This is a genomic window from Micromonospora sp. GCM10011541 (genome assembly GCF_042650725.1).
Lineage (GTDB): Bacteria > Actinomycetota > Actinomycetes > Mycobacteriales > Micromonosporaceae > Micromonospora > Micromonospora sicca.
The window spans coordinates 1-44,930 of the sequence record NZ_JBHSBP010000101.1 but is presented as its reverse complement, the minus strand read 5'-3'; the positions used below and the strand labels follow the sequence as shown (position 1 = coordinate 44,930).

41 protein-coding genes, 1 tRNA gene and 1 pseudogene are annotated in these 44,930 nt (G+C 73.4%); 16 read left to right on the top strand and 27 right to left on the bottom strand.

Annotation, left to right across the window (positions count from 1 at the left end; translation table 11 throughout):
- Nucleotides 1-14 precede the first annotated feature (14 nt).
- The gene (locus ACFOYX_RS34045) at nucleotides 15-797 is read right to left on the bottom strand and encodes a helix-turn-helix transcriptional regulator (protein WP_322443414.1); all 783 of its coding nucleotides are present in this window, start codon (nucleotides 795-797) and stop codon (nucleotides 15-17) included.
- A 196-nt stretch (nucleotides 798-993) separates the two neighbouring features.
- On the opposite strand from ACFOYX_RS34045, the gene ACFOYX_RS34040 reads away from it, so the two are divergent.
- The 12 genes and pseudogenes from ACFOYX_RS34040 (at nucleotide 994) to ACFOYX_RS33985 (ending at nucleotide 10,115) form a co-directional block, all read left to right on the top strand.
- Complete coding sequence (locus ACFOYX_RS34040; RefSeq protein ID WP_322443413.1) at nucleotides 994-1,326, top strand: hypothetical protein; 333 nt, start codon at nucleotides 994-996, stop codon at nucleotides 1,324-1,326.
- Nucleotides 1,327-1,443: 117 nt separating this feature from the next.
- Nucleotides 1,444-2,376: a hypothetical protein gene (locus ACFOYX_RS34035; RefSeq protein WP_322443412.1), complete on the top strand. Its 933-nt coding sequence runs from the start codon at nucleotides 1,444-1,446 to the stop codon at nucleotides 2,374-2,376.
- 109 nt (nucleotides 2,377-2,485) lie between these two features.
- Nucleotides 2,486-3,362, top strand: a pseudogene (locus ACFOYX_RS34030) (FtsK/SpoIIIE domain-containing protein).
- Nucleotides 3,359-3,550 (top strand): hypothetical protein, encoded by a 192-nt coding sequence (locus ACFOYX_RS34025; RefSeq protein ID WP_322443411.1) that lies wholly within the window; start codon nucleotides 3,359-3,361, stop codon nucleotides 3,548-3,550. The pseudogene ACFOYX_RS34030 and the gene ACFOYX_RS34025 overlap by 4 nt, the downstream one beginning before the upstream one ends.
- Nucleotides 3,551-3,639: 89 nt before the next feature.
- Nucleotides 3,640-4,155, top strand: coding sequence for a hypothetical protein (locus ACFOYX_RS34020; RefSeq protein ID WP_322443410.1), 516 nt, complete (start codon nucleotides 3,640-3,642; stop codon nucleotides 4,153-4,155).
- Nucleotides 4,152-4,574 carry a hypothetical protein gene (locus ACFOYX_RS34015; protein WP_322443409.1) on the top strand — a complete coding sequence of 141 codons (423 nt, stop codon included), beginning with the start codon at nucleotides 4,152-4,154 and terminating at the stop codon, nucleotides 4,572-4,574. Before ACFOYX_RS34020 ends, ACFOYX_RS34015 begins: the two co-directional genes overlap by 4 nt.
- A 776-nt stretch (nucleotides 4,575-5,350) precedes the next feature.
- Nucleotides 5,351-5,698 carry an RRQRL motif-containing zinc-binding protein gene (locus ACFOYX_RS34010; protein ID WP_322443416.1) on the top strand — a complete coding sequence of 116 codons (348 nt, stop codon included), beginning with the start codon at nucleotides 5,351-5,353 and terminating at the stop codon, nucleotides 5,696-5,698.
- Nucleotides 5,695-5,976 (top strand): hypothetical protein, encoded by a 282-nt coding sequence (locus ACFOYX_RS34005; protein ID WP_322443408.1) that lies wholly within the window; start codon nucleotides 5,695-5,697, stop codon nucleotides 5,974-5,976. Before ACFOYX_RS34010 ends, ACFOYX_RS34005 begins: the two co-directional genes overlap by 4 nt.
- The gene (locus ACFOYX_RS34000; RefSeq protein ID WP_322443407.1) at nucleotides 5,973-6,872 is read left to right on the top strand and encodes a hypothetical protein; all 900 of its coding nucleotides are present in this window, start codon (nucleotides 5,973-5,975) and stop codon (nucleotides 6,870-6,872) included. Before ACFOYX_RS34005 ends, ACFOYX_RS34000 begins: the two co-directional genes overlap by 4 nt.
- Nucleotides 6,869-8,458, top strand: coding sequence for a replication initiator (locus tag ACFOYX_RS33995; protein ID WP_322443406.1), 1,590 nt, complete (start codon nucleotides 6,869-6,871; stop codon nucleotides 8,456-8,458). The genes ACFOYX_RS34000 and ACFOYX_RS33995 overlap by 4 nt, the downstream gene beginning before the upstream one ends.
- 155 nt (nucleotides 8,459-8,613) lie before the next feature.
- Nucleotides 8,614-8,820 (top strand): helix-turn-helix domain-containing protein, encoded by a 207-nt coding sequence (locus tag ACFOYX_RS33990; RefSeq protein WP_322443405.1) that lies wholly within the window; start codon nucleotides 8,614-8,616, stop codon nucleotides 8,818-8,820.
- Nucleotides 8,820-10,115 (top strand): tyrosine-type recombinase/integrase, encoded by a 1,296-nt coding sequence (locus ACFOYX_RS33985; protein ID WP_322443404.1) that lies wholly within the window; start codon nucleotides 8,820-8,822, stop codon nucleotides 10,113-10,115. Before ACFOYX_RS33990 ends, ACFOYX_RS33985 begins: the two co-directional genes overlap by 1 nt.
- Here ACFOYX_RS33985 and ACFOYX_RS33980 read toward each other — a convergent pair.
- Nucleotides 10,097-10,639 (bottom strand): DinB family protein, encoded by a 543-nt coding sequence (locus ACFOYX_RS33980; RefSeq protein WP_322443403.1) that lies wholly within the window; start codon nucleotides 10,637-10,639, stop codon nucleotides 10,097-10,099. The genes ACFOYX_RS33985 and ACFOYX_RS33980 overlap by 19 nt on opposite strands.
- Between ACFOYX_RS33980 and ACFOYX_RS33975 the strand changes: the two genes are divergently transcribed.
- Nucleotides 10,598-10,939 carry a hypothetical protein gene (locus tag ACFOYX_RS33975; protein WP_377534735.1) on the top strand — a complete coding sequence of 114 codons (342 nt, stop codon included), beginning with the start codon at nucleotides 10,598-10,600 and terminating at the stop codon, nucleotides 10,937-10,939. The genes ACFOYX_RS33980 and ACFOYX_RS33975 overlap by 42 nt on opposite strands.
- Here ACFOYX_RS33975 and ACFOYX_RS33970 read toward each other — a convergent pair.
- The 18 genes from ACFOYX_RS33970 to recN all read right to left on the bottom strand — a co-directional run bounded on the left by ACFOYX_RS33970 (nucleotide 10,905) and on the right by recN (nucleotide 32,737).
- Nucleotides 10,905-10,978: transfer RNA gene (locus ACFOYX_RS33970), tRNA-Pro, on the bottom strand. The two genes, ACFOYX_RS33975 and ACFOYX_RS33970, sit on opposite strands and share 35 nt — an antisense overlap.
- Nucleotides 10,979-11,161: 183 nt before the next feature.
- Nucleotides 11,162-12,568, bottom strand: a complete 1,407-nt coding sequence (gene der, locus ACFOYX_RS33965; RefSeq protein WP_322443401.1) for a ribosome biogenesis GTPase Der — start codon at nucleotides 12,566-12,568, stop codon at nucleotides 11,162-11,164.
- The gene (gene cmk, locus ACFOYX_RS33960; RefSeq protein WP_322443400.1) at nucleotides 12,565-13,245 is read right to left on the bottom strand and encodes a (d)CMP kinase; all 681 of its coding nucleotides are present in this window, start codon (nucleotides 13,243-13,245) and stop codon (nucleotides 12,565-12,567) included. Before cmk ends, der begins: the two co-directional genes overlap by 4 nt.
- Nucleotides 13,246-13,436: 191 nt before the next feature.
- Nucleotides 13,437-14,198 carry a pseudouridine synthase gene (locus ACFOYX_RS33955; RefSeq protein WP_109805725.1) on the bottom strand — a complete coding sequence of 254 codons (762 nt, stop codon included), beginning with the start codon at nucleotides 14,196-14,198 and terminating at the stop codon, nucleotides 13,437-13,439.
- The gene (scpB, locus tag ACFOYX_RS33950; RefSeq protein ID WP_377534726.1) at nucleotides 14,185-15,162 is read right to left on the bottom strand and encodes an SMC-Scp complex subunit ScpB; all 978 of its coding nucleotides are present in this window, start codon (nucleotides 15,160-15,162) and stop codon (nucleotides 14,185-14,187) included. The genes ACFOYX_RS33955 and scpB overlap by 14 nt, the downstream gene beginning before the upstream one ends.
- Nucleotides 15,159-16,199 carry a segregation/condensation protein A gene (locus tag ACFOYX_RS33945; RefSeq protein ID WP_322443398.1) on the bottom strand — a complete coding sequence of 347 codons (1,041 nt, stop codon included), beginning with the start codon at nucleotides 16,197-16,199 and terminating at the stop codon, nucleotides 15,159-15,161. The genes scpB and ACFOYX_RS33945 overlap by 4 nt, the downstream gene beginning before the upstream one ends.
- Nucleotides 16,200-16,252: 53 nt before the next feature.
- A complete protein-coding gene (locus tag ACFOYX_RS33940; RefSeq protein WP_109804356.1) occupies nucleotides 16,253-17,176 on the bottom strand; it encodes a ParA family protein in 924 nt (307 codons plus the stop codon).
- Nucleotides 17,177-17,369: 193 nt separating this feature from the next.
- The gene (locus tag ACFOYX_RS33935; protein WP_377534731.1) at nucleotides 17,370-18,362 is read right to left on the bottom strand and encodes a site-specific tyrosine recombinase XerD; all 993 of its coding nucleotides are present in this window, start codon (nucleotides 18,360-18,362) and stop codon (nucleotides 17,370-17,372) included.
- A gap of 11 nt (nucleotides 18,363-18,373) precedes the next feature.
- Nucleotides 18,374-19,489 (bottom strand): alanine dehydrogenase, encoded by a 1,116-nt coding sequence (ald, locus tag ACFOYX_RS33930; RefSeq protein ID WP_322443395.1) that lies wholly within the window; start codon nucleotides 19,487-19,489, stop codon nucleotides 18,374-18,376.
- A gap of 429 nt (nucleotides 19,490-19,918) precedes the next feature.
- Entirely contained in the window at nucleotides 19,919-20,524 is a 606-nt protein-coding gene (locus ACFOYX_RS33925) for an NUDIX hydrolase (protein WP_322443393.1), read from the bottom strand.
- Nucleotides 20,521-22,278 (bottom strand): CTP synthase, encoded by a 1,758-nt coding sequence (locus ACFOYX_RS33920; protein ID WP_322443391.1) that lies wholly within the window; start codon nucleotides 22,276-22,278, stop codon nucleotides 20,521-20,523. Before ACFOYX_RS33920 ends, ACFOYX_RS33925 begins: the two co-directional genes overlap by 4 nt.
- 150 nt (nucleotides 22,279-22,428) lie before the next feature.
- Nucleotides 22,429-24,834: a hypothetical protein gene (locus ACFOYX_RS33915; protein WP_322443390.1), complete on the bottom strand. Its 2,406-nt coding sequence runs from the start codon at nucleotides 24,832-24,834 to the stop codon at nucleotides 22,429-22,431.
- Entirely contained in the window at nucleotides 24,834-25,976 is a 1,143-nt protein-coding gene (locus ACFOYX_RS33910; RefSeq protein ID WP_322443389.1) for a glycosyltransferase family 4 protein, read from the bottom strand. The genes ACFOYX_RS33915 and ACFOYX_RS33910 overlap by 1 nt, the downstream gene beginning before the upstream one ends.
- Nucleotides 25,977-26,091: 115 nt before the next feature.
- Nucleotides 26,092-27,783, bottom strand: a complete 1,692-nt coding sequence (gene murJ, locus ACFOYX_RS33905) for a lipid II flippase MurJ (protein ID WP_322443388.1) — start codon at nucleotides 27,781-27,783, stop codon at nucleotides 26,092-26,094.
- Nucleotide 27,784: 1 nt separating this feature from the next.
- Nucleotides 27,785-28,651, bottom strand: a complete 867-nt coding sequence (locus tag ACFOYX_RS33900) for a hypothetical protein (protein ID WP_109799674.1) — start codon at nucleotides 28,649-28,651, stop codon at nucleotides 27,785-27,787.
- A gap of 62 nt (nucleotides 28,652-28,713) precedes the next feature.
- Nucleotides 28,714-29,655 carry a copper transporter gene (locus ACFOYX_RS33895; protein WP_322443387.1) on the bottom strand — a complete coding sequence of 314 codons (942 nt, stop codon included), beginning with the start codon at nucleotides 29,653-29,655 and terminating at the stop codon, nucleotides 28,714-28,716.
- Between the two features lie 27 nt (nucleotides 29,656-29,682).
- A complete protein-coding gene (gene steA / locus ACFOYX_RS33890) occupies nucleotides 29,683-30,861 on the bottom strand; it encodes a putative cytokinetic ring protein SteA (RefSeq protein ID WP_109799676.1) in 1,179 nt (392 codons plus the stop codon).
- A 118-nt stretch (nucleotides 30,862-30,979) separates the two neighbouring features.
- Nucleotides 30,980-32,737, bottom strand: a complete 1,758-nt coding sequence (gene recN / locus ACFOYX_RS33885; RefSeq protein ID WP_322443386.1) for a DNA repair protein RecN — start codon at nucleotides 32,735-32,737, stop codon at nucleotides 30,980-30,982.
- An 81-nt stretch (nucleotides 32,738-32,818) separates the two neighbouring features.
- On the opposite strand from recN, the gene ACFOYX_RS33880 reads away from it, so the two are divergent.
- A complete protein-coding gene (locus tag ACFOYX_RS33880; protein ID WP_236647232.1) occupies nucleotides 32,819-33,817 on the top strand; it encodes a helix-turn-helix domain-containing protein in 999 nt (332 codons plus the stop codon).
- Between the two features lie 181 nt (nucleotides 33,818-33,998).
- Here ACFOYX_RS33880 and ACFOYX_RS33875 read toward each other — a convergent pair whose 3' ends face one another.
- The 5 genes from ACFOYX_RS33875 to ACFOYX_RS33855 form a co-directional block, all read right to left on the bottom strand.
- Nucleotides 33,999-37,727 (bottom strand): S8 family serine peptidase, encoded by a 3,729-nt coding sequence (locus tag ACFOYX_RS33875; protein WP_322443385.1) that lies wholly within the window; start codon nucleotides 37,725-37,727, stop codon nucleotides 33,999-34,001.
- Between the two features lie 197 nt (nucleotides 37,728-37,924).
- Nucleotides 37,925-38,809 (bottom strand): NAD kinase, encoded by an 885-nt coding sequence (locus tag ACFOYX_RS33870; RefSeq protein WP_089015032.1) that lies wholly within the window; start codon nucleotides 38,807-38,809, stop codon nucleotides 37,925-37,927.
- A complete protein-coding gene (locus ACFOYX_RS33865) occupies nucleotides 38,806-39,657 on the bottom strand; it encodes a TlyA family RNA methyltransferase (RefSeq protein ID WP_322443384.1) in 852 nt (283 codons plus the stop codon). Before ACFOYX_RS33865 ends, ACFOYX_RS33870 begins: the two co-directional genes overlap by 4 nt.
- Before the next feature lie 21 nt (nucleotides 39,658-39,678).
- A complete protein-coding gene (locus ACFOYX_RS33860) occupies nucleotides 39,679-39,984 on the bottom strand; it encodes a hypothetical protein (RefSeq protein WP_377534723.1) in 306 nt (101 codons plus the stop codon).
- On the bottom strand, nucleotides 39,971-40,498 hold the full coding sequence (locus ACFOYX_RS33855; RefSeq protein WP_322443383.1) for a hypothetical protein: 528 nt from the start codon (nucleotides 40,496-40,498) through the stop codon (nucleotides 39,971-39,973). The genes ACFOYX_RS33860 and ACFOYX_RS33855 overlap by 14 nt, the downstream gene beginning before the upstream one ends.
- 112 nt (nucleotides 40,499-40,610) lie before the next feature.
- Between ACFOYX_RS33855 and ACFOYX_RS33850 the strand changes: the two genes are divergently transcribed.
- Nucleotides 40,611-40,946, top strand: coding sequence for an SCP2 sterol-binding domain-containing protein (locus ACFOYX_RS33850; protein ID WP_322443382.1), 336 nt, complete (start codon nucleotides 40,611-40,613; stop codon nucleotides 40,944-40,946).
- A gap of 34 nt (nucleotides 40,947-40,980) precedes the next feature.
- Here the strand turns inward: ACFOYX_RS33850 and ACFOYX_RS33845 are convergent, their stop codons facing one another.
- Together ACFOYX_RS33845 and ACFOYX_RS33840 are read right to left on the bottom strand one after the other, a co-directional pair.
- On the bottom strand, nucleotides 40,981-42,000 hold the full coding sequence (locus tag ACFOYX_RS33845; protein ID WP_109805596.1) for an HAD-IIA family hydrolase: 1,020 nt from the start codon (nucleotides 41,998-42,000) through the stop codon (nucleotides 40,981-40,983).
- Nucleotides 42,000-43,028 carry a tetratricopeptide repeat protein gene (locus tag ACFOYX_RS33840; RefSeq protein WP_377534730.1) on the bottom strand — a complete coding sequence of 343 codons (1,029 nt, stop codon included), beginning with the start codon at nucleotides 43,026-43,028 and terminating at the stop codon, nucleotides 42,000-42,002. Before ACFOYX_RS33840 ends, ACFOYX_RS33845 begins: the two co-directional genes overlap by 1 nt.
- Between ACFOYX_RS33840 and ACFOYX_RS33835 the strand changes: the two genes are divergently transcribed.
- Nucleotides 42,984-44,786: a hypothetical protein gene (locus tag ACFOYX_RS33835; RefSeq protein WP_377534733.1), complete on the top strand. Its 1,803-nt coding sequence runs from the start codon at nucleotides 42,984-42,986 to the stop codon at nucleotides 44,784-44,786. The two genes, ACFOYX_RS33840 and ACFOYX_RS33835, sit on opposite strands and share 45 nt — an antisense overlap.
- The last annotated feature ends 144 nt before the right edge of the window (nucleotides 44,787-44,930 follow it).

The following is a 44,930-nucleotide window of genomic DNA, read 5'->3' as shown; positions in this document are numbered from 1 at the left end:
ACCGCTGCCAACTGTCAGCTCACCACTGCTGAACCGACCCCGCCATGCTCACAGTCAGGCCAGACGGCCCGCTTCTTCCCGAGGACTCGGTTGAAGCTGGCGACGTAGCTGTCGAAGAGGTCGCCGCCGCCGAGCCGGCGCAGGTGCAGTACCGGGGCGTAGGCGGCTGGTGTGCCGTAGAGGTGGGTGTTGACCAGCATCTCGTCGTCGAAGCGGTAGATAGAGTTGTAGAGGATCGTGTCGTGGTAGTAGATCCCGACGTTGTCCAGGTCTCGTAGGTCCTTGTAGAAGGCCAGGGCATTCAGGATCTTGCTCGACATGGCTTCGCCGATGCCCTCGTCGTCGCCACGCTCAGTGATGTTCTTACCCTCCGGGTCGCCGAACAGCAGCTCGACCTGGGCGCCGGCCAACGCCTTGTCTCGCAGCGTCGGCACCCATCGATGGTTGAACTCCGGCAGGAACAGCCCGCCATAGACAAGCACGCCGACCTGCCGGGTGGCCTTCTCCAGGAGCTGCTGCCAGAGGTCCGTCGGCACCGCCCCGCGGCGCGGGTAGATGTGGACGACCTCGGACTGGCTGACTTGCACGGCTCGCTGCGTCGGCAAAGCATCCGGCCACAGGTACGACTCGCTCTCGTCCAGCAGCTCCGCGATGGAGTTGCGGTAGCGCGGATACGGGTTGCGGTTCTGCGTGATCCACCGCTCGACGGTCTTCGGATCGACGCCGAGCTGGTCTGCGAGATTGGCCGGCGTTAGACCCTTCTTCAGCAAGCCGCTGCGCAGCCGATCATTCGGCATCGTGACTCCTCCATCCTCGACCGGGGACGACTGAGAGGGACGACTCACCGTAGCAAGGACGTCCCTAGTCGTCCATAGCGCGTGGTGAACTCTTCACTACCGATCGACGCACCCTGATTCCACAAGAGCTGCCGTCCAGGGAGGACGTATCTGGCCCACCGATGCGGGGCCAGCTCACGAGTTGAAGGAGTCAGTCATGGGACGTCTGCTGCTGGACACCTCGCGGGTGTCGTACGAGGTGTCGGTGAACCCGGTGCCGAAGCTGGACCAGAACGGTCAGCAGAAGTTCGACCGGGAGACGAAGAACCCGATGTGGACCGTGCACCTCTACGCCCTCGTCGAGGGGAGCGCGGAGGTCATCAACGTGACGGTGGTCAACCCGGTGATGCCGCCGGTGACCGTTCGTCAGCCGGTGCAGCCGGTGGACCTGGAGGCGCTGCCCTGGGTCAACGACCGGGACGGGAAGGTCCGTTCGGGTGTGGCGTTCCGGGCCTCGGGCCTGACGCCGCTGGACACCGCCGCGGCGTAGCGGCGGGCGTGTCATCTGCTCCAACAGAAGTGGTGGACACGGGCTCGCTGGTGATTGGCGTCGTCTGCGAGCCCGCGTCCTGTCAACAATTCCGGTCCCGTGTTGGGAGGACTTGTCGTGTCCAAGTCTAGCCAGAGGTCCCCGTTCGGCTGGTCGAACCGTGGGGGCACCGTCACCGTCATCGAAGCTCCGGTCGCCCGTTCCTACCGTCGCCGGGCCACCATCGCCTTCTGGGTCAATCTCGGCGTCGTCGGCCTCCTGGCCGCCACCGTCGCCTCGCACTACCTGCACCCCATCGTGGGCGCCCTGCTCGGCGGCCTCATCGGCGCCGCCTGCGGCGCGGTGGTGTTCGCGCTGATCGTGGCGTGGCCGGTCCTGCGCGTCTTCTGGCACTGGCTGCCGGAGATCCTGCTCGGACTGGCCGCCGTCTACGGCTGGAACGCGCTGATGCAGTCGACTCCGCTGTGGGGATCGCTGCTCGTCGTCGCCCTGGTCGTCGGCCTACCGGCCGCGATCGGCCCGGTCCGCCGCCGCGTCATGGCGTTCATCTGGTGCCTCGTGGTGCGGCACCGGCTGCGGCTGTGCTTCGCCGCGTTCATCGCCACGAACCGCTCCGGTTCGCTGCCGCTGATCCTTCCCGCGAAGCCGACCCCGGCCGGTGAACGGGTGTGGGTGTGGCTGCGCCCCGGCCTGTCGCTTCGGGATCTGGAGCAGGACGGCCAGGTGCAGAAGCTCGCCGTGGCGTGCTGGGCCAACGAGGTCCGCGTCATGCGCGCCTCCCGCCGCTACGCGGCGCTGATCCGCCTGGATATCACCCGCCGCGAACCCCTCGCGGCAACGATCGTCTCCCCGCTGCCGGATCACGTCCCGACCGACGTGCCGGCCAACGCTCCGACCTCCCCGGGCATGCCGCCGGTCGGCCTCGACCTGCCCGACGTGCCGGACACCCCGGCCACCCTCACCGCCGAGACGCCTCGGCCGCGCCGCCCGCGCAACACCCCCACCACCGGCACGAGCCCGAACGGGTTCGACCCCTCCGACTACGCCTGACCACCGGGACGGCGCGGACCGAGCACCCCTGACGGGTCGAGCGTACGCGCCTCTCCCTCCCCCGCCCTTGCTTGACATGTACGTGTCAACCGATCCCCGGGAGCCCGCCATGGACCTCACGGACACCATCGAACTACCCGCCACCCCGGTCGACACGGTGCCGGTCGGCGCGGGCCTGTCCATCTTCGACCCGGTGTTCCTCGGCATCGACGAGTTCGGCCAGGCCGTCTACCTGCCGATGATCTACCGCAACATCCTCATCGGCGGTGAGCCCGGCGCGGGCAAGTCCTCGCTGCTGAACACCATCGTCGGCCACGCGGCGCTGTGCCCGGATGTGCGGCTGTGCCTGCTGGATGGCAAGCAGGTCGAGCTCGGGCTGTGGGAGGAGGCCTGCGACGTGTTCGTCGGCCCCGACATCGAGCACGCCATCCGCACCCTGCGCCGGGTGCAGACGGTCATGGACAACCGCTACGCCTTCCTCAAGGCCCGGCGTCGCCGGAAGATCGGCCGCAACGACGTGTTCGGGCAGATCCTCGTCGCCTGCGACGAGATCGCCTACTTCTCCGCCACCCGCAGGCGACGAGAAGACGCAGAAGCTGTTCGCCGCGCTTCTGCGCGACATCGTCGCCCGTGGCCGCGCCGTCGGCATCATCATCGCCGCCGCGACTCAGCGCCCGTCCTCGGACATCATCCCCACCAGCCTGCGGGACCTGTTCGCGTGGCGGTTCGCCGGCCGCTGCACCACCGACGTCTCCTCCGACATCGTGCTCGGGCACGGCTGGGCCGCCCGCGGCTACTCCTCCAACACCATCGACCCCAACAACCAGGGCGCCGGCTACCTCATCTCCGAAGGCGGCATCCCCGCCCTGGTCAAGGCCGCCTACATGACCGACGCCGACATCATCCGCGTCGCCGACTACGCCGCCTGGACCCGCCGCCACACCCGCACCGACACCCCCGCCACCGAAACGACGGTGGCGGCATGAGCACCCGGACCGCTGTCCCGACCCGGGTCCTGGACCTGGTGCTCGTCGGCACCGGCGAGGACATCGCCGCACTGACCGCCATCGCCCGCCACGCGGGTGTGCTCGTCTTCCGCTCCGCACCCACCGCCGCCGGACCGCACGACAACCGGCAGCGGGTGTTCCTCCGGCTCCACCTGCACCACCGATAGAGGAACGGCCGACGAACCGGGACCTGCCCTGAGAAAGCGAACCCGGCCCGTCGGCCACCAACCACCGCCCACGAAAGGACGTGGCCGCCATGAACCCTACCCAAAAACAGCCCCACCCCGGCGCGCTGGCCGACCTGACTCCGGCCGACATCCTGCGCTGCGCCGCCCGCTACCTCGAACTGCACGGCTGGACGCAAGGCGTCTACTACCGCGTCACCCACGACACCCCGTTCCCGCCCGCCTGCGCTGCCGGTGCCATCGGCATGGCCGCTCACGGCCGCTGCATCTGGCTTCCGCACGACGTCAAGTCCAAGCCCGGCGCGCGCGACTACACCCGCGCTCTCGACGCCCTCTCCGACTTCCTCGACCTGAACGAGCCGCAGCCTCGGGAGACCGAGGACGACGACCCGACCTGTCCCCTGTCCTGGAACGACCGGCCCGGTCAGACCGCCGAGCAGGTCATCGCGACCCTCCTTGCCGCCGCCGACAACTACGACTGGGACCACGCCACCGAGGACGACCTCGAAAGCTACGCCGAGCACGCGTACAGCAACGAGCAGCTCCCGACCCTCAACGGCTTCCTTGCCTGGCTCGGTGCCCGATGAGCAACGTCGCCGCCCTGCCCACCGGCAACGTCCACGCCGTTCTCGACCGCGCCGCCCTCTACTTGGGCCGCTACGGCTGGACCCCGGCCGGCCTCTACGACACCCACGACGGGTGCACCGCGAAGTGCGCCTGCCACCGCACCGGCACCTACCCCGCGTCGGTCCTCGGCGCGATCCGGGCCGCCGTGTTCGGCGGGCCCCGCTGGTACCTCACCGGCGTCACCGACGCCGACCGGCACACCTACAGCGCCGCCGTCGAGTGGTTCAACACCTACCTCATCGCCGTCGGCCACGCCGGACTCCACGCCCCGGTCTTCGCCTGGGAAACCCTGCCCGGCCGCACGGCGGCCGAGGTCACCGAGGCGCTGTGCGCCGCCGCCATCGCCTACCGCAAGCACACCATCCGGAGGGCCGCATGAGCACCGCCGCCCACACCCCCGACCTGACACGTACGTGTCAAGACGACATCTCCACCGCCGCCCTGCTCCGCACCCTTGAAGCCGCCTGGGCGGCCATCCGTCACCAGCACCCCGAGGTCCAGGCGGCCGTCCTCGTCGTCGGCTCCGGCTCCCCCACCAAGCCCACTCAGGGCATGAAGTGGGGCCACTTCGCCGCCCTGCGCTGGCAGCACGGCGACACCCAACTCCCCGAAATCCTCATCTCCGGCGAGGGCCTGTCCCGCGAACCCGAAGCCGTTTTCACCACCCTGCTGCACGAGGCCACCCACGCCCTGGCCGACGTCCGCGGCGTTCAGGACACCTCCCGGCAGGGCCGCTGGCACAACAAGAAGTTCTCAGCCCTCGCGGCGGAGCTCGGTATGTCCACGACCAAGGACGACAAGCTCGGCTACTCCCCCTGCACCCTCACCGACATCACCCGCGCCCGCTACCGGGCCGTCATCACCGACCTCACTGACGCGCTGCGCTTCTACCGCCACCCCGAACCCACCGGGGACGGCAAGCAGCGCACGAATAACAACAACGGCGTCTCGTGCGAGTGCGAGTGCCCCCGCAAGCTGCGCATCTCCACCACGGCCTTCGAGGAAGGCCCGATCGTCTGCGCCGTCTGCGGCGCCGCGTTCCTGCCCGAGGACGTCGACCGCGACACCTACGAGCACCCCACCTTCACCACCGGCGCCTCCGCCGGCGACGACGACCACGACCAGGACGACGCCGACCGGGAGGCCGACGACCCGATGGTGTTCTACGACCCGACCGGCGAGCGCTACGGCCTGCCGACGTACCCCTTCAAACTCGCTCCCGACGGGCTGCTCACCCGCCGCCAGCTCCGCGCACGACAGCTGCGCCCCGGCGGCCAGGACCCCGCCGCGCAACTCATGTGGCGTCGCGGCAAGCGCGTCGCCTACCTCTACCGCCTCGACCTCGCCCGACCCAAGCGCACCGCCACCGCCGCCCAGCGCGCGGCCATCGACAAGGCGCTCACCACGCGGCGCACCTGCCCCGATTGCGGCCAGGTCAAGCCCTACTACATCCCCCGCCGCACCGGCGCATGCCTCGACTGCACCTCAGGAGGTGCCCGATGACCGACTCACCCGTCAACGTCGCCGCCCAGCAGCGCATGACTCCCGACGACTACGCCGTCACCACGATCGCCGGTGACTTCGCCGAGCGCGGCCCGCTCGCCTTCGAATCGTTCCTGTCCGGCTACTACGCCGAGTCCATCCGCATCATCCACGACGCCCACCTCACCGACTGCACCGCCGGTCACGGCGACCCCTGCGCCACCTGCGAGGCAATCCGCGCCGGACTCACCGGCATACACGCCGAGCAACGCGCCACCGACCCCAAGGCGGCGTCATGACCACCACCAAGAAGAACGGCCGCGTCTACGCCTACATCGGCGCGTTCTCCGGCGGCGCTGTCTCCGTCGCCGCCAACATCGCCCACTCGTTCATCGCCCCGAAGAACGCTCCGGCCGACTGGAGCCCGGAGCCGGGAGCGGTGGTCTCCGCGGTCGTGTGGCCGCTGTTCCTGTTCATCGCCATCGAGATCCTTGCTCGCACGCCCTGGCCGACGGGCTGGGGCTGGAACGTGCTGCGCTGGGTCGGGCTACCGCCCGTCGCCCTGGTCGCCGCGTTCGTGTCCTACAGGCACCTGTCCGGACTGCTCGACCACTACAACGAGGAAACCCTCGTCGTCTGGTTCGGTCCCCTCGCCGTGGATGGCCTGATGCTCATGGCCACCTCCGCGCTCCTCGCCACCGGAAACCGCACCACCCGGCCCACCGAACTCGTCCCGGCACCTGCGCCGGCCACCACCGCCGAGGCCCCGTCACCCGACATCCCGGCCTTGCCGCTGGTCCGCCCGGCCGCCGCGGCCCCGGCCACCAACCCCGCACCCGACACCGACACCGATCTGCGCCCCATCGAACCCGTCAACCCGCCCACCCCGGGCGAGGACACCGACACCCCGACGACGGTCGAGCCCACCCCGGACACCGCCGACATGGACCCGACCCCGGCACCTGTGGCGGCGCAACCGGTGACCGCCGGTCTGCCGCCCGCGCTGCTGTCCAACGCCCGGCTCGTCGCCGCCGCGCATGAGCAGGCCCACGGTGAACCGATCAACCCGGGCCAGCTCGCCGTCCGGCTGCGCGTACCCACCCACACGGCCGCCGACCTCCTGACGGCCCTCACCAACCAACCGACCCTCAACGACCACCAGCACAACGGCACTGCCGTGGGAGCCACCGCGTGACCTCCTCGACGCTGCCTCTCGCACCCGGGACCACCACGGTCCCGGGTACGGGAGCCTCCGCCGAGCCCGACGCCGGCTACTGGCCCTGGGCTGCACCCACCTCCACCCGCCCCGTCGACGACGGCTGGGTACGAGGGCATGACCCCCGCACCGTCGCCTCCGGTCGCGCCCGCGCTCAGGACCCCGACTACCCGGACTGGCTCGGCCACGTCCGCGCCGCGTCGGCGTGCAAGCACCCGATCCGCCTCGCCGGGCAGATCCACGTCAACGACCGCGACGGCAACCGCATGGCCACCATCGACACCGAGGACATGCCCGACGGCGCGATCTACACCCCGTGCGGCAACCGCCGCGCCGCCGTCTGCCCCTCCTGCGCCGAGGTCTACCGCCGCGACACCTACCACCTCATCAAGGCCGGGCTCCAAGGCGACCGGTGGGGCCTGCCGCCCCTGCACGAGCACATCGCCATCTTCCTCACCGCCACCGCCCCCTCCTTCGGCCCCGTGCACCACCGGGTCGTGAAGGTCCACGCCGCGGACTGCCGCCGCAAGGACGGCTGCACCTGCCGCGCCTCCGCCTGCCACCCGTTCGGCCGCACCTGCCCCCACGGCGTCGACCTGCGCTGCGGACAGCGACACAAGGCCGGTGACGGGCAGCTCGGGCAACCGCTGTGCCTGGACTGCTACGACCACACCGCCCAAGTCGTGTGGAACCACGAAGCACCGGAACTGTGGCGCCGCACCATCCAACAGGTCGACCGGGAACTCCGCCGCCTCGGCCGCGCCCACGGTGTGGAGCTGCGCCGCCGCTACATCAAGGTCTACGAATTCCAGGTACGCGGCGTCATCCACTACCACGCCCTGATCCGCCTCGACGGCCACAACCCCGACTGCCCCGGCGCGATCGTCCCCCCACCCCGTCAGATCACCCGGGACATGTTCGAGGAAGCCGCCCGGGCCGCCTTCGTCAAGACGGCCTACACCTCCGCGCCCCACCCGGCCAATGGCGGGCAGGGCTGGCACATCGCGTGGGGCGACAAGGGCTTGGACCTCAAGCACGTCAACGCTCCCGGCGGTGAGGTCAACCTCGCCCAGATCACCGGCTACATCGCCAAGTACGTCACCAAGAGCACCGAAGTCACCGGCCTCAGCCTGCGCCGCGTCGACGGCCTCTCCGCCGACGTCCACGGCGACCCGCGCACCCACCTCGGGCGGCTCATCCGCGCCTGCTGGGACCTCGGCGAGCACCCCGATTACACCCGGCTGCGCCGGTGGGCGCACCAGTTCGGCTACGGCGGCCACATCACCACCAAGAGCCGCGCCTTCTCCGCCACTCTCGGCTTCATCCGCATGCAGCGCACCATCTGGCGGCGCACCGAAGGCCACCGCCACACCTGGGACGACGAACAAGCCGAACAGGTCATCTACGAACTCGGCTACCACGCCACCGGCTGGATCACCACCGGCGACGCCCTCCTGGCCAACACCGCCGCCGCCATGGCCCGCGCCCGACACCTCGCCGGCCTCGACGCCCTGGCCGACGAACTGGCGCAGCAGCGCACCGCCACCCGATCCCTGGCCGCTTGACACGTACGTGTCAACGGCCCCGTGAGCCCGTTCCTTGACAACTCCACAGCGGACACGAGCACCAGCCCCGGTCCCGGCATTTACGGCAGCACCCGCCCCGACGACAGCAGCAACCGCCGCAACCACACCCCCTCAACAACCGAAGGAGGCACCACATGAACAGGAGCCCGGCCCCGATCGTGCCGAAGTGGCACTCCCCCGCCGAGGTCGCCGCGATCCTCGGCTATGGCCTGTCGAAAGTGAAGATGAAGATTGCCACTGGGGAACTGCGGTCGATCAAGGACGGCCAGTACCGACGCATCCTGCCGGAATGGATCGATGAGTACATCCAAGCGCAGATCGACCGGGAGGAGGCGGCCTGATGCCCGGCAAACGCGCCAACGGCGAAGGCTCGATCTTCCCGTACCGGAACGGCTTCGCCGCCTACGTCTGGGTCACCAAGCCCGACGGCAAACGCGCCCGCAAATACGTCTACGGCAAGACGCGGGAGGAGGTCCACGACGAGTGGGTCCGGCTGCACCAGCAAGCCAAGGCGGGACCGGTCGCCACGAACGTCCCCACGGTCGCGAACTACATGACGTACTGGCTCGCCGAGATCGTGGAGCCGAACCTTGCCCCGCTGACCTACGCCACCTACGAGACGCTGACGCGCCTCTACATCGTGCCCGGCCTGGGCGCCAAGCGGCTCGATGGCCGTCTGTCCGTGCGGGAGGTACAGACCTGGCTCAACAAGGTCGCCAAGACCTGCCAGTGCTGCGCGCAGGGCAAGGACGAACGCCGGCCACCGAAGAACCGGAAGTGCTGCGCGGTCGGCCGGTGCTGCCAGGATCTCCCCTCGGGCCGGACGGTCAAGGGAATCCGCGCTGTTCTCCGCTCCGCCCTTTCCCAAGCCGTCGTGGAGGAACTGCTTGCCAAGAACGTCGCCGCACTCGTCAAGCTGCCGCCGATCCGCGCCCGCAAGGGAAAGTCGTGGAGCAGCGAGGAAGCTCGCGCCTTCCTGGAATCGTCCCGCGACGGCGACGACTACCTCTACGCCGCCTACGTCTTGGTCCTGGTGCTCGGCCTGCGCAAGGGCGAAGTACTCGGGCTCACCTGGGACCGCATCGAGTGGGACGGCTGGGACAAGCCCTGCGTCCCGCACGGGGAGGAGTTGTGCGAGCACTGCCGCGACGACCACGACATCAGCCTCGTCATCGACAAGCAGCTCCAACGAGTACGCGGCCAGCTTCTGCACCGGGCCACCAAGACCGAGGAGTCCGACGCTCCCCTACCCTTGCCGGCCATTTGCGTCACCGCCCTGCGGCACCGCTACCGGCAACAGGAGACGGCCAAAGAGAAGGCGGGCGAGGCGTGGCACGACACCGGCATGATCTTCACGACCCGCTACGGGCTGCCGGTCGAGCCGCGGAACTTCAACCGCTCCTACGACAGCCGCATCGCCAACGCCGGCGTCCCGAAGATCACGGTCCACGACGCCCGGCGCACCTGCGGTTCGCTCCTGGTCGACCTGGACGTGCATCCCCGGATCGCGATGGCGATCCTGAGACACGCAGACTTCTCGATCACGATGGAGATCTACAGCCAGGTCTCGTCCAAGGCCACGCGAGAAGCCCTGCGGAAGCTCGGCGAGAGCCTCGATCAATCCTGCCAGCGGTAGAGGTCGCGCAGCAGGGAAATCTCGGCACCGTGATGGATCAGCTCCCTGTTGACGTGCAGGACGATGCCCTCCACGGGAAACCGCTCGGGACCCACCGTGGGCGGATTCTCCAAGTCAGCGTCTGAGAGCTCGCGGACCCCCGCGTTCCATCTCCCATACATCTCATCGAGCTGTTTCAGCGCCTCGTCAGCGGTCCCCGCGTAGGCGAATGTCTGCGAGTCGACGTCCTGGCCGCCGAAGTGCCATCCGACCCGATAGCCCAGGCAGGAGACGATGATGTGCGCCAGCCGCCAGGCAATCGTGGTCACCGGCGCCGGCACCGGGTCAGGGGACGCGAAGTCCATCGTCCATTCCCCCGAACCTACCGACATCGGTGCTGCCGACGTGCCACGTGGGCGGATGCTCCAGCAGCCGCGCACCGGCTCCCAGAAGTACTCCTCATCGGCAAGACCGTGCAGCCGCGGCCGTAGATTTTTGTGCCAGTGCCGGTCCAGCTGGTCCGCGAGTCGCTCGCTTCTTGTCACTTCCGCACACTACATACAACGCAGACCTGGCTGCCGACCCTCGTGGACGCCGTCGCCGGCATGACAGCCTCGACCGATGACATGACGGCTGATCAAGACCGCACACTCCCGCCCGAGAACAGCATGAGTAACGCGAGCGCGATGCCAGAGCCTTCGACCGGCATGGTCGAAGATGGCGACGACTCAATGAGCCGTTGCCGTACTTCGCTGCTGTACAAGATCAGAAAAGGCCATCCGGAAGATCCCGAATGGCCTCTGACCTGCGTCGGGACGGCCGGATTCGAACCGACGACCCCTTGACCCCCAGTCAAGTGCGCTACCAAGCTGCGCCACGTCCCGATGCCCCCGCGCGGTTTCCCCCGCGACAGCCGGTTCAGTTTAGCGCAGGATCTTCCGGAAGCGCGCACGCCCCCTCCCGCGCCGCCGGCCCCACCCGCACATCCTCTAGAGCGTCCTAGGAGGTTGGTGCGGGTAGCGGAAACGCCGGGCGGCGCGGGGGCCGCCCGGCGTTCGGACGTACGGTCAGCCGTGGGCCTTGCCGCGGCCGCCCGGGCCGAGCTTCTTGCGCGGGCGTACCGAGATCTCCACCGGACTGCCCTCGAAGCCGAACTCCTCGCGGAGCTTGCGCTCGACGAAGCGCTGGTAACCGGCGTCCAGCGGCGCGGTGGTGAAGAGCACGAACCGCGGCGGCGCGACCCCTGCCTGGGTGGCGAAGAGGATCTTCGGGGCCCGGCCGCCGCGCACCGGGTGCGGGGTGGCCTGGACCAGCGCGGTGAGCCACTGGTTGAGCTGCGCGGTCGGCACCCGGGTCTCCCAGCTGGCCAGGGCCTTGCGCAGCGCCGGGGCGAGCTTGTCCACGGCCCGGCCGGTCATGGCGGACAGGTTCAGCCGGATCGCCCAGGGGATTCGGCGCAGCTCCCGCTCGATCTCCTTGTCCAGGTAGTACCGGCGGTCGGCGTCGACCAGGTCCCACTTGTTGAAGGCGATGACCAGGGCCCGGCCGGCCTCGGTGACCATGGAGAGGATCCGCTGGTCCTGCTCGCTGATCGGCTCGCTGGCGTCGAGCAACACCACCGCGACCTCGGCCGCCTCGATCGCCCCGGCGGTCCGCAGACTGGCGTAGTACTCGGTGCCGCTGGCCTTGCTGACCCGCTTGCGCAGCCCGGCGGTGTCCACCAGCTGCCAGGTCTCGCCGCCGATCTCCGCCAGGCTGTCGACCGGGTCGACGGTGGTGCCGGCGACCGAGTCGACGACCGCGCGCAGCTCACCGGAGAAGCGGTTGAGCAGGCTGGACTTGCCGACGTTGGGCCGGCCGACGAGGGCCACCCGGCGGGGACCGCGCGGCCGGTTCTCGACGATCTTCGGCGCCTCGGGCAGCGCCTCAAGAATGGCGTCGAGCAGGTCACCCGAGCCCCGGCCGTGCAGCGCGGAGACCGGGAACGGTTCACCGAGGCCGAGCGACCAGAGCGCGGTCGCCTCCATCTCGATGGCCGTGTTGTCGGTCTTGTTCGCCACCAGGATGACCGGCTTGGCGCTGCGCCGCAGCATCTTCACCGCGGCCTCGTCCACATCGGTCGAACCGACCATCGCGTCGACCACGAAGAGCACCACGTCGGCGGTGGCGACGGCCGTCTCGGCCTGCGCGGCGATCGCCGCGGCCCGGTCCTTGGCGTCGGGCTCCCAACCACCGGTGTCCACCACCGTGAAGGCCCGACCATTCCACTGGGCGTCGTACGGCACCCGGTCCCGGGTCACCCCGGGGATGTCCTCGACGACCGCCTGGCGGCGGCCGATGAGGCGGTTGACCAGCGTCGACTTGCCCACGTTCGGGCGGCCGACCACGGCCACCACGGGCTGCGGGCCGGACGGCTCCTCGGTGTCGAGGTCCGGCTCGCGCAGCTCCACCCAACCAGTGCTGTCGTCGGTCATGCCACACCCCGTTCGATGAGCAGCTGGCGCAGCCGGGCGACGACCTCGTCGATGCCCAGCTCGGTGGTGTCCAGCACCACCGCGTCCGGGGCCTGCTGCAACGGGTTGATCTTGCGGGTCGAGTCGAGCTTGTCGCGGCGGGCCAGGTCGGCGGCGGTGGCCGCCACGTCGGCGGCGTCCTCGGCGCTGCGCCGCTGGGCGCGGGCCGCCTCGGAGGCGGTCAGGTAGACCTTCAGGTCGGCGTCGGGCGCCACCACCGAGCCGATGTCGCGGCCCTCGACCACGATCCGGCGGGCGTTGGCGATGATCTGCCGCTGCCGGGCGACGAGCATCTCCCGGACCGCCGGCACCGCGGCCACCGCGGAGACCGAACCGGTCACCTCCGGCCCGCGGATCTCCTTGTCGATGTTCACGCCGTCGGCGGTCACGCCGTACCCCTGGGGGTCGGTGCCGATGCGCAGGTCCACCTCGCCGGCGACCTTGGCCACCGACTCCGCGTCGGTCAGGTCGACCCCGGAGCGCAGCACCGTCCAGGTGAGCGCCCGGTACATCGCGCCGGTGTCCAGGTAGCGGGCGTCCAGGCTGACGGCGAGCCGCCGCGAGACGGTGGACTTACCCGAACCGGATGGCCCGTCCACAGCGACCACGCACCGCCCGGTCCGTTCGTTCTCCCCCACCGTGTTCCTCCTCAGCCCGTACCTCGCGGGTCGCCGGTTCTTCCGGCGCCGTTGAGCGGTTGTCCTTCGTCAATGATGCCCGCGATGCCGTCCGGGCACGCGCGCGACGCCGCCGGGCGCGACCCGCGACACGCGCGGTCCACCTCGGCCGCGAGGAAGCCTACCCTCAGCGGTACCCGGAACGGCTCCGGTCAGTCGCCGACGGCCTTGAACAGCGCGGCGACCTCGGCGTTGGTCAGCCGGCGGGTCCGCCCGGCGCGCAGGTCACCCAGCCGGATCGGCCCGATCGAGGTACGCACCAGCCGGGCCACCGGGTGCCCCACCTCGGCCAGCAGCCGCCGGACGATGTGTTTGCGTCCCTCGTGCAGGGTCAGCTCCACCTGGGCGGTTTTGCCCAGCGTGTCCACCACCTTGAAGGACTCAACCGTCACCGGGCCGTCCTCCAGCTCCACTCCGGCCATCAGCCGCTTGCCCAGGTTGCGCGGGATCGGCCCGGCCACCTCGCACAGGTACGTCTTCGACACCCCGTACGACGGGTGCATCAGCCGGTGGGCGAGGGTGCCGTCGTTGGTGAGCAGCAGCAGCCCCTCGCTGTCCGCGTCGAGCCGCCCGACGTGGTAGACCCGCTGCTCCACGCGGTTGCCGAGGAAGTCGGCGAGCGCGGTGCGCCCCTTCTCGTCCGCCATGGTGGAGACCACCCCGCGGGGCTTGTTCATGGCCAGGTAGACCAGCCGGGTGTCGACGACGAGACGCTCGCCGTCGACGTGGATCACGGCGGTGGCCGGGTCGACCTTGTCGCCGAGCTTCGCGACCCGCCCGTCGACGGTCACCCGGCGCCGGAAGATCAGGTCCTCGCAGGCGCGGCGGGAGCCCACGCCGGCGGCGGCCATCACCTTCTGCAGGCGCTCGCCCTCGGGCGCGTCGGTACGGATGGTGCGGTCATCGCGTGGCATCGGCAAGCTCTTCTACGTCGTCGGGGAGGAACGGGGCGAGCGGCGGCAGGTCGTGCACCGAGTTCAGCCCGAGCTTCTCCAGGAACATCGTGGTCGTCCGGTACAGGAACGCCCCGCTGTCGGGTTCGGTGCCGCACTCCTCGACCAGGCCGCGGGAGACCAGCGTACGGATCACCCCGTCGCAGTTCACACCGCGGATGGCGGAGATCCGCGACCGCGTGACCGGCTGCTTGTAGGCGATCACGGCAAGTGTCTCCAGCGCGGCCTGGGTCAGTCGTACCGACTGCCCGTCCAGCACAAACCGTTCGACGTAGGTCGCGTATTCCGGGCGGGTGTAGAGACGCCAGCCACCCGCCGCCCGGCGCAGCTCGAAACCGTGCCCGGCCGCGGTGTAGCCGGCGGCGATCTCGTCCAGCATCGGGCCGATCCGCTCGGCCGGCTGCTCCAGCACCTCGGCGAGGGTGAGTTCGCTGGCCGGCTCGTCCACCACCAGCAGGATCGCCTCCAGCGCGCCGCGCAGCTCGGCGTCGTCCAGCTCGGGCGCCGGCTCCGGCGCGGGCGTCGCCCGCCGCCGCCCCGCCGGCTGCTTCTTCGGTACGCCCGCGGCGGCGCCCCGCTCCCCCGGCTCCACCTGCGCCGCGGCCTCGTCCGCCGAGTCGGCCTGCTCCGCCGGCTCCCCCACCGAGTCGACGTGCTCCGCCGGCTTTCCGGCCGAATCGGCGGCGACGCCGGCCGGTCCGGTCGGGTCACCGTCGACCGCCGACGGAACCTGGTCAGCGCTCGCTGCCGGCGCGGGGTCGGCCGGCTCTTCCGGCATGTCGCCGGATTCGGGCTGCTGCGGGGACGGCTCGTCCTCGCGCGAGTCCGGGGAGGGGGTGGGGCGGGGCGGGGCGGGGCGTTCCCACGGGGGGACCCAGGCGGCGGCCTGGTCGGCCAGGGTGTCCCGGCCCTCCTCGTCGCTCATCGCGCTCCCTCCTCCGTCGTTCGCGTCTCGTCGCCCGGCTCCCCCGGCCGCGGCGCGGGCACCCCGCCGTCGCCGGCCACGGCCCGCGCGGACCCGCCCGCATCACCGTCGCCGGGCGGCGGGGCGGCCTCCGCCGGCTCCGGGGAACCCGCGTACTCGTCGATGTGCAGCTCGGTGTCGCCCTCGCTGGGGCCGGTCCAGCGGACGGTCAGCTCCTCCAGGGCCTGCTCCTGGACGAAGGCGACCAGGCCCTCCCGGTAGAGCTCCAGCAGGGCGAGGAAGCGGGCCACCACCTCCAGGGTGATCTCGCAGTCGGCGCAGAGCAGCGAGAAGGTGGCGATGCCGGCGCGGCGCAGCCGTTCGGCGAGGATCCCGGCGTGCTCACGGACACTGACCCGGACCATGTGCACGTGCGCGATGGACACCTCGGGCACCGGCCTCGGGGTCATCGCCTTCAGCGCCAGCTTGAGCAGCCGCTCCGGGCCGATGCCGAGCACCAGGTCGGGCAGCGCCTCGGCGTACCGGGGCTCCAGGGTGACCGCGCGGGGGTAGCGGCGGCCGCCGACGGCCTCCAGCTCGGCGATGTGCGCCGCGGCCTCCTTGTACGCCTTGTACTGCAGCAGCCGGGCGAAGAGCAGGTCCCGCGCCTCCAGCAGGGCGAGGTCCTCCTCGTCCTCCACCTCGGCGGCGGGCAGCAGCCGGGCCGCCTTGAGGTCGAGCAGGGTGGCCGCGATCAGCAGGAACTCGCTCGTCTCGTCCAGGTCCCACTGGTCGCCCATCGCCCGGATGTAGGCGATGAACTCGTCGGTGACCTTGTGCAGCGCCACCTCGGTGACGTCGAGCTTGTGCTTGCTGATGAGCTGGAGCAGCAGGTCGAACGGGCCGGTGAAGTTGGCCAGCCGGACGGTGAACCCGCTGGTCTCGGGGGCGTCCCCGGCGGGCAGCACACCGTCGACCTCCGCGGCCGGCTCGGCGGCGACCGCCGGGTCGGCGGCGCCGGGCGGCGCGGCGGGTGGGTCGAGGGGCGGTGCGGTCACCCGACGACCGTAGTGGACGGGCCGGACGGGCCGGTGACCTGGTGCACCCCCGACTACCGGTCCGTCTGGGCGGCGATCACCTCACGGGCCAGCTGCCGGTAGTTGCGCGCGCCGGACGACGCCGGGTCGAGCGTGGTGATCGGGGCGCCGGCGACGGTCGACTCGGGGAACTTGACGGTCTTGGTGATCACCGTCTGGTAGACCTTGTCGCCGAAGGCCTCCACCACCCGCTGGAGCACCTGGCGGCAGTGCGTGGTGCGGCTGTCGTACATGGTGGCGAGGATGCCCTCGAGCTCCAGGTCGAAGTTGAGGCGCTCGCGGACCTTGTCGATGGTGTCCAGCAGCAGCGCCACGCCGCGCAGGCTGAAGAACTCGCACTCCAGCGGGATGAGCACGCCGTGCGCGACGGTCAGCGCGTTGATCGCCAGCAGGCCCAGCGAGGGCTGGCAGTCGATCAGGATGAAGTCGTACTCCTTGCGGACGGTGCGCAGCACGCGCGCCAGCGCCATCTCGCGGGCGACCTCGTTGACCAGCTGGATCTCGGCGGCGGAGAGGTCGATGTTGGCGGGCAGCAGGTGCAGGCCGGCCACGTCGGTCTTGATCAGGACGTCCTCGGCGGTGACGTCGTCCTGCATGAGGAGGTTGTAGACCGACAGGTCGAGGTTGTGCGGGTTGACCCCCAGGCCGACCGACAGGGCGCCCTGCGGGTCGAAGTCGACCAGCAGCACCTTGCGGCCGTACTCGGCGAGCGCGGCGCCCAGGTTGATGGTCGTCGTGGTCTTGCCGACGCCGCCCTTCTGGTTGGCCATCGCGATGATCCGCGCCGGGCCGTGCCGGTCCGTCGGCATGGGCTCCGGGATGGGCTTGCGCATCGTGTACGCGGCCGGGTCGGCCGGACCGAGGTCCGCGCCGAGCGACGCCTGCTGCTCGCGGAGCTCCGACGTCCAGGCGTCGGCACGGTCACCGTTGCCAGCCATGTCCTCGTTGCCCCCTCCCGACGACCACCCGGCGTCGGAGCCGTCCGACGTCCTTCGCGGCGCCGCTGCGCACCCCGGTTCGTCGCCCCAGGAGGTCCGCGCCGATGCCGACTGTACGCCACGCGCCAGCAGCGCGTTCGGTACCCGGTCGGCGTGTCGGACGCACCGGCCGGTCAGGACGGTCGGGGCCGACTCACCCGCGGGCGCGCGGGTGCGCGGTGGCGTACACCTCGCGCAGCCGCTCCACAGTGACCAACGTGTACACCTGGGTGGTGGTCACCGAGGCATGGCCGAGCAACTCCTGCACCACCCGCACGTCGGCGCCGCCGTCGAGCAGGTGGGTGGCGTACGAGTGGCGCAGGGTGTGCGGGGAGACCGCGCCCGCACCGTCCACCGGCAGGCCGGCGCGCTCGGCGGCGCGGCGCAGGATGGTCCAGGCGCCCTGCCGGGACAGCGCGCCGCCGCGGGCGTTGACGAAGACCGCCGGGGTGCCCCGGCCGGCGGCGACCAGCGCCGGACGGCCCCGGACCAGCCAGGCGCGCAACGCCTCGACCGCGTACCCGCCGATCGGGACGAGGCGGGTCCGGCCGCCCTTGCCGCGCAGCACCACCGCGCCGTCGTCGGTGTCCAGGTCGTCCACGACCAGGCCGACGGCCTCGGAGATGCGCGCCCCGGTGCCGTACAGGAACTCCAGCAGCGCCCGGTCGCGCAGCGCGAGCGGCGCCTGGTCGCCGGTGGCGGTCGCCGCGCCGGCGGTCTCCAGCAGCCGGACCACGTCGTCGACCGGCAGCGCCCTTGGCAGCCGGCGCGGCGGCGTCGGCGGGCGCACGTCCCGGCTGGGGTCGGCGGCGGCCATCCCCTCGCGCAGCGCGAAGCGGTGCAGGCCGCGCACCGCGCTGGCCGCCCGGGCCGCCGACGACACCGCGAGCGGCGGGTGCTCGTCGTCCCCGGCGCGCAGCCGGGCCAGGTGGGCCTCGACCTGGGTCGCGCCGACCGCGGCCAGGTCGGTCACCCCGGCCGCGGCGAGCGTGGCCAGGTAGCGGTCGAGATCCCGGCGGTACGACGAGAGCGTGTTCGCCGACAGCCCCCGCTCGACGGTGAGGTGGTCGAGGTAGCCGCGCACGGCACGGCGCAGGGCCGGCGCGGGCTCCACACCCGTGCCGGCCCCGGCCGATGTCGCGGTCAGCCCGTCGCCCCTCAGGCCAGCACGTCCGCCAGCGGCAGGGTGGCCATCCCGTGCGCCTCGGCGACCGGGCCGTAGACGACCTGACCCTGGTGGGTGTTCAGGCCCAGGGCGAGGGCCGGGTCGCGGCGCAGCGCCTCGCGCCAGCCGTGGTTGGCCAGCTCCAGGGCGTACGGCAGGGTGACGTTGGTCAGCGCGTGGGTGCTGGTGTTCGGCACCGCGCCGGGCATGTTCGCCACGCAGTAGAAGATCGACTCGTGCACCTTGTAGACCGGGTCGGCGTGCGTGGTGGGACGCGAGTCCTCGAAGCAGCCGCCCTGGTCGATGGCGATGTCGACGAGCACACTGCCCGGCTTCATCCGGGAGACCAGCTCGTTGGAGATGAGCTTCGGCGCCTTGGCACCCGGCACCAGCACCGCGCCGATGACCAGGTCCGCGTCCACCACGGCCCGCTCGATCTCGTACGCGTTGGAGGCGACGGTCTGCAGGTGGCCCCGGTAGATCGCGTCGGCCTGGCGCAGCCGGGCGACGTTCTTGTCCAGCAGCAGCACCTCGGACTGCAGGCCCAGCGCGATGGCGGCGGCGTTCATGCCGGAGACGCCGGCGCCGATGACCACGGTCTTGGCCGCGTAGACGCCGGAGACGCCGCCCGGCAGGACACCGCGCCCGCCGCCGGTGCGCATCATGTAGAAGGCGCCCACCTGCGGGGCGAGCCGGCCGGCCACCTCGGACATCGGGGCGAGCAGCGGCAGCGAGCGGTCGGGCAGCTCGACCGTCTCGTACGCGATGCCGGTGACCTTGCGGTCGATCAGCGCGTCGGTGCACTCCTTCGAGGCGGCCAGGTGCAGGTAGGTGAAGAGCACCTGCCCCTCGCGCATCCGGTGGTACTCCTCGGCGATCGGCTCCTTGACCTTGAGCACCAGCTCGGCGGCGTCCCACACCTCGTCGGCGGTGGCGAGGATCTTGGCGCCGGCGGCGGCGAACTCGTCGTCGCTGATGCTCGAGCCGACCCCGGCGCCGGACTCGACGAAGACCTCGTGACCGTGGCGGGTGAACTCGTTGACGCCCGCGGGCGTGATCGCCACGCGGTACTCGTGGTTCTTGACCTCGCGTGGGATTCCGACCTTCACGATGCAGACACCTCTCTTCGGGGCTGCCCACCCCCGACTGCTCGGCGCCGCGACGGCCCCATTGCCGGCGCGGTCCACCGGTCCCGCCGGCGGCAGTCTAGGCCCGCCGGCCCGCCCCGGGAGCCAGCACAGTGACATCCGGTGCGCGGTCGTGCTGACGAAGTGTCAGGCGTCGACCGGGCCGGCGGTGGAGACCACCTCAGCCGTCAGGACAGTGTTCGCGCTCATCGTCCCACCGGCGGCGCGGCGGTGCGGACAGGATCGCCGGCGATCATCAAGGTGTCCGCACATCTGGGGCCTCATCGACGGCATCCTGATCCTGGTCAACGGTGGCGTCGAAGGACAGGGCCGCCCGCTGCGGGACTGATCTCCGAGCAGACGACAGGGGCCGCGCGGTGACACCGCGCGGCCCCTTCTCGTCTCGCCCCGTCAGCGGGGCAGTGGCGCGTCCGGCCGGCGCAGCTCGGCGAAACCGGTCTCACGGGCGCGGGCGGCGGCGAGCAGCCCGGCCACGCAGGAGGCGTTGGTGATCTCCCCGGCCAGCACCATCCGGACCGCCTCGTCGAGGTCGATCCGGACGACCTGGAGGTCGGCCTCCTCGTCGCGGCGGTCGTGCCGCTGGTCGGCGGGCACGTCGGCCAGGTCGCGGGCCAGGAAGACCCGGACCACCTCGTTCGAGAAGCCCGGCGAGCTGTGCAGGTCCACCAGGACGTCGACGGCCCCGGCGGTCAGGTCGGCCTCCTCGGCCAGCTCCCGGGCCGCCGCCGCGGCCAGGTCCTCGCCGCTGACGTCCATCAGCCCGGCCGGCAGCTCCCACAGGTGCCGGCCGACCGGGTGCCGGTACTGGCGGATCAACACCACCTGACCGGCGTCGTCCAGGGCCACCACGGCCACCGCTCCGACGTGCCGGACGTAGTTACGGGCCGCGGTGCCGCCACCGGGCATCGTGACGTCGTCGCTGACCAGCGAGAAGATCCGGCCGGACCAGATCTCCCGGTGCTCGGTCACCTCGTAGCGGTGCTCGACGGCGCTCACGACGCCGACGCCACCTTCGCGGCGGCGGCGCCGTTACGGCTGGCCTTCTTCGCCGGCGGGGCGTCCACCGGCGCGCCGTCCAGGTCCACCGGGAGCTGGTCGGCCTCGGAATACGCGATGGCGGCCTTGACGAAACCGGCGAAGAGCGGGTGCGGCCGGGTCGGCCGGCTCTTCAGCTCCGGATGCGCCTGGGTGGCCACGAAGAACGGGTGCAGGCCGCGGTCCAGCTCGACGAACTCGACCAGCCGGCCGTCCGGCGAGGTGCCGGAGATGTGCAGCCCGGCCTTGGTGAGCTGGTCCCGGTAGGCGTTGTTCACCTCGTACCGGTGCCGGTGCCGCTCGCTGACCTCGGTGCTGCCGTACGACTCGGCGACCAGTGAGCCCTCGGCCAGCTTCGCCGGGTACGCCCCGAGCCGCATGGTGCCGCCCAGGTCGCCGCGGCCGGCGACGATGTCCTCCTGGTCGGCCATGGTGGCGATGACCGGGTGCTTGGCGTCCTCGTCGAACTCCAGCGAGTTCGCCCCGTCCAGGCCGGCCAGGTGGCGGGCCACCTCGATGGTCATGCACTGCAGGCCGAGGCAGAGCCCGAGCAGCGGGATGCCGTTCTCCCGGGCGTACCGGGCGGTGCCGATCTTGCCCTCGATGCCGCGGACGCCGAAGCCGCCGGGGATGACGATGCCGTCCACGCCGGCCAGGGCGGCCGCCGCGCCGGCCGGGGTGACGCAGTCGTCGCTGGGCACCCAGCGCAGCTGCACCCGGGCCCGGTGGCCGAACCCGGCGGCACGGATCGCCTCGCTGACCGACAGGTACGCGTCGGGCAGGTCGACGTACTTGCCGACCACCGCGACGGTGACCGTGTGGTGCGGCTGGTGCACCCGGTCCAGCAGGTCGTCCCAGCTGGCCCAGTCCACGTCCCGGAAGGAGAGCCCGAGCCGGCGCACCACGTACGCGTCGAGGCCCTCCCGGTGCAGCACCTTCGGGATGTCGTAGATGCTCGGCGCGTCCGGGGCGGCGACGACCGCCTCCCGGTCCACGTCGCAGTAGAGCGAGAGCTTCTCCTTGAGCTTCTCCGGGATCTCCCGGTCGCAGCGCAGGACGATGGCGTCGGGCTGGATACCGATGCTGCGCAGCTGCGCCACCGAGTGCTGGGTCGGCTTGGTCTTCAGCTCGCCGGACGGCGCCAGGTACGGCACCAGCGAGACGTGCAGGTAGAAGCAGTTGTCCCGGCCCAGGTCGTGGCGGACCTGGCGGATCGCTTCCAGGAACGGCAGCGACTCGATGTCGCCGACCGTGCCGCCGACCTCGGTGATCACCACGTCCGGCACCTGGCCCTCGGCGTCCGGGTCGGCCATGCCGAGGATGCGGGACTTGATCTCGTTGGTGATGTGCGGGATGACCTGGACGGTGTCGCCCAGGTACTCGCCGCGCCGCTCCTTGGCGATCACGTCCGAGTAGATCTGCCCGGTGGTGACGTTCGCCTTGCCGGACAGCGCCCGGTCGAGGAACCGCTCGTAGTGGCCCACGTCGAGGTCGGTCTCGGCGCCGTCCTCGGTGACGAAGACCTCACCGTGCTGGAACGGATTCATCGTCCCCGGGTCGACGTTGAGGTACGGGTCGAGCTTCTGCATCACCACGCGCAGTCCGCGCGCGGTCAGCAGATTGCCGAGGCTGGAGGCGGTGAGGCCCTTACCCAGCGAGGAGGCGACGCCCCCGGTGACGAAAATGTGCCTGGTCGTCCGTGCTGAAGGGGCCAACGCCTGCTCCCGTGTCGTCCGTAGCGGTCGTGCGAACCGCCTTGCCGATCAGCCAAGTGATCACGCGATCCACGGGATTCCACGGTAACACCTTTCCCTGCCCGAGCAGGCGTCGCACCCGCCGTAGACGCACGTCGGGCCCGGTCCGGGTCAGCCGGTGGGGACCTCCGTCGATGCCGGACCGGGCTGGGCGGGCACCGTCACCGGCCGCCCGCCGGGCCCGGACGGCCCCGGTACGCCCGTCGACGCCGGCGCGTCGTCGGCCGTGCTCACCGGGCCGGAGCCGCCGGCGACCGGCTCGCCCGGTCCGCGGCCGTCGGGTGCCGCGGCCGTACCGGTGTCCCCGGCGTCCGGCGCCGACCCCTCCCCCGACACGCGACCTCCCCCGGGACGGTCGCCGCCGTCGACGGGGCCATCCACCGTGCCACCGGGACCCTCGTCGCCGGGTCGCCCCGCGCCGGGTTGCGTGCGGTCGGTGGAGTGGTCCAGCACGCGCAGCGCGGCCAGCGCGGCCATCGGCACCACCAGTGCCCCCGCCGCCCCGGCCACGTCCAGCGCCGAACCGCCGAGCACCCCGCCGATGCCGGCGGCCACGGCCGTGCCCGCCATCGCCGCCCGGATCGCCGGGTAGATGCCGAACAGCCGCATCAGGCCGCCCCATGGTTGCAGCAGCGCCAACCAGACCAGCGCCGCACCGGCCAACGCCAGCACGGTGAGCGGGCTGTTGACCAGGGTCTCCACGTTGGCAGTGCTGGAGCGGTGCACGGTGAGCCCGCCGGTGCCGTCGCCGACCGCGGCCAGGAACCGGCCGAGGCTGCCCCGCTCCGTCGCCGATCGGCGCACGTCCACCACGGCGAAGCCGACGGTGACCGCCAGCCCCGCCATGGTGGCCCAGGCGAGTCGGCTCACGGTCAGCCAGCCGCCGGCGCTGATCGCCGCGGCGACACTGACCCCGGCGGTCAGCGCGATCGCGCCGATCGAGTCCGCCCCCAGGTACGGACTGCCGACGACGACCACGGCGGCGCCGCCGACGGCCACCATCACCATCGGCCGCCAGGCGCGGCGGACCCGCTGGGCGAGCCAGCCCGCGCTGAGCAGCGAACCGGCGATGAAGACGCCCAGGCCGACGGTGCCGAGCCCGGCGTACCGGCCGCCCTCGAGCGCGGAGTAGCCGACCACGCCGTTGAGCTGCAACCGCGAGCCGCTGATCACGTCCACCCCGACCACCAGGGTGGCCAGGCCGGCGACCGCGCCGAGCGGGCCGAGGGTGCGGTCGTGCCCCGGGGTGAACCGGACCGCCGCCGTCCCGCCCACGATCAGCAGGGCGGTCACCACGCCGAACCACCAGCCGGCGTGCTGACCCCGCCACCACGGGGCCGCGTCGGCGAGCAGGGCGGCCGGCACCGCCAGGGCGGCGGCGACCAGCAGCAGCTCCACCGCGGCGACCACCCGCCGGGAGACGGGCTCGGGTCCGTGCGGGCCGGCGTGCCGGCGGGCCCGGCGCAGCAGCGGCAGCACCGCGACCGCGAGCGCCACCTGCGCCACGGCCAGCAGGGCGAAGAACCAGCCGGCCACCCGACGCTGGGCGCCGGCCTCCCGGTCGGCGTCCGCCGGTTGATCGATGGCGGCCCGCAGGTCCGCCGGTCGGCCGCCGACCGAGACGGCGGGACGGCCGAGGAAGAGCCGTTCCGGCATGGGCCGGCCCAGCGTCGCCAGGGCGGTCGGTGCCAGGTCCACGAGCTGGAGATAGCCCTCCCGGGCGGTGCTCGGGGAGGTCAGCCAACCCTTCTCCCAGCCCGGGCCGTCGGCAACCGCGACGTGCAGCCGGGACAGCTGGTCGGTGTCGGAGACGCCGGCGACGACCACCAGCGAGCGGGGCGGGCGGGCGGCGAGCACCCGGGCCAGTTGGGCGTCCGCCTGCCGGGCCTGCGCCGCCCGGGACGCCCGGTTCTCGCCGTCGACGCTGCCCAGGTCGACGATGCTCAACACGCAGGAGCCGAGCAGCTTGGCCGGGTCGGCGGGAAGGACCGGCGCGTAGCGGTCGACCCGGCCGAACGGGCGGGCGGCGGCCACCGCCGCACCCGGCCCGACCGCCACCGAGCAGCGAACGGACTCGGCCAGCGCGCCCGGCGTCGCACCCCAGGACAGCCGGTCCTGGTTGTACCGGACGACGCTCTCCTCGTCCGGCAGGTTGGCGCCGATGCCGTCCGGCTGCTCCACCGTCACCGCCGCCGGCGGGCAGCCACCCTGTTGGCGGCTGCCGTTCCAGGCGGCGAAGTTGCCCGCGCCGAGAGTGAGCCAGCCGTCGAGCGGGCAGGTCGGTCGGTGCGCGGAGCGTACCGACAGGGAGCCGATCGACCCCTGTTCGGCCATCCGCCACAGCGTCGGGGTGGTCTGCGGGTCCACGTCGTCCCAGCGCAGCCCGGCCACCCCGGCCAGCACCACGAAGTCGGCGCCGCGCCCGGGCGGGCCGGTGTCCGGCCGGGCGGCCAGCGCGGTGATGCCGAGCGCCACCACGACCAGGGTCAGCAGGACCGGGGTCAGTCTGCGCAGCATCAGCGGCTGCCCGTCGACGGATCGGCCCCGGCCGGCGCCAGCTCGGCGTACAGGTCGGCCAGGCCGGCGACCGTGTCCGCCTCGGTCGGCCAGGTCGCGGCCCGGGCGGCGCCCCGGCGGCCCAGGTCCGCCCGACGGGCGTCGTCGTCCAGCAGCTCCCGCACCGCCGCGTCGACCGCGTCGACGTCGCCGGGCGGGACCAGCACCGCGGCGTCGCCGACCAGCTCCGGCAGGCCACCCACGGCGGTCGCCACCAGGGGTACGCCGGCGTGCAGCGCCTCCTGGGCGAAGAGCTGGCGGGCCTCCCAGTCGCTGGTGACCACGGCCAGGTCGGCGCCGGCGAGCAGGTCGGCCACGTCGGTGCGGTGCCCGAGCAGGGTCACCGGTGCCCGGGCGGTCGAGATCCGGGCGGCGAGCTGGAGGTACGCGGGGCCGCTGCCGGCGATCACCACGGCCGGCGCCGGGGTCCGGGTACGCCACCGGGCGGCGGCGTCGATCAGCACGTCGTACCGCTTCTGGGGGTGCAGCCGGCCTACCGAGAGGATCAGCGGACGGTCGGCGGCGACGCCGAACTCGGCGCGGACGGCGGCCCGGCGACGCCGCGGCGCGGGCAGCACGGGAGCGGCGACCGGAGCCAGCCGGGCGTCGGTCGCGCCCAGCGCGGCGGCCCGCTCCACCAGGTCGGCGGAGGCGCCCAGCGCCACCCGGGCGGAGCGCGCGACGATCCGCTCGGCCAGCCGGGAGAGCCGGCCGCGCAGCCCGCCGGCGAGCACCGCGTTGTGCCAGGTGACCACCAACGGGACGGCCGGGCGGGCCAGGGCGGCGACCAGGCCGGCCCGCAGCCCGTGCGCGTGCACGACCTCGACGGGGGTGTCGGCCAGCGCCCGGCGCAGGGCCGCGACGGCCCGCCCGTCGGCGGGGGTGGGGCCGGCCGGGATCTCCACCGGCGTGAACCGGGCGCCGACGCCGGTGAAGTCGAACTGGTCCTGGGTGGCGGCAGGGCCGCAGACCAGCACGGTGGTGCCGGCGGCGGTCAACCCGCGGGCGATCGAGCGGACGTGCTGTCCCACCCCGCCCGTGCTCGAGGCGAGCACCACGGCCACCGAGCCGGGCCACCGCTGCGCCGACGTGGCGTCGGTCATTGCCTGCCTTCCGTTCGCGACTGCGGGGCTCGCAGACCCGGCTCACTCCTCGCGCTCACGGCATCCTCTTCCGTTCGCGACTGCGGGGCACGCAGACCCGGCTCACTCCTCGCGCTCACCGGGACACCGTCTCCTTCCCGTCACCCCGTTCCGGGGGGATCTGGTCCTCCTGCGCGCCGGCCGCGGTGGGCGGGCGTCCTCGGCCCAGCCGGCGCAGCACGGCGGTGAACAGCGGCCGTACGTCCCGTTCGTCCGTCAGCCAGGCGACGGCGAGGAACAGGGCGCCGACCACAACCCCGGACAGCATGCCCTGAACGAGTGCCTCCGATGTCGTCGGGGTCCCGTCGCCCAGGCCGGCGAGCCAGCGGGACGTGGCGACCCCGCCGAGCCCGGCGACCCCGCCGGCGAGCAGACCGGCGACCCCGGCCCGGCCCACCCCGGCCAGCGCGTCGCGGCCGGCCGAGCGGAGCACCGCGCCGATCAGCAGGCCACCGAGGACCAGCATGCCGCCGGAGGTGGCCAGGGTGACCGCCAGGACCCGGTCGGCGAGGGGCAGCAGGTGCCCGAGGAGCACCGCCAGGGCCGGCACGGTCAGCCAGCCCACCGCCGTGGCGACGGTCGCCGCCCGGGTTTCGCCGCGGGCGTAGAGGGCCCGGGTGAGCACGGCGAACAGGCCGTAGCCGAGCAGGCCGGGCGCGAACCCGGCGATGGCCGCGGCCGCGGTCCCGGCCACCGGCGGGTCGAAGAAGAAGTGCCCGATGGGCACCGCGGTGCCCACCAGCGCGGCGGCGCCCAGCAGGCTGAACAACACCACGCCGCGGACCGCCGGGGCGAGGGCCTCCCGGTAGGTCCGCTCGTCACCGGCCGCCCGGGCGGCCGCGAGGGTGGGGTACGCGGCCACGGCCAGCGGCACGGCCAGCACCGCCCAGGGCAGGAAGTAGATGGTCTGCGCGATGTTGTAGACGCCCGGATTGGCCGCCCCGCCGTAGGTGACCCGGTTGAGGCTCACCATCAGGGCGATCTGCTGGGCGGTGACGGTCACCACCCCGGCGATCGCCAGCCCACCCACCCGGGCACGGGCGTCGGCGGGGAAGCCGTAGCCCGGCCGCAGCCGCAGGCCCAGCCGGCGGAGCGGGATCAGCAGCGACAGCGAGAGCACCACCACGCCGAGCGTGGTGCCGCCGGAGAGCAGCAACTCGCCGCCGCGGCCGACCTCGCCGACGGTCGCCAGCCGCCCCTCGGCGGCGGTGAAGCCCAGGTAGACCGCGATGACGGTGATGCTGGACAGCAGCGGCGCGAGCACCGGCCAGGCGAACCGCCGGTGCGCCTGGAGCACCCCGGTGAGCACGATGCCGACACCGTACAGCGGCAACTGCGGCGCGAAGACCAGCAGCATCCGCGCGCCGGCCTGTCGCTGCTCCGGGCTGAGACCGGGGCCGAGCAGCCCGATCAGCGGGTCGGCAAGCAGTGCCAGCAGCACCGCGAGCGGCACCAGCAGGCTGAGCGTCCAGGTCAGCAGGGCGCCGGTGGTGGCGGCCACGCCCCGCCCGTCGCCGGCCTCCACCGCACCCGCGAGCAGCGGTACGACCAGGCTGGCCAGCGCCCCGCCGGCCACGATCTCGAAGATGAAGTTGGGCAGGTTGTTCGCCACGACGTACGCGCCGCCGAGGTCGGTCGGGGCGAGGGTCCAGGTGAACACCGCGGTACGACCGAGGCCGGCGAGCCGGCTGACCACGGTGAGCACGGCGATGAGGGCGGCCGCTCCGGCCACCCGGCCGGCGCCGGCGAGGGGTGCCGGTTTCTTCACGTCAGTCGTCGAGCCGGCCCAGCGCGTCGAGCTCCCGCAGCCCCGGGGTCCGCTGGATCACCTGGGTGAAGCTGACCTTCTCGCTGGCGGCGGTGAGCGCGGCGAGCACGGCGAGGACGCCGGCCCGGCCGAGCGGTCCGGTCCGGGCGGCCAGGCTGACGCCGAGCAGGGCGCCGAGGGCGTTGGCGCCGCTGTCGCCGAGCATCACCCGCTCGTCCAGGTCGTCGCGGATCAGCCCGGCGGCGGCGCCGACCGCGCCGACGGCGATCCCGCCGTGCGCGCCGCCGGCCAGCGGCACGCCGAGCAGCATGCCGGACTTCAGCGCCCGGCCGGGCCGCAGGTCGAGCAGGTTGAGCAGGTTGGCGGTGCCGGCGACCACGCCGGCGCCGAGCAGCACGTCGACGCCCCGGCCGAGGGCGCCGTGGCGCTGCCGGCGGGGATGGGCGGCGACCCGGGGGTCGCAGGCGAGCAGCGCGGCCGCGCCGAGGCCGGCGGCGCCCACCCCGACGATCTTGAGCAGGCCGGCGGTGACCCGCCCCTCCCGGAGGGCGGCGAGGTGACCGGCGAAACCCTTGGCGGTCTTCTGCTCCGGGCGCGCGCCGACCACGTCGTCGTAGAGCCCGACCGCGCCCGCGCCGAGCCCGGCGACCAGCGCGGCCGCTCCGGACGGGGTGCTGCCGGCGCCGAGCGCACCGGCCGTGGCGGCGCCGACCGCGAGCGCCGGGCCGGCCGCGAGGGTCACCGTCCGCCCGCGGAAGTTGGTCCGTTCCAGCGCCGGCCCCACCGGGGCGGTACGCACCTCCCGCAGCACGTACCGGGCGGCGACCGCCCCCGCGCCGACGGCCAGCAGCCGACCCCACCTGGTCACGCGACCCCTCCGATCCGGATGCCGTACGCGATGCGGTGCAGACCGGACAACGGTCCGCCGCCTCACTGGGGCAGTTTAGGCAGCAGCGCCGCCGCGTTGTCGCCGACACCGTACTGGCCGGCCTTCTTCTCGGTGAGCTGCTGCACCAGGGCGAGCGCGGTGACCAGCTGACCCTGGACGGTGTTGGCGTTGTCGACGGTGGAGATGGTCTGGGAGAGCACCGGGTCGCCGCGCACCACGGCGACGACGTTGCCGCCGGCCGAGCCGTTGCCGCCGACCACGATCGCGCCGGTCCGGTCGAACTGCTCGGCGACCTTCACCACCGACTCGTCCTTCTTCGCCGAGTCCTTGTCCACGTACGGCTGGCCGCTGATCAGGATCACCGCCTCGGCCGGCCCGGTGACCTTGTCCTCCGTGCTGAGATAGCCGGCGTTCGAGTACGCCGTCAGCACGGCCCGGCGGTCCGCGTCGGAGACCGCCGGGCTGCCCTGGGGGCGGTCGAGCAGGACGCTGGACAGCAGGGCGCTGGACGTCTCCACGCCGTGCCCGTTGCCCGGCAGCCCCGAGGTGGGGGCGCTGTTCGGGCGGGCGGCGGTGACGGCCAGCTCCAGCAGGTTGTTGTTGCTGTCCGGGTTGATGAACTTGTCCTGCAGGTCGACCCGCCCGGTGACGTTCGCGCCGGCGAGTTCGAGCATCTTCACCACGCCGTCGGTGTGCTCCCGGCCGCTGGGCAGGTCGAGCACCAGCACGCGTCGCCCGGTGAGCTTGCCGGGGAGGACGACCTGCGCCATCTCGGCGGCGAAGTCCTCCTCCATGTCCAGTTCCTTCTGCAGGCTGTTGACCGACTGGCGCATCTGCTGGTTGTCCTTGCGCAGCGCGTTGACGTTCTCCTTGAGCGAGTCGGCGACCGGCCCGTTGAGGGCGGCCGTGCCGACCACCAGGCCGATCGCCAACGCCAGGAAGACCGCGGTGAGGGACACCACGTGGTAGCGGAAGTTGATCACGCTTGCAGCCTCTTGATCGTCGGGGAGCTAGAAGAGCTGGCCGAGCTGGAACACGAAATTGTCCCACCATTCGGAGACCACGCCCAAATACGCCTTCCCGACGGTGGAGACCGCCACCGCGGAGGCCATCGCGGCGACCGCCGAGAGGACCAGCAGCAGCAGCGAGGAACCGGAGATGCTCTGCCGGTAGAGCCGGCTCACGCCCTTGGCGTCGACCAGCTTGCCACCGACCTTCAGCCGGGTGAGGAAGGTGGAGGCCATGCCGCCCCGGCCCTTGTCGAGGAACTCGACGAGCGTGGCGTGGGTGCCGACCGCGACCAGCAGCGAGGCGCCCTTCTCGTCGGCCAGCAGCATGGCCAGGTCCTCGCTGGTGGCGGCGGCCGGGAAGGTGATCGCCGGCACCCCGAGGCCGTTGACCCGGGGCAGGCCGGGGGCGCGCCCGTCCGGGTAGGCGTGCACGATCACCTCGGCGCCGCAGCGCAGCACGTCGTCGGTGACCGAGTCCATGTCACCGATGATCATGTCGGGGGTGTAGCCCGCCTCGACCAGGGCGTCCGCGCCGCCGTCCACGCCGATCAGCACCGGCTTGAACTCCCGGATGTACGGGCGCAGCACGTCCAGGTCAGCCTTGTAGTCGTAGCCGCGGACCACGATCAGGCAGTGCCGGCCCTGGATCTGGGTCTGGATGTCCGGCACGCCGACCCCGTCGAGCAGCAGGTCACGTTCCTGCTTGAGGTAGTCCATGGTGTTGGCGGCGAACGCCTCCAACTGGACCGACAGCCCCTCCCGGGCGTCCGCCATCGACTTGGCGACCGTCTCGGCGTCCTGCAGCGCGCCGTGCGCGACCGGCTCCTCGCCGACGAAGACCGTATTGCCCTCGATCCGGACGGTGTCGCCCTCGCGGATCTGCTCGAAGACACTCTCGCCCAGGTCGTCCAGAAGCGGGATGCCGGCGGCCACCAGCACCTCAGGCCCCAGGTTGGGGTAGCGCCCGGAGACCGAGGGCTTGGCGTTGAGCACCGCGGCGACACCGACCGCGACCAGCGAGTCGGCCGCCACCCGGTCCAGGTCGACGTGGTCGATGACCGCGATGTCGCCGGGTCGGAGCCGGCCCACCAGCCGTTTCGTACGCCGGTCGAGGCGCGCGGTGCCGAGGACTGAGCCCGGTTCCGTGTTCCGGGTCCGGCGCAACGTGGGTAGACGCATCGTGACCATCCTGGCATGTGAGGCAGGGTTTGCTGTCGCGACATGCCTGAGCAGGGCCGCCTACCCAGGGAAGCACACCCGGGCGCACGCCGGTGTGCTTGCGCTCACAATCCCGGCGTCACGGGCGCCTTTCCTTGGCTGCCACGGCCAGGAGTTCCTCGGCATGCGCGATACCCAGATCGGAATCGGGCAAACCCGCGAGCATCCGGGCGAGCTCCCGAGCCCGCTCCGTGTCCTCCACCACCCGGATCCCGCTGGTGGTCACCGCTCCCCCGGTGTCCTTCGCCACCACCAGGTGCCGATCGGCGAACGCGGCGACCTGGGGCAGGTGGGTGACCACCAGCACCTGGTGGCTGCGGGCCAGCCGGGCCAGCCGGCGGCCGATCTCCACCGCCGCCTGCCCGCCGACGCCGGCGTCCACCTCGTCGAAGACCAGGGTGGGCGGGCCGCCGGAGCCGGCGAAGACCACCTCGATGGCGAGCATCACCCGGGACAGCTCACCGCCGGACGCGCCCCGCTGCAGCGGCAGCGCCGGTGCGCCCGGGTGGGCCAGCAGCCGCAGCTCCACCTCGTCCGCGCCGTCCGGGACGACGCCGGCCTCCGCGCCGTTGACCGGCAGGCTCGGCTCGGCCCGACCGGCCGGGCGGGGCAGCACCGCCACCTCGATCCGGGCGTGCGGCATGGCCAGCCCGGCCAGCTCGACGGTGACCTGCTCGGCGAACCGGACCGCCGCCTCCCGCCGGGAGGTGGAGACCCGCCCGGCCAGCTCGGCCACCTCGCCGGCCAGCCGGGACGCCTCCCGGTCCAGCTCGTCCAGGAGGTCGTCGGAGGTGTCCAGGTCGGACAGCCGGGTGCGGGCCCGCTCGGCCCAGGCGATCACCCCGTCGACGTCGTCGGCGTACTTGCGGGTCAGCGCGCGCAGCGCCGCCCGCCGCTCGTAGATGACCTGCAACCGGGCCGGGTCCGCGTCCAGCGCCGCCAGGTACGCCGACAACTCCGCGGAGACGTCGGCGACCAGGGTGGCCGCCTCCTCCAGCCGGACCGCCAGCTCGCCCAGCGCCGGGTCGGTGCCGGCCTGCGCCTCCAGGGTGCGCCGGGCGGTGCCGAGCAGCGCGGTCGCGTCCGGGGTCTCGTCGGTCGCCTCCACACCGCCGGCGACGCACTGGTGGGCCAGCTGCGCGGCGGTGCGCAGCCCCTCGGCGTGCTCCAGCCGCTGCGCCTCCGCCTTCAGCTCGTCGTCCTCGCCGGGCTGCGGGTCGACCCGGGTGATCTCGTCCAGGCCGAGCCGGAGCAGGTCCGCCTCCTGGTTGCGCTCGCGGGCGTTGCGCCGCCGGTCGGCCAGGTCGTCGACCACCGCCCGCCACCCGGTGTACGCCTCGCGCAGCGCGTCGAGCAGCTTCTCGTGCGCCGGGCCGGCGAACCGGTCCAGCGCCGCCCGCTGCTCGGCCGGACGCAGCAGCCGCAGCTGGTCGGACTGTCCGTGCACGGCCACCACCTGCTCGCCGACCTCACCGAGCATCGACACCGGCATGCTCCGGCCGCCCACGTGCGCCCGGGACCGGCCCTCCACGGTGACCGTACGGCTCAGCAGCAGGGCGCCGTCCTCGTCGGGCTCGCCGCCGGCGTCGGTGATCCGGGCGTGCACGGTGTCGGCCACCCGGCCGACGAGGCGCAGCCGCCCCTCCACCAGCGCCCGGCCCGGCTGAGCCCGCACCCGCCCGGCGTCGGCCCGGCCGCCGAAGAGCAGGCCGAGGCCGGTCACCACCATGGTCTTGCCGGCACCGGTCTCGCCGGTGATGACGTTCATCCCGCCGGTCAACGGCAGCGTGGTGTCCTCGATGACGCCCAGTCCGGTGATGCGCAGCTCTTCCAGCACAGCACCCGACAGTAGACGCGGCCACCGACAGTTGACCAGCCGGCGCGGGCGGCGCGGCGGCCGGTCGTACCATCTCCGCTCGTGGACTCCACGAGCGGTGGGCGGCAGGTGCTGCGGATACTCGGCCTGGGCGAGGACGAGGAACAGGTCTACCGTGCGCTGCTGCGGGTCTCCGCCGCCGGGCCGGCGGAACTGGCCCGGCAGGTGCCCTTGCCCGCCGACCGGGTCGCCCGGGCGCTGGCCGGACTCAGGGACTGCGGGCTGGTCGCCCCGGCCGGCGCCGAACCCGACCCGCCGCTGCGGCCGCTGCCCCCGGACGTGGCCCTCGGTGACGAACTGCTGCGCCAGCAGCAGTCCCTCGACTCCGCCCGCCGCCGGGTCGCCCAGCTCACCGAGGAGTACCGGGCCGGCGTACGGCGGCACGACGCGGACCACCTGGTCGAGATCGTCACCGGCCCCGACGCGCTGCGCGCCCGGTTGCGCCGGCTGCAGGACGACGCCCGCGTCGAGGTGCTCTGGTTCTGCCGGGCCAACCCGCTGGCCATGCCGGGCCCGGAGAACGTGGAGGAGTTCGCCGCGCTGGCCCGCGGGGTCAGCTACCGGGCGATCTACGAACGCGACCTGCTGGCCGAGCCGGACGCCCTCGCCGACGTCGAGAAGGCGGTCCGCAGCGGTGAGCAGGCCCGGGTCACCGGTCTGCTCCCGGTACGCCTGGCCATCGCCGACCGGGCCACCGCGGTCTGCCCGCTGGTGCCCGAGCGGGCCAGCGGCGAGGCGAGCGCCGCCGTGATCGGCCGCAGCCAGCTGCTCGACGCGCTGCTGGCCCTCTTCGACAGCCACTGGACCGCGGCCACCCCGCTGCTACCCGGGGCCGGCCCCGCCGCCGACGGCGGCCCGGACGCCGACGAGCGGCTGCTGCTGTCGCTCTTCGTGGCGGGGGTGCCGGACAAGTCCATCGCCTCTCAGCTCGGGGTGAGCCGCCGCACCATCCAGCGGCGGCTCGCCGACCTGATGACCCTGGCCGGGGTCGATACCCGACCGGGTCTGGCGTACCAGGCCGCCCGCCGGGGCTGGCTGTAGACGCGTCCGACACCCCACGACCACCGGCCGTCGGCCGGCCCGGGTCTGCGTCATCCCGAGGACGCAACCCGGAGCCGGACCATCGGCCGGGGCGCCGCGGGGTTCCCGCCACCCCCTGGTGGGAACCCCGGCGGCCCGACGGGACGCCCGCGCGGAGGGGGGTGACCGCGCGGGCGCCGGCTCACCGCAGCCCGTACGCGTCGACCACGGTCTGGTCGACGGTGTTCCCGGCGCGGTCGCCGGCGTGCACCCGCAGCGACACCGTGCCGCGGCCGGCCGGCACCGTGGCGGTGAACTGGGCGCCCGAGCCGTGCACCGGCACGGTCCGCCAGTTGCGCCCGCCGTCGAACGACACCTCGACCCGCACCCCGACGCCGGTCGGCGCCGGTACGCCGGCCGGCTGGCGCAGGGTCAGCCCCACCTTGTGCGGCTGGCCGCCGGGCACCTCGCCCCGCAGGTCCGCCGGGACCTGGTAGTCCACCTGCAGCAGCGACAGCGGCTGGGCGACGTCACCGGTGGGCCGGGCCGAGGTGAACTGCCAGGCCGTCTCGGTACGCGTGGCCCACCGCCACTCGTCCGAGGAGCGCTGGGTGGTGACGTCCAGCCGGTACCGGGCCGCGTCCGGGGTGGTCGGCACCGGTGCCCAGCCGCCGGAGAGGTCGGCGAGCTGCTGCCCGTCCCGGCTCAGCCGGCGCTCGACGGTGTCCTGCTCCTCGCCGAACCCGGCCGCGCTGTAGTGGCCGTCGGCGTCGACGAACTCGGCCACCCGCAGGTCGAGGGTGTCCCCGGTGCGCGTGGGCACCGGCACCCCGGAACCCGCCGGCACGGCCGGCCGGACCACCGGCGCGTACCAGGTCTCGGTGACCCGGTCGTCGGCGGCGTACTGCCGGGGCTGCTGGACGGCGCCCCCGAGCAGCCGGCCCCAGGACCATTGGAGCCGGTGCAGCACCCGCTGCTGCCACCAGTTGTCCCCGGCGCTGACGAACTCCTGCCGCACGGTGCCGGTACGCACCAACCGCTTTTCGTCCATCCAGGAGTACTCCTGCCATGGCCGCCAGCCGAACCGCTGCTCGTCGGCCCAGTCGAACCCGCCGGTGTCGGCGTAGCTGGCGGTCACCTCGGCGGTGTTGTCCGCGGTCACCCGGTGCACGATGTGATCCGGGATCCGCCCCTTCGACACCTGCCACACGTCGTACAGGTAGGGGCTGTTCGGAGTCAGCGTCAGGTCCAGCGTCACGCGTCCGGCCTTCGCCGCCGCGATCATCCGCTGCCCGTCGTCGTACGCGACCACCATCGACGGGATCGGCAGGCGATCCCCGTCGGGCGCCCAGTCGGTCCACGCGCTCCACTCCGCCGGGCGGACGATGAGCACCATCGCGGCGCCGGCCGCGGTGGCATCGGCGACCATCTGGCTCTCATCGGTGCGGTCGGGTCTGCCGGCGACCAGCGCGGCCGCACCCCGGACCCCGGCTCGGGACAGCTCGGCGGGGGTGCCGTCGCCCGCCCACACCAGCGGCAGCTTCCGCCGGCCGTCCGGAGCCGGTGACTGGCGCAGCAGGTTGATGTCCAGCGGACCGGAGACGTTGCTGACCTTCGCGTCCACCATGGGGGCGACCAGCTGCCAGCGGGAGGCGAACTCGAACTCGCCCTCGCGCACCGGCGGGGTCGGCGTGACGTTCACCTGCTCGACCGTGCTGAACTCCATCGTGCCGTGGTCGACCTGCCGGCCGTTGCCGAAGATCCGGTGCTCGAAGAAGCTGATCACCGCCCGCTGCTCGGTCGGCTTCGGCGTCTCGATCCGCACCGGGGTGCCCTTGCGTGGGTCGAGTACCACGGTCATGTCCCGGGTCACCATCAGCTCGGGATCGGTGACCAGGGTGCGCTGCTCGTGCTGCGGGGTGCCGTGTTGAAACAGCCCCCCGAGCAGGTACGGGCCCTCCTCGACCTGCACCTGCGCCTCGCCAGGGATCCAACCGATCTGGTCCGACTCGGAGTGCTCGCCGAAGAGGGTGAACACCGTCGCCACGCCGGGCTGCCCGGCCATGTCCAGCGCGCGCAGGGTGACGGTGTGCAGCGGGCCCTTGCGGGTGAGTCCGACGGCGGTGCGCACCGCCACGCCATCCGCACCGGTCGCCACCAGCCACCCGCCGTACATCCCGCGGTCCAGCTTCGCCGGGTCGGCGCGCAGCGGCACGGCCACGCTGCCACCGGCGGGCACCGTCACCTCGGAACCGACGGAGACGCCGTCGGCCTCGGGGGCGCCGCTGTCCAGGTTGCGGAGCTCCAGGGCCAGCCGCAGGGTCTGCGGGGACGACGTGCCGTTGGTGTACGTCACGGTCCGCTCCGCCACCGCATCGCCGGTGTGCACCCGCCCGAAGTCGGCGGTGGCCGTGCCGTACACCCGCTGGCTCAGCGCGCGGGCCACATCCACTCGGCCGCCGCCCTGCTCGAAGACGGTCAGCGCGGGGTTCGCCTTCGTCGTGCTTACCAGCGCGTCCTTGAGCTTCCCGGCGGTCCAGTCCGGGTGTTCCTGGGCGAGGATCGCCGCCGCGCCGGCGACGTGCGGGGTCGCCATCGACGTCCCGGACGCCCGCGTGTACGCGTCGTCCACCGGCGTACCCATGGTGGTGCCGGCGGCGCGGGCGGCGACGATGCCGACGCCCGGCGCGGTGAGCTCCGGCTTCAGGCCGTTGTCGCCCAGGCGCGGGCCGCGGCTGGAGAAGTCGGCCAGATTGTCGTCACGGTCCACCGCGCCGACGGTGAGCGCCGCACTGGCCGCGCCAGGCGTCCCGACGCTACGCGCCTCACCAAAGTTGCCGGCGGCGATCACGAAGAGCGTGCCGGTCTCGGCGGTGAGGTCGTTGACCGCCAGGCTCATCGGGTCGGTTCCGTCGCTCGGGTCGCCGCCGAGGCTCATGCTCACCACCTTCGCGCCGGAGTGGGCGGCCCACTCCATGCCCGCGATGATGTCCGAGCCGTAACCGCTGCCGTTGTTGTCGAGCACCTTGCCGATCAGCAGCTGTGCGCCGGGGGCGACGCCCTTGCGCAGCTCGTTGGAGGCGGCGCCGCTGCCCGCGATGGTGGAGGCCACGTGGGTGCCGTGGCCGTGCCCGTCCCGGGCGCTGCCGCTGCCGGAGAAGTCCTGCGCCTCGGCGATCCGGCCGGCCAGGTCGGGGTGGCCGGCGTCGACTCCGGTGTCGAGCACCGCGACCCGGACGCCGGTGCCGTCCCGGCCGGCCGCCCAGGCGGCCGGGGCGCCGATCTGCGGCACGCTGTGCTCCAGATCCGCGTGGACCCGTCCGTCCAGCCAGACGCGGGCGATGCCGGCGCCGAGCCGGGGTGTGCCGGCGGTGGTCCGGGCCGCCGGCGTGCCGCGCAGCGTGGTCCACAGGCCGCCGAGGTCGCCCTTGCCGACCCGCAGCGCCGCGCCGTTGATGCTCTCCAACGGCCGGGCGGCGGTGGCGCCGGCGAGCGGCCGCACCCGCCCGGCGGCCGGCTGCTGGTAGCGCACGATCAGCGGCAACGCGCCCTGCACGGCGTCGCCGTAGCCCTCGGCGGCCAACTCCTCCACGTCGAACAGGTTGGAGTCGAGCACCCCGGCGGAGACGTACGGCACGACGTCGCTGGGCAGCACCCGCAGCCGGCCGTCGGCCTCCACGGTGTGGAAGGTGATCCGCTCCCGGCCGGGGCCGGGGTGGACCGTGGCGGCGACCCGGCCGGGCGCGGCCTGGACCAGGTCGACCTGGTCGCCGGTGATCAGGGTGAGGCGGACGGGCGCGACGCCCGGAACGGGCGCGGCCGGAACGGGGGGGATGGGCCGGACGGGCGGGTCGGCGGACGCCGGTGCGGCGAGCCCGACCACCAACGCGCCGACCGCGCCGGCGGTGAGCCAGCGTGGAGGCCAATGCATGCGATGTGCTCCTCTACTCCGAGGGTCGATCCCAGGAGATCGACCACTCGGAGTCTGCGACGGAGATCATCGGATGGTCACTAGCTGCGGCCCGCCGCATCGGCGACATGTCGCCAGGTGGACAACGGACAACCGGGCCGGGCCGCCGGATGTCCGGCGGGTTGCCGCCGGGCGGCGACCGGCGACGGGCGCCCGCGTCAGCGGCGGCTGCCGCGCCAGCCTTGCACCGGCAGGTCGAACTTGGCGACCAGCCGGTCGGTGAAGGGGCGGGCCCGGAGCCGGACGATCCGCACCGGCAGCGCGCCCCGGCGCACCGTCACCCGGGCCCCCGGGGGCAGGTCGTAGACCCGCCGACCGTCGCAGCAGAGCACCGCCAGGGTGGTGAACGGGTCGACGGTGATCACGAAGGTCGACGTCGGCGCCGTCACCAGCGGCCGGCTGAACAGCGCATGCGCGCTGATCGGCACCAGCAGCAACGCCTCCACCTCCGGCCAGACCACCGGCCCGCCACCGGAGAACGCGTACGCGGTGGAGCCGGTGGGGGTCGCGCAGACCACCCCGTCGCACCCGTACCGGGACAACGGGCGGCCGTCGACGTCGACGAGCAACTCCAGCATCTGGGCCCGCTCGCCCTTCTCGACGCTGATCTCGTTGAGCGCCCACGACTCGATGGTCGGGCCGCCCTCGAACTCGGCGGTCACGTCGAGGGTGAGCCGCTCGTCGACGGTGTAGTTGCGCCCGACCACGTCGCGGACCGCCGAGTCCAGGTCGTCGATCTCGGCCTCGGCGAGGAAGCCCACCTTGCCGAGGTTGATGCCGAGCAGCGGGGCCTTCGCCGGCCGGGCCAGCTCGGCGGCGCGCAGGAAGGTGCCGTCGCCGCCGAGCGCGAAGACGATCTCCGCGCCCTCGGCGGCCTCCGGGCCGGTGACCGGGACGACGCCCGGCAGGTCCAGGTCGTCGGCCTCCTCGGCCACCACCCGTACCTCGAAACCGGCGGCGATCAGGTCCGCCGCCACCGCGCGGGCGTGCTCGGTGCTGCGTCGGCGGCCGGTGTGCGTCACCAGCAGAGCGGTCCGGCTCACCGGGCGACCTCCTCGATCGTGGGATCCGCGGGTGGTGGGACGCCCGCAGGGCCGGCTGCCACGACCGCGCGGACCCGCTCCGGGTCCGCGGTGGGCGCGCCCCGGCGTAACCATACGAAGAACTCCACGTTGCCGCTCGGCCCGGGCAGCGGACTGGCGGCCACGTCCGCGAGGCCTAGCCCGAGCTGCGCCGCCGCCGCGGCCACGTCGAGCACCGCCTCGGCCCGCAACTCCGGGTCGCGCACCACCCCACCCGCGCCGACCCGCGCCTTGCCGACCTCGAACTGCGGCTTGACCATCAGCGCCAGGTCACCCTCGACCCGGGTGCAGCCGGCCAGCGCGGGCAGCACCAGCCGCAGCGAGATGAACGACAGGTCGGCCACGGTGAGGTCGACCTCGCCGCCGATGGCCTCCGGGGTCAACGTACGGACGTTGGTGCGCTCGAACACCCGCACCCGCTCGTCGGTGCGCAGCGGCCAGGCCAGCTGGCCGTAGCCGACGTCGACCGCCATCACCTCCGCCGCGCCGGCACGCAGCAGCACGTCGGTGAAGCCGCCGGTGGAAGCGCCGGCGTCCAGGCACCGCCGCCCGGCCACGGTCAGCCCGCCCGGGGCGAACGCCGCGAGGGCGCCGGCCAGCTTGTGGCCGCCCCGGGAGACGTACTCGGCGGTGGGGTCCTCGCCGGTGACCAGCAACGGGTCGGCGGGGTCGACCATCGCCGCGGGCTTGCGGGCCGGCACCCCGCGCAACTGGACCCGGCCGGCCTCCACCAGCGCGGCGGCCTGCTCCCGGGAGCGGGCCAGGCCGCGGCGGACGAGTTCGGCATCCAGCCGGTTGCGACGTGCCATGGGTGGTTCTTCTCCGGTGGGTCAGGCCTGGTCGATGCTGGCCAGGGTTTCGCGCAGGGTCTCGTACGCCGCCTCGTACTGAGCGATCTGGTCCGCCGGGGAGAGTGTGGCGGCGTTGATCATGGCCTGCACGGCGGCGTCGACCGCGGGGTGCCGGGCGTCCTCGACGTCCTCGACCGACGGCGCCGGGCCGGGGCGGATCCCGGGCGGCGGACCCGGGCGCGCGCCGGCCGGCGGGCCGGGACGCGGACCGGGCGGCGGGCCGGGGCGGTACGGGCCGGTCATGACGTGGACCGGCGGCCGGCGGGGGCGGTCACGCCGCGCCACCCGGCGGCTGCTTGCGGCCCGGCGCCTTCTTCGCCGGCCGGACCGGCGCGGCGGGCGACTCGTCGGCGGGCCGGCGCGACACGGTGGCCGGCGGCTTCTTCGCGATCGCCTTCTTCGCCACGGCCTTCTTCGCCACCGCGGTGGTGGGGGTGGGCGCGGGGCGACCCGGCGGCGCGGAGACCGGCGCGGCGGCGGAGGTGTCGGCCGGGACCGCCTTGGCCTCGCGCAGTTGGCGTTCCAGCTCGTGCACCCGGCGGGTCAGCTCCGCGACCTCGTCGGCGGTGGCCAGCCCCACCGCGCCGAGCGCCCGCTCGACCTCGAAGCGGACCAGCTTGGTCAGCGCCTCCCGGTTCGCCAGGCCGGTCGAGACGAGTTCCTCGGCGAGCGCCTGCAACTGGCCGGCGGTGGCGCCGCCCTGGCCGACCACGCGCCGAACGGCGTCCTGGGCCTTTTTCCGGGGCGCCTCCGTCAGGCCCATGGCCAGCTCGAGGTAGGCGCGCCACGCGTCCTGCATGCCTGAGTCCTTCCAACCGGCGGGGGTGTGCAGGTGTCACGCTACCGGCCGCTCCGACCACCTGTTGCGGTACGGTGCCGAGGAACGGCGTGGCATGTGGTGAGGAGACGATGTGGCCAGCGTGGACGAGTGCCGGCAGGCGTTGCGGGAGCTGGCCGACCGCCTGGACCGCCACGCGGACGTGCAGGACAAGATCGACCTGGACCGGACGCTGGCCTGCCGGGTCACCGACCTGGGCACCGCGTTCCACGGCCGGATCTCCGGCGGCCGACTGGTCGACCTCTCCGACGGCGACGACCCGAACGCCAAGATCGCGCTGAGCGCCGGCAGTGACGACCTGATCGCCCTGGTGCACGGGCAGCTCGACATCACCAAGGCGCTGGCCGCCCGTCGGGTGTCCATCAAGGCCAACCCGTTCGACCTGATGAAGCTCCGCAAACTGCTCTGAGCCGAGCCGGCGGCCGGCCGACTCCGGGCCGGCGTCAGGCCGACAGGCCCAGCGCCGCCAGCGCCGCGGCCGCCTCCGGCGACACCGCCCGCACCGCCGGGCCCGCCGAGGTCGCCCACGCGACCGCGCAGAGCGCGGCCAGGGCGTCCAGCGGGCGGCCGGCGCCGTCGAGCGCCAGGCCGCCGTCGGTCACCGCCGCCGACCAACCCCGGCCGTCGGGCACGCCGGGCAGCCGGACCACCGCCGCCGGGTCGAAGAGCCCGGCGAGGTCCATCGCGACGTACGTCGGCCGGCGCGCCTCGGGGGCGGCCAGCAGCTCGGGTACGCCGCTGACGCCGGTGAGCACCAGCAGGCTGTCCAGCCCGGCGCGGCGGGCACCCTCGATGTCGGTGTCCAACCGGTCGCCGACGACCAGGGTCCGCCCGGTGGCCGCCCGACGGGCGGCGGTGGCGAACAGCGCCGGCTCCGGCTTGCCGACCACCACGTCGGGATCCCGCTCCAGGGCGGTCCGCAGCACGGCCACCAGTGACCCGTTGCCCGGCAGCGGGCCCCGGTCGCTGGGCAGCGTGCGGTCGGTGTTGGTGGCGTACCAGGGGGCGCCGGCGCGGACCGCCAGCGACGCCTCGGCCAGGTCCACCCAGCCGACCTGCGGGCCGTAACCCTGGGCCACGGCGGCCGGCTCTTCCTCGGCCAGGGACACCGGGCGCAGGCCGACGGCACGGATCTCGGCGCGCAGCGCCTCCGCGCCCACCACCAGCACCGGCGCGCCGGCGGGAAGCCGGTCGCGCAGCAGCTCGGCGGTGGCGGCGGCCGAGGTGAGCACCTCCTCCGGCCGGGCTGGGACGCCCATGCCGGTGAGCAGGTCGGCCACCTCGCTGGAGCGGCGCGAGGCGTTGTTGGTGGCGTATGCCACCGCCCTGCCGTCGGCGTGCAGCCGGCCGACCGCCTCGACGGCACCGGGGATCGGCCGGTCGATCAGGTAGATCACCCCGTCGAGGTCGAAGACCACCAGGGTGTACCCGTCGACCAGCCGTTCCCCGGCGTCCGCGGTCATTACTGGTCCGACTCCGACCCGCGGACCGGCTCGCCGCCGGTCGCGCCGCTCGTGCCGCCCGCCGAGCCGGTCTCGCCGGACCGGGCCTGGTCGGCGACCACGCGCGCCTCGTCGTCGGTCAGTTCGTCCTCGGCCAGGTCGTCGCCCTCGCCGTACCGGGCGTCGCCGCCACGGTCCCGGTCGTCGTCCTCGCCGTCGAGGTCGTCGTCCTCGTCGTCGTGGCTGGCGTCGCCGTCGAGGTCGTCGTCCTCGTCCTCGTCGTCCTGGTCGTCGTCGTCCTGGTCGTCGACGTCCGTGTCCTCGTCCGGCTCGCTGTCACCGCCCGTGAGGTCGGTGTCGGGACGGGCCGGCACGGCGCCCGGGGCGCCCGGTCCGGCGGCGATGTCCTCGACCGGGGACTCCTCGTCCTCCTCGTCGCCCTCGATCACCACGCCGTCGAGCTCGAGCAGCCGCTCCGCCGCGTCGGTCTCCCCCTCGGAGTCCAGGTCGGCGGCCCGGGAGAACCACTCCCGCGCCTCCTCGCGCCGGCCCACCGCGAGCAGCGCGTCGGCGTACGCGTAGCGCAGCCGCGCGGCCCAGGGCTCGGGCGAGTCGGCGGTCAGCTCGGGGACCTGGAGCATCGCCACGGCCGCGTCCTTCTGGCCGAGGTCGCCCCGCGCCCCGGCGGCCACGATCAGCAGCTCGATCGCCACCGACCGGTCGAGCTTCTCCCGGTCGGCGCCCCGGAACAGGTCGATCGCCCGCTCCGGGCGCCCGAGGGCCCGCTCGCAGTCGGCCAGCACCGCCAGGTGGCTCTGCAGACCGGTCATCCGGTGGTACGTGCGCAGCTCTGCGATGGCCGTCTGCCACTCCCCCGCGTGGTACGCGGCCAGCCCGACCGCCTCCCGCACCGCGGAGATCCGCGAGGCGAGCCGACGGGCGGCGAGGGCGTGCGCCAGCGCCTCCGCGGGGTCCTCGTCGATCAGCTGACCGGTGGCGACCAGGTGCCGGGCGACGGTCTCCGCCACCGGCTTGGCCAGCGAGAGCAGCTCGGCCCGGACGGGCGAGTCGAGGTCGGTCGCGACGATCTCGTCCGGCAGCGCCGGCCCGGTGACCCGCTCGCCGCCCTCGGCCCGGTCCCGGCGGTCGTCCCGCCGGTCCTGCGGGCCGGCGCCGTAGCCGCCCTGCCGAGCCCGGTCGTCCCGGCCCGGCCGGTCACCGTAGCCCCGCCGCTCGCCGTCCCGCTCGGTACGCGGGCCGCCGCGGAAACCGCCCTCGCGGTCGTCCCGGCGGAAGCCGCCCTCACGACGGTCCGCGCCCCGGAAGCCGCCCTCACGCGGCGCCCCGCCCTCGCGGCGGTCGCCACCACGGAAACCGCCCTCGCGGTCGTCCCGGCGGAAGCCGCCCTCACGGCGCTCGCCGCCTCGGAAGCCGCCCTCACGCGGCGCCCCGCCTTCCCGACGGAAACCACCCTCGCGACGGTCGCCACCACGGAAACCGCCCTCACGCGGCGCCCCGCCCTCACGACGGTCACCACCACGGAAGCCGCCCTCACGGCGCTCGCCGCCGGCAAAACCACCTTCACGACGGTCGCCGCCACGGAAGCCGCCCTCACGCGGCGCACCGCCCTCACGACGGTCACCACCACGGAAGCCACCCTCACGCGGCGCACCGCCCTCACGACGGTCACCACCACGGAAGCCACCCTCACGCGGCGCACCGCCCTCACGACGGTCACCACCACGGAAGCCACCCTCACGGCGCTCGCCGCCACGGAAGCCGCCCTCGCGCGGCGCACCGCCCTCACGGCGGTCACCACGGAAGCCACCCTCGCGACGCTCGCCGCCCGCAAAACCGCCTTCACGCCGGTCACCGCCGCGGAAACCGCCTTCCCGGCGCTCGCCCCCACGGAAGCCGCCCTCACGCGGCGCCCCGCCCTCACGACGGTCACCACCACGGAAGCCACCTTCACGGCGCTCGCCGCCGGCAAAACCGCCTTCACGCCGGTCACCGCCGCGGAAACCGCCTTCCCGGCGCTCGCCCCCACGGAAGCCGCCCTCACGCGGCGCACCGCCCTCACGACGGTCACCACCACGGAAGCCGCCCTCACGGCGCTCGCCGCCGGCAAAGCCACCTTCACGACGGTCACCGCCACGGAAGCCACCTTCACGCGGCGCACCGCCCTCACGACGGTCACCACCACGGAAGCCGCCCTCACGGCGCTCGCCGCCGGCAAAACCACCTTCACGGCGGTCACCGCCACGGAAGCCACCTTCACGCGGCGCACCGCCCTCACGACGGTCACCACCACGGAAGCCGCCCTCACGGCGCTCGCCGCCACCGGAGCCGCCCTCACGGTTGTCGCCACCGCGGAAACCACCCTCACGGCGGTCGCCGCCGGCGAAGCCGCCCTCGCGGGAACCGGAACGGAAGCCAGCGTCACGACGCTCGCCACCGCGGAATCCGCCCTCGCGGTCGTCGCGCCGGAAGCCCTCGCGGCGCTCGCCGCCCCGGAAACCACCCTCGCGGGGCGCGTCACCGTCCCGGCGGAAGCCACCCTCGCGGGGCCCCGAACGGAAGCCACCCTCGCGGCGGTCACCGCCGCGGAAGCCACCCTCGCGGTTGTCGTCCCGGCGGAAGCCACCCTCGCGGCGCTCGCCACCGGAACCGCTGCGCGGCCCGCCCGAGCGGTCGTCGCGGTTGCCCCGGTACGGGGGACGGTCGTCGCGGCGGGCGTCACCGCGCCCCTGCTCGCGGTCGGCGCGGTCCTCGTAACGACGGGGGCGATCGCCGCCCTGCGGTCCTGAACTCACAGGTACATCCTTCCTGATTGCGTCCCCAGAGACGCTAACGCAGTCGAGGGCCGACCCGGATGGGGCGGCCCTCGACTGGAAGATTGTCCGGCGGTGTCCTACTCTCCCACACCCTCCCGAGTGCAGTACCATCGGCGC

What these genes read in the sequence shown, in the direction of transcription:
- ACFOYX_RS34045 (WP_322443414.1), bottom strand. Translation starts at nt 797, where the DNA reads ATGCCGAATGATCGGCTGCGCAGCGGCTTGCTGAAGAAGGGTCTAACG.
- ACFOYX_RS34040 (WP_322443413.1), top strand. Translation starts at nt 994, where the DNA reads ATGGGACGTCTGCTGCTGGACACCTCGCGGGTGTCGTACGAGGTGTCG.
- ACFOYX_RS34025 (WP_322443411.1), top strand. Translation starts at nt 3,359, where the DNA reads ATGAGCACCCGGACCGCTGTCCCGACCCGGGTCCTGGACCTGGTGCTC.
- ACFOYX_RS34020 (WP_322443410.1), top strand. Translation starts at nt 3,640, where the DNA reads ATGAACCCTACCCAAAAACAGCCCCACCCCGGCGCGCTGGCCGACCTG.
- ACFOYX_RS34015 (WP_322443409.1), top strand. Translation starts at nt 4,152, where the DNA reads ATGAGCAACGTCGCCGCCCTGCCCACCGGCAACGTCCACGCCGTTCTC.
- ACFOYX_RS34010 (WP_322443416.1), top strand. Translation starts at nt 5,351, where the DNA reads ATGGTGTTCTACGACCCGACCGGCGAGCGCTACGGCCTGCCGACGTAC.
- ACFOYX_RS34005 (WP_322443408.1), top strand. Translation starts at nt 5,695, where the DNA reads ATGACCGACTCACCCGTCAACGTCGCCGCCCAGCAGCGCATGACTCCC.
- ACFOYX_RS34000 (WP_322443407.1), top strand. Translation starts at nt 5,973, where the DNA reads ATGACCACCACCAAGAAGAACGGCCGCGTCTACGCCTACATCGGCGCG.
- ACFOYX_RS33990 (WP_322443405.1), top strand. Translation starts at nt 8,614, where the DNA reads ATGAACAGGAGCCCGGCCCCGATCGTGCCGAAGTGGCACTCCCCCGCC.
- ACFOYX_RS33985 (WP_322443404.1), top strand. Translation starts at nt 8,820, where the DNA reads ATGCCCGGCAAACGCGCCAACGGCGAAGGCTCGATCTTCCCGTACCGG.
- der (WP_322443401.1), bottom strand. Translation starts at nt 12,568, where the DNA reads ATGACCGACGACAGCACTGGTTGGGTGGAGCTGCGCGAGCCGGACCTC.
- ACFOYX_RS33955 (WP_109805725.1), bottom strand. Translation starts at nt 14,198, where the DNA reads ATGCCACGCGATGACCGCACCATCCGTACCGACGCGCCCGAGGGCGAG.
- scpB (WP_377534726.1), bottom strand. Translation starts at nt 15,162, where the DNA reads ATGAGCGACGAGGAGGGCCGGGACACCCTGGCCGACCAGGCCGCCGCC.
- ACFOYX_RS33940 (WP_109804356.1), bottom strand. Translation starts at nt 17,176, where the DNA reads ATGGCTGGCAACGGTGACCGTGCCGACGCCTGGACGTCGGAGCTCCGC.
- ACFOYX_RS33915 (WP_322443390.1), bottom strand. Translation starts at nt 24,834, where the DNA reads ATGCTGCGCAGACTGACCCCGGTCCTGCTGACCCTGGTCGTGGTGGCG.
- ACFOYX_RS33910 (WP_322443389.1), bottom strand. Translation starts at nt 25,976, where the DNA reads ATGACCGACGCCACGTCGGCGCAGCGGTGGCCCGGCTCGGTGGCCGTG.
- steA (WP_109799676.1), bottom strand. Translation starts at nt 30,861, where the DNA reads ATGCGTCTACCCACGTTGCGCCGGACCCGGAACACGGAACCGGGCTCA.
- ACFOYX_RS33875 (WP_322443385.1), bottom strand. Translation starts at nt 37,727, where the DNA reads ATGCATTGGCCTCCACGCTGGCTCACCGCCGGCGCGGTCGGCGCGTTG.
- ACFOYX_RS33865 (WP_322443384.1), bottom strand. Translation starts at nt 39,657, where the DNA reads ATGGCACGTCGCAACCGGCTGGATGCCGAACTCGTCCGCCGCGGCCTG.
- ACFOYX_RS33855 (WP_322443383.1), bottom strand. Translation starts at nt 40,498, where the DNA reads ATGCAGGACGCGTGGCGCGCCTACCTCGAGCTGGCCATGGGCCTGACG.
- ACFOYX_RS33845 (WP_109805596.1), bottom strand. Translation starts at nt 42,000, where the DNA reads ATGACCGCGGACGCCGGGGAACGGCTGGTCGACGGGTACACCCTGGTG.